Origin of the sequence: Salinibacterium sp. SWN167 (assembly GCF_015864665.1) — a bacterium.
Taxonomy (GTDB): domain Bacteria; phylum Actinomycetota; class Actinomycetes; order Actinomycetales; family Microbacteriaceae; genus Rhodoglobus.
Genome location: NZ_JADYWU010000001.1, coordinates 114157 through 171827 on the forward strand (window position 1 = coordinate 114157; position 57671 = coordinate 171827).

At 61.4% G+C, this 57671-nt stretch carries 45 protein-coding genes (2 of these 45 only partly in view); 19 read left to right on the forward strand and 26 right to left on the reverse strand.

Features of this window, described 5'->3' with window-relative positions; genetic code table 11:
- From I6E60_RS00550 to I6E60_RS00575, 6 genes are all read left to right on the forward strand, one after another.
- Positions 1-1415, forward strand: the 3' portion of a protein-coding gene (locus I6E60_RS00550) for an FAD-binding oxidoreductase (RefSeq protein WP_197178325.1). It extends 13 nt beyond the left edge of the window; the window shows 1415 of its 1428 coding nt (coding positions 14-1428); the start codon falls outside the window, past its left edge; it ends in the stop codon at positions 1413-1415.
- Between the two features lie 124 nt (positions 1416-1539).
- On the forward strand, positions 1540-2253 hold the full coding sequence (locus tag I6E60_RS00555) for a TetR/AcrR family transcriptional regulator (RefSeq protein WP_197178326.1): 714 nt from the start codon (positions 1540-1542) through the stop codon (positions 2251-2253).
- A complete protein-coding gene (locus tag I6E60_RS00560) occupies positions 2253-2960 on the forward strand; it encodes a hypothetical protein (RefSeq protein WP_197178327.1) in 708 nt (235 codons plus the stop codon). The genes I6E60_RS00555 and I6E60_RS00560 overlap by 1 nt, the downstream gene beginning before the upstream one ends.
- Positions 2957-4816 (forward strand): YhgE/Pip domain-containing protein, encoded by a 1860-nt coding sequence (locus I6E60_RS00565; RefSeq protein WP_197178328.1) that lies wholly within the window; start codon positions 2957-2959, stop codon positions 4814-4816. The genes I6E60_RS00560 and I6E60_RS00565 overlap by 4 nt, the downstream gene beginning before the upstream one ends.
- 4 nt (positions 4817-4820) lie before the next feature.
- Positions 4821-5177, forward strand: coding sequence for a cupin domain-containing protein (locus I6E60_RS00570; protein WP_197178330.1), 357 nt, complete (start codon positions 4821-4823; stop codon positions 5175-5177).
- A 45-nt stretch (positions 5178-5222) separates the two neighbouring features.
- Positions 5223-5591 carry a hypothetical protein gene (locus I6E60_RS00575; protein ID WP_197122001.1) on the forward strand — a complete coding sequence of 123 codons (369 nt, stop codon included), beginning with the start codon at positions 5223-5225 and terminating at the stop codon, positions 5589-5591.
- Positions 5592-5626: 35 nt separating this feature from the next.
- Here I6E60_RS00575 and I6E60_RS00580 read toward each other — a convergent pair whose 3' ends face one another.
- The 3 genes from I6E60_RS00580 to I6E60_RS00590 form a co-directional block, all read right to left on the reverse strand.
- Positions 5627-6814: an MFS transporter gene (locus I6E60_RS00580; RefSeq protein WP_197178332.1), complete on the reverse strand. Its 1188-nt coding sequence runs from the start codon at positions 6812-6814 to the stop codon at positions 5627-5629.
- 80 nt (positions 6815-6894) lie between these two features.
- Entirely contained in the window at positions 6895-7356 is a 462-nt protein-coding gene (locus I6E60_RS00585) for a hypothetical protein (protein WP_197178334.1), read from the reverse strand.
- Positions 7357-7575: 219 nt separating this feature from the next.
- The gene (locus I6E60_RS00590) at positions 7576-7941 is read right to left on the reverse strand and encodes a cupin domain-containing protein (RefSeq protein ID WP_197122009.1); all 366 of its coding nucleotides are present in this window, start codon (positions 7939-7941) and stop codon (positions 7576-7578) included.
- A gap of 511 nt (positions 7942-8452) precedes the next feature.
- On the opposite strand from I6E60_RS00590, the gene I6E60_RS00595 reads away from it, so the two are divergent.
- The gene (locus I6E60_RS00595) at positions 8453-11464 is read left to right on the forward strand and encodes a cell wall-binding repeat-containing protein (RefSeq protein WP_197178336.1); all 3012 of its coding nucleotides are present in this window, start codon (positions 8453-8455) and stop codon (positions 11462-11464) included.
- Between the two features lie 74 nt (positions 11465-11538).
- Here I6E60_RS00595 and I6E60_RS00600 read toward each other — a convergent pair whose 3' ends face one another.
- On the reverse strand, positions 11539-12534 hold the full coding sequence (locus I6E60_RS00600) for a hypothetical protein (RefSeq protein WP_197178338.1): 996 nt from the start codon (positions 12532-12534) through the stop codon (positions 11539-11541).
- Positions 12535-12792: 258 nt separating this feature from the next.
- Here I6E60_RS00600 and I6E60_RS00605 point away from each other — a divergent pair, with 258 nt between their 5' ends.
- A complete protein-coding gene (locus tag I6E60_RS00605) occupies positions 12793-13104 on the forward strand; it encodes a hypothetical protein (RefSeq protein ID WP_197178340.1) in 312 nt (103 codons plus the stop codon).
- 1 nt (position 13105) lies between these two features.
- Here the strand turns inward: I6E60_RS00605 and I6E60_RS00610 are convergent, their stop codons facing one another.
- Genes I6E60_RS00610 through I6E60_RS00620 form a run of 3 tightly spaced genes read right to left on the reverse strand, consistent with a single transcriptional unit; the run spans position 13106 to position 15672 of the window.
- Positions 13106-13882: a metal ABC transporter ATP-binding protein gene (locus I6E60_RS00610; protein WP_197122021.1), complete on the reverse strand. Its 777-nt coding sequence runs from the start codon at positions 13880-13882 to the stop codon at positions 13106-13108.
- Entirely contained in the window at positions 13879-14748 is an 870-nt protein-coding gene (locus I6E60_RS00615) for a metal ABC transporter permease (RefSeq protein ID WP_197178342.1), read from the reverse strand. Before I6E60_RS00615 ends, I6E60_RS00610 begins: the two co-directional genes overlap by 4 nt.
- A 3-nt stretch (positions 14749-14751) precedes the next feature.
- Positions 14752-15672 carry a metal ABC transporter substrate-binding protein gene (locus I6E60_RS00620; RefSeq protein ID WP_307841761.1) on the reverse strand — a complete coding sequence of 307 codons (921 nt, stop codon included), beginning with the start codon at positions 15670-15672 and terminating at the stop codon, positions 14752-14754.
- Between the two features lie 158 nt (positions 15673-15830).
- Here I6E60_RS00620 and I6E60_RS00625 point away from each other — a divergent pair, with 158 nt between their 5' ends.
- Positions 15831-16805 (forward strand): 1-phosphofructokinase family hexose kinase, encoded by a 975-nt coding sequence (locus I6E60_RS00625; RefSeq protein ID WP_197178344.1) that lies wholly within the window; start codon positions 15831-15833, stop codon positions 16803-16805.
- A gap of 23 nt (positions 16806-16828) precedes the next feature.
- Positions 16829-17716 carry a fructose bisphosphate aldolase gene (locus I6E60_RS00630; protein WP_197178346.1) on the forward strand — a complete coding sequence of 296 codons (888 nt, stop codon included), beginning with the start codon at positions 16829-16831 and terminating at the stop codon, positions 17714-17716.
- On the opposite strand, the gene ppsA is transcribed toward I6E60_RS00630, so the two are convergent.
- Positions 17713-20109, reverse strand: a complete 2397-nt coding sequence (gene ppsA, locus I6E60_RS00635; protein ID WP_197178349.1) for a phosphoenolpyruvate synthase — start codon at positions 20107-20109, stop codon at positions 17713-17715. The two genes, I6E60_RS00630 and ppsA, sit on opposite strands and share 4 nt — an antisense overlap.
- A 153-nt stretch (positions 20110-20262) precedes the next feature.
- Between ppsA and I6E60_RS00640 the strand changes: the two genes are divergently transcribed.
- On the forward strand, positions 20263-20658 hold the full coding sequence (locus I6E60_RS00640; protein WP_197178351.1) for a GntR family transcriptional regulator: 396 nt from the start codon (positions 20263-20265) through the stop codon (positions 20656-20658).
- Positions 20659-20704: 46 nt separating this feature from the next.
- On the opposite strand, the gene I6E60_RS00645 is transcribed toward I6E60_RS00640, so the two are convergent.
- Both I6E60_RS00645 and I6E60_RS00650 read right to left on the reverse strand, forming a co-directional pair.
- Positions 20705-21325 carry a response regulator transcription factor gene (locus I6E60_RS00645; RefSeq protein ID WP_197122038.1) on the reverse strand — a complete coding sequence of 207 codons (621 nt, stop codon included), beginning with the start codon at positions 21323-21325 and terminating at the stop codon, positions 20705-20707.
- Positions 21322-22536 (reverse strand): sensor histidine kinase, encoded by a 1215-nt coding sequence (locus I6E60_RS00650; protein ID WP_197178353.1) that lies wholly within the window; start codon positions 22534-22536, stop codon positions 21322-21324. The genes I6E60_RS00645 and I6E60_RS00650 overlap by 4 nt, the downstream gene beginning before the upstream one ends.
- A gap of 163 nt (positions 22537-22699) precedes the next feature.
- Between I6E60_RS00650 and I6E60_RS00655 the strand changes: the two genes are divergently transcribed.
- The 3 genes from I6E60_RS00655 to I6E60_RS00665 are packed head-to-tail and all read left to right on the forward strand — an operon-like array spanning position 22700 to position 25551.
- Positions 22700-23773 carry an ABC transporter permease gene (locus tag I6E60_RS00655; RefSeq protein ID WP_197178355.1) on the forward strand — a complete coding sequence of 358 codons (1074 nt, stop codon included), beginning with the start codon at positions 22700-22702 and terminating at the stop codon, positions 23771-23773.
- Positions 23770-24477, forward strand: coding sequence for an ABC transporter ATP-binding protein (locus tag I6E60_RS00660; protein WP_197122047.1), 708 nt, complete (start codon positions 23770-23772; stop codon positions 24475-24477). The genes I6E60_RS00655 and I6E60_RS00660 overlap by 4 nt, the downstream gene beginning before the upstream one ends.
- Positions 24478-24525: 48 nt before the next feature.
- The gene (locus I6E60_RS00665; protein WP_231601082.1) at positions 24526-25551 is read left to right on the forward strand and encodes a zinc-binding alcohol dehydrogenase family protein; all 1026 of its coding nucleotides are present in this window, start codon (positions 24526-24528) and stop codon (positions 25549-25551) included.
- 30 nt (positions 25552-25581) lie between these two features.
- Here the strand turns inward: I6E60_RS00665 and I6E60_RS00670 are convergent, their stop codons facing one another.
- Together I6E60_RS00670 and I6E60_RS00675 are read right to left on the reverse strand one after the other, a co-directional pair.
- Positions 25582-26394 carry an aldo/keto reductase gene (locus I6E60_RS00670; RefSeq protein WP_197122053.1) on the reverse strand — a complete coding sequence of 271 codons (813 nt, stop codon included), beginning with the start codon at positions 26392-26394 and terminating at the stop codon, positions 25582-25584.
- 76 nt (positions 26395-26470) lie between these two features.
- Positions 26471-29941: a bifunctional proline dehydrogenase/L-glutamate gamma-semialdehyde dehydrogenase gene (locus tag I6E60_RS00675; RefSeq protein ID WP_197178356.1), complete on the reverse strand. Its 3471-nt coding sequence runs from the start codon at positions 29939-29941 to the stop codon at positions 26471-26473.
- Positions 29942-30068: 127 nt separating this feature from the next.
- Between I6E60_RS00675 and I6E60_RS00680 the strand changes: the two genes are divergently transcribed.
- Positions 30069-30962: a LysR family transcriptional regulator gene (locus I6E60_RS00680; protein ID WP_197122059.1), complete on the forward strand. Its 894-nt coding sequence runs from the start codon at positions 30069-30071 to the stop codon at positions 30960-30962.
- Positions 30963-30990: 28 nt separating this feature from the next.
- Here the strand turns inward: I6E60_RS00680 and I6E60_RS00685 are convergent, their stop codons facing one another.
- The 7 genes from I6E60_RS00685 to I6E60_RS00715 all read right to left on the reverse strand — a co-directional run bounded on the left by I6E60_RS00685 (position 30991) and on the right by I6E60_RS00715 (position 38641).
- Positions 30991-31983, reverse strand: a complete 993-nt coding sequence (locus tag I6E60_RS00685; RefSeq protein WP_197122061.1) for a LacI family DNA-binding transcriptional regulator — start codon at positions 31981-31983, stop codon at positions 30991-30993.
- Positions 31984-32051: 68 nt separating this feature from the next.
- Positions 32052-33473 (reverse strand): GH1 family beta-glucosidase, encoded by a 1422-nt coding sequence (locus tag I6E60_RS00690; RefSeq protein WP_197178357.1) that lies wholly within the window; start codon positions 33471-33473, stop codon positions 32052-32054.
- Positions 33473-34384 (reverse strand): carbohydrate ABC transporter permease, encoded by a 912-nt coding sequence (locus I6E60_RS00695; RefSeq protein WP_197122067.1) that lies wholly within the window; start codon positions 34382-34384, stop codon positions 33473-33475. Before I6E60_RS00695 ends, I6E60_RS00690 begins: the two co-directional genes overlap by 1 nt.
- Positions 34381-35478, reverse strand: coding sequence for a carbohydrate ABC transporter permease (locus I6E60_RS00700; RefSeq protein WP_197122070.1), 1098 nt, complete (start codon positions 35476-35478; stop codon positions 34381-34383). Before I6E60_RS00700 ends, I6E60_RS00695 begins: the two co-directional genes overlap by 4 nt.
- A 69-nt stretch (positions 35479-35547) precedes the next feature.
- Entirely contained in the window at positions 35548-36861 is a 1314-nt protein-coding gene (locus I6E60_RS00705; protein ID WP_197178358.1) for an extracellular solute-binding protein, read from the reverse strand.
- Between the two features lie 255 nt (positions 36862-37116).
- Positions 37117-37665 carry a thioesterase family protein gene (locus I6E60_RS00710; RefSeq protein WP_197122076.1) on the reverse strand — a complete coding sequence of 183 codons (549 nt, stop codon included), beginning with the start codon at positions 37663-37665 and terminating at the stop codon, positions 37117-37119.
- A 67-nt stretch (positions 37666-37732) separates the two neighbouring features.
- Positions 37733-38641, reverse strand: coding sequence for an endonuclease/exonuclease/phosphatase family protein (locus I6E60_RS00715; protein WP_197122079.1), 909 nt, complete (start codon positions 38639-38641; stop codon positions 37733-37735).
- A gap of 138 nt (positions 38642-38779) precedes the next feature.
- Here I6E60_RS00715 and I6E60_RS00720 point away from each other — a divergent pair, with 138 nt between their 5' ends.
- Complete coding sequence (locus I6E60_RS00720; protein WP_197178359.1) at positions 38780-42307, forward strand: bifunctional RecB family nuclease/DEAD/DEAH box helicase; 3528 nt, start codon at positions 38780-38782, stop codon at positions 42305-42307.
- 35 nt (positions 42308-42342) lie between these two features.
- On the opposite strand, the gene I6E60_RS00725 is transcribed toward I6E60_RS00720, so the two are convergent.
- The 7 genes from I6E60_RS00725 to I6E60_RS00755 all read right to left on the reverse strand — a co-directional run bounded on the left by I6E60_RS00725 (position 42343) and on the right by I6E60_RS00755 (position 55063).
- On the reverse strand, positions 42343-44250 hold the full coding sequence (locus tag I6E60_RS00725; RefSeq protein ID WP_197178360.1) for a DUF262 domain-containing protein: 1908 nt from the start codon (positions 44248-44250) through the stop codon (positions 42343-42345).
- Positions 44251-44438: 188 nt separating this feature from the next.
- Positions 44439-47861, reverse strand: coding sequence for a type ISP restriction/modification enzyme (locus I6E60_RS00730; protein ID WP_197178361.1), 3423 nt, complete (start codon positions 47859-47861; stop codon positions 44439-44441).
- A complete protein-coding gene (locus tag I6E60_RS00735; RefSeq protein ID WP_197178363.1) occupies positions 47858-50944 on the reverse strand; it encodes a helicase-related protein in 3087 nt (1028 codons plus the stop codon). Before I6E60_RS00735 ends, I6E60_RS00730 begins: the two co-directional genes overlap by 4 nt.
- A gap of 18 nt (positions 50945-50962) precedes the next feature.
- Positions 50963-52045 (reverse strand): hypothetical protein, encoded by a 1083-nt coding sequence (locus tag I6E60_RS00740; protein WP_197178365.1) that lies wholly within the window; start codon positions 52043-52045, stop codon positions 50963-50965.
- Positions 52042-52470 carry a hypothetical protein gene (locus tag I6E60_RS00745; protein WP_197178367.1) on the reverse strand — a complete coding sequence of 143 codons (429 nt, stop codon included), beginning with the start codon at positions 52468-52470 and terminating at the stop codon, positions 52042-52044. Before I6E60_RS00745 ends, I6E60_RS00740 begins: the two co-directional genes overlap by 4 nt.
- Before the next feature lie 184 nt (positions 52471-52654).
- Positions 52655-54055, reverse strand: a complete 1401-nt coding sequence (locus I6E60_RS00750; protein WP_197178369.1) for a hypothetical protein — start codon at positions 54053-54055, stop codon at positions 52655-52657.
- 336 nt (positions 54056-54391) lie between these two features.
- A complete protein-coding gene (locus I6E60_RS00755; protein WP_197178371.1) occupies positions 54392-55063 on the reverse strand; it encodes an NUDIX hydrolase in 672 nt (223 codons plus the stop codon).
- 88 nt (positions 55064-55151) lie between these two features.
- On the opposite strand from I6E60_RS00755, the gene I6E60_RS00760 reads away from it, so the two are divergent.
- The 3 genes from I6E60_RS00760 to I6E60_RS00770 all read left to right on the forward strand — a co-directional run.
- Entirely contained in the window at positions 55152-56111 is a 960-nt protein-coding gene (locus I6E60_RS00760) for an ARPP-1 family domain-containing protein (protein WP_197178373.1), read from the forward strand.
- Entirely contained in the window at positions 56108-57016 is a 909-nt protein-coding gene (locus tag I6E60_RS00765; RefSeq protein ID WP_197178375.1) for a hypothetical protein, read from the forward strand. The genes I6E60_RS00760 and I6E60_RS00765 overlap by 4 nt, the downstream gene beginning before the upstream one ends.
- A 71-nt stretch (positions 57017-57087) precedes the next feature.
- On the forward strand, positions 57088-57671 hold the 5' portion of the coding sequence (locus tag I6E60_RS00770; RefSeq protein WP_197178377.1) for an ADP-ribosylglycohydrolase family protein. The gene runs 832 nt beyond the window's last position; the window shows 584 of its 1416 coding nt (coding positions 1-584); the start codon lies at positions 57088-57090; the stop codon falls past the right edge of the window.

Below are 57671 nucleotides of genomic sequence, written 5' to 3' on the forward strand. Positions count from 1 at the left end.
TGTTCGAAAGAAATGTGCCAGCGGCATCCGTCATCAGCCACGCCCTTGAGGGCTCGCTGCAGAAGCCGTTCTGGATCGATGACGTCACCGGCGCCCCCACCTTTAGCGCGCTGAAGTCAGACGTCACCGCTGACCTCGCCATTGTGGGAGGAGGATATCTCGGCCTCTGGACCGCGGTGCTCGCGAAGCAGCGCAACCCTGACGCTCGCGTTGTGCTGCTCGAAGCCCGCGAACTCGGCTGGGCTGCCTCGGGCCGCAACGGCGGTTTCTGCGAAGCTAGCCTCACCCACGGCGAAGAGAACGGTCTGAGCCGCTGGCCAAAAGAGTACAACCAGCTCGAACGCCTCGGCCTGCAGAACCTCGATGAGATCGAGGAGACCGTGAAGACCCTCAAACTCGATGTCGACTTCGAGCGCACGGGTTCACTTGACCTCGCCATCGAAGAACACGAGATCGCGTGGCTCAAAGAGACCACGACCGACGCCGACACCGTCTTTCTCGACGAGGCCGCGATCCGCGCCGAAGTGAACTCGCCCACGTATCTCGCTGGCATCTGGAACAAGCGCATCAACGCGATCATTCACCCCGCCAAGCTCGTTCATGAGTTGGCGCGGGTCGCGATCGAACTCGGAGTTGAGATCTTTGAGAACTCGCCCGTTCGTGAAGTCGCGACATCCGGTGGCCCGACGGATGCCGCAGTCGTGCACAGCAAGCATGGTCGCGTTCACGCCGCCAAGGTTGCGCTCGCGACTAACGCCTTCCCGTCGTTGCTCAAGCGTGCGCGCCTGCAGACGGTTCCCGTGTATGACTATGTGCTCATGACGGAGCCCTTGAGCCCGGAGCAACTCGCCTCGATCGGCTGGTCGAACCGCCAGGGTCTCGCCGATATGGCCAACCAGTTTCACTACTACCGCCTCAGCGCCGACAACCGCATTCTGTTCGGCGGCTACGACGCGATTTACCACTACGGCCGCAAAGTCCGTGATGAGTATGAGAACCGTCCCGAGAGCTTCGAGAAACTCGCGAGCCACTTCTTCACGACGTTCCCGCAGCTTGAAGGCCTCAAGTTCAGCCACCGCTGGGCGGGGGCCATTGACGCGTCGACTCAGTTCAGTGCGTTCTTCGGACTGGCCCGCAAGGGTCGCGTTGCGTATTCGGCCGGCTTCACCGGACTGGGTGTTGGCGCGACTCGCTTCGCCGCGCAGGTGATGCTCGACAAGCTCGACGGTCTCACCACCGAGCGCACCGAGCTCGAGATGGTGAAGAAGATGCCGTTGCCGTTCCCGCCCGAGCCGATCGCGTCAATGGGCGTTCAGGCCACGCGCTGGTCGCTCAATCAGGCCGACCATAATCAGGGTCGCCGCAATGTGATTCTGAAGACGCTGGATGCTCTGGGGCTCGGTTTCGACTCCTAGCGAGGTGTTCGCGCGACCGGCGCTTTCGCGGCTCCGGTCGCGCAACAACACGCCTCGCGCGACCGCACCTGTCAGTCACCTGTAATAACTTGCACATCACTGTGCAAGTTATTACAGTGGCTGCATGACCACTTCCGCTCCCCGTCGCCCGCGACAGGACGCAGTCGATAACCGCGCCGGCATTCTCAGTGCCGCCACCGCCGCTATTGCCCACGACCCCCAGGCGTCGATCAACACCATCGCCCGCAGTGCCGGGCTCTCTCGCCGCGCTTTATACGGCCACTTCGCCGACCGCAACGCACTTCTCGCCGAAATCATCGATACAGGCGCCGAACGTTTCAACCGCATCGCCAGCGACGTCACCGACACCGATGCTCAAGTCGCGCTTGCCCGCCTCACGTCACTGCTGTGGCAACAGGCCGCCCACGTGCAGGTTGCCGCCTCCATCGCCCTCGATGACGCTCACCTTGAAGCCACCGGAAAAGCGCTCGCGCCGCTAAGGCATGCTGTTGCCGCCATCCTCCAGCGCGGCCAGAACGACGGCACGCTCCGCACCGATGTGGATGTCACCACCCTCGCCCGCCTCGTCGAAGAGGCTGCGCGCGCCGCGATCACTCGCGTTGATGCGACACTGCCCGAAGCTCGTTCCCTCGCGGTGCGCACCACGCTCAGCATGGCGGGGCTCTCGTGGCGCGAGACTGTTGCGCTGCTCGCGGAGCATCCCGATATTCTCGGCGATTCCGCCGCGGGCGACGCTGCCCCTGCCGACGTCGCTCCGGCTGCTGGCGGCGCTGCTCCCGCTGCCGGCGATACTCCCGCCGCTGGGGCCAAACGCTGATGCGCGTCGAGCTGAGCGGAGTGACGAAGGGTCACGACGCCGAAGACTTGCCCGCGACATCCATCACTTTTGAAAGCGGAAAAGTGACGCTAGCGGTAGCCGAAACCGAACAGCGCCCGACCGTGCTCGGCCTTATTGCCTCTGGTCGCATGCGGCCAGACTCGGGCACCGTCACGATCGATGGTCGAGCGGATGCCCGTGCTCTCCGCCGCAGCGTCGCTCTCGTTGACGCGCCCGGAGTTTCTGATCCGGATGCTGGAGTGCCACTCGTCGGTGTCGTCGCCGAAGAGCTGATGTTCGCTGGCCGTCGCGCCGACCCCATCTCGGCTCGGCGCTGGCTCGACGCGGCAGGCTTTCGTTCGCTTGCCTCGACCGCGATAGCCGATATTGAGCCGATCACGAGACTGCGGGTGCTGTGCGAGCTAGCCGTTCTGCGCCCCCACGTCGAAGCCCTCGTCGTGACCGCGCCCGACCGCCATGGCGGCCAGCCCCTCGACTGGTGGACCCTCTTCGGCGAATTTGCTGATCGCGGCCTCGCCGTTCTCGCGGTCGCCGGTCGCGCCTCCGAATGGGCCATCACCCACGCCGATGTGATCGAGCGTGCCGAAACTGCCGAAGCATCCCTGCGCAACAGCCTGGGCGCTTTTGACGAACGTAGCGCTGCCTGGGCCCAAAGTGGCGGCGGCGTAGGAGTAGACAACGCATGAAGGTTCCCGCAATGATCGCCGCTGAACTGCGACGACTCACTTCGTCACGCATGGCGATGCTCGCTTTGCTCGCGCTCATGCTGGTGCCTGTGCTCTATGGCGGCGTGTACCTGTGGGCCAACCAAGACCCCTACGGCAGCTTTGCTGAAGTGCCGGTCGGGTTGGTCGTCAACGACGATGGTGTGCCCGCAGACGGCGATGACGAGGCTGTGAACTACGGCCAGCAAGTCGCCGACGATCTGCTCGAGGGCAATGACTTCGAATGGCACGTGCTTTCCCCCGGCGACGCTGAGACGGCGCTGGCCGACGGCGATGTCGACTTCACGGTGACCATTCCGCACGATTTCTCGGATGCCCTCACCTCCATCGCGGACACTGATCCGCATCAGGCTGAGATCGACCTCGAAACCAACGATGCCAACAACTACTTGGCGTCCACGATCGGCAAACAGGCCGTCGAACAGATCCGGCGGTCGGTAGCGGAACTCGTGGGAGAAGAAGCGGCCGGCACTCTGCTGACGGCGATCTCTGACATCCGGTCGGAGCTGTCGGATGCCGCCGATGGCGCCTCCCAACTTCTCGACGGCTCGCACGACGCCGTCTCTGGTGCTGGTGAGCTCTCGGATGGCGCGAGCACTCTGACTTCGGGACTGACCGAGCTCAGCGCCGCCACCGACACCCTCGCGAGCGGAGCCGACCAGCTCTCCGCCGGAGCAGCCCAGGTCGCCGCCGGCAACACCGAGCTTGCCGGGTACGCCGATCGCGCGGGCACGGCTGCCCAGGACATCGCAGATGCCCTGCCCACCGCTCGCGCCGACCTCGTGACCGCGCTCACCGAGCAGGGGCTCGACGCGACCGAGATTGACGACGTACTCACGGCGCTCGACCCGCTCAGTGATCGCATTGCGGCGGGCAACGGTACCGTGCAGTCCGCGGTGTCGCAGGTCGATGAACTTGCCGCCGGCGCGAACACGCTCGCGAGTAGCGCAGCTGAGCTCGCCTCGGGGGCGCAGCAGATTGCCACAGCGACCGGCTCTGCGACATCCGGAGCATCAACACTCAGCGATGGAGTGAGCACCCTCAAAGACGGGCTCGGCACTCTCGCTGACGGCACCGCCGAACTGCGCGACGGGCTCGAAAGCGGCGTCCAGGAACTGCCCGATTCGAGCGAAGCACTGCGAGCCCTTCAGGCCGAAACGATCGCTGACCCGGTCGCGGTCGAGACCAGCGCTGTGACGACCGCCGGCAACTATGGTGCCGGCCTTGCCCCGTTCTTCACGGCTCTGGCGGGCTGGATCGGCATCTACGCCCTCTTCCTCATCGTGAAGCCCGTCTCCAAGCGCGCCGTCACCGCCCTGCGATCACCAATTCGTGTGACCCTGGCCGGCTGGCTCACACCCGCCGTGCTCGGCGCGCTGCAGATGGTGGCACTGTTCGGCATTCTCGCCATCGCTCTCGGCTTCAACTTCACGCATCCCCTCGGCACCCTCGGGGTGATGATCGCGGCAAGCTTCACCTACGCGGCCATCATTCTGGCACTCAACATCTGGTTCGGCTCCGTCGGTCAATTCTTGGGGCTCGTGCTCATGGTGCTGCAACTCGTGACCGCCGGCGGCACCTTCCCGTGGCAAACGCTGCCTGCACCGCTGGCTGCCCTGCACCACGTTCTACCGATGGGCTACGTCGTGGATGCCATGCGCCAGTTCATGTACGGCGGCGACCTTGCCAGAGTCGGCACCGACGCTCTCGTGCTCGGCGCCTGGCTCGGTGGCGCGCTCATCCTTTCAGCCATCGGAGTGACACGCATGACCCACCGCCGCACCCTGCGCGATCTGCAGCCCAGTCTCATAGGCTGAGCCCATGACCGAACCCGCAGCACTCCTCAGCCCCGGCACGCCCCTTGCGGCGAGCGCCGTTCCCATCGCCCACGAAGCCCTCGGGGCCGACGAAGTGGTGGAGGGCACTCCCACCGCGGGCTACGCCGTGCTCGACACCCTCGGCGACAGCGAGATCGGCATCTGGGAAATGACCGTGGGCACCGCAACAGACACCGAGGTCGATGAGGTCTTTGTTGTCATTAGCGGGCGCGCCAGCATCCACTTCGCTGCGGATGATCGAACCATCGCTGTGGTCCCCGGCGATGTCGTGCGGCTCACCGACGGCATGCAGACCACCTGGACCATCACCGAAACCCTGCGCAAGATCTACATCAGCTAGCTCGCGTGCGCCGCCGAGCACGGCTGCGTCGCGTACCGTAGGAGCATGATCACACGCCGGGAAGTTGCACTCCGCCTCGACATTCCTTTGGAGATGGCGAGACGGCATGACCTCCCGAATCGCATGTCGGATGCCGAGTTCGAAGAGCTGCAAGCCAATCCGCCAGCCTGGCTGGTTCAGTCGCTCGCCAACCGCACCGGCAAGCGCCCCGTCTGGATGCAGCTCACCTGCACGGTCTGCGGCTTCACGGAGGCGGCTCGCCCCAAGAAGTGGTGGCCAGCGTTCACGTATCTCACGTGCGATTGGCATGACGCGGATGAGCTTCCCGCTCCCGCTGAGGGCGTGTTCCGCTCCGAGGTCGACGGCATCGGTAGTCGCTTCGTCGGCATCGTCGACGAAGCCGTTAAGTCCTGAGCTGACTCCCCGGCGGCGTTCGCGCGGGCACTGAACTACTTCGTCGGTAGTGGTTTCGCTGCGCCGGCAAGCACGAGTGCCACCACAATCGGCACTCCGATCGCGAGCAAAGCGCCCCTGATTCCGACGGCGTCACCGAGGAAGCCCAGCAGTGGCGGCCCGGCAAGGAATGCCACGTAGCCGATAGTGGCAACGACAGACACTCTGGCCGCAGCGTTTTTGGGGTCGTCGGCTGCTGCCGACATCCCCATCGGGAAGGCGAGCGCGGCCCCGACCCCCCAGAGGGCGACCCCGATCAGGGCGAGCCAGAGGGTGGGCGCGAGCACGAAGATGGTGAGACCGATGGCGGCGGCAGCCATACTGCCCCGCAAGACAGGAACCCGACCGAAAGCATCGATCGCCCGGCCACCGAAGAAGCGCATAGCCGTCATCGCGAGCACGAACGTCGCGAACATGAAGGCACCGTTGGCTTCGGTGACCTCGAGTCCGTCGACGGCGGCCTTGGCGATCCAGTCGTTTCCGGCACCCTCCGTGAGGGTCGCGCCAAGCACGACTACTCCGATCAGCAGGGTGCGGCGGTCGCTCCAGGCGCTGCGCACTTTCGGCGAAGCAACGTCGTTCTCGGGCTGAGCTGGCTCCGGGATGCGCGGCGCAAAGTAGCGCGGCAGCCATTGCGTCGCCACCGCTACGACTACGGCGATGACAAAGAGATGCGCCGGCAGCCCCACGCCGAGGTTGGCGAGGCCCGCGCCGATGATGGCGCCGAGGAATGCTCCCCCGCTGAAAGCGGCGTGCAACTGCGGCATGATGGTGCGCCCCAGCCTGTGTTCAACGTCGGCGCCCTCGATATTGATGGCGACGTCCCAGAGCCCAATTCCGATGCCAAAAACGAAGAGAGAGATTGCGGTGCCGACGGTGGTCTCAGCAGAAAGCGAGAGCGCAATGCCTGCCCCGGCGAGGGCGGCAAACAATCCCCCGGCGCGCACCGTGTTGGCGGCGCCGATCCGCTCGGTGATGTAGCCCGCCGTCGGGAGGGCGACAAGAGAACCCACCGCGAGGCACAGCAGCAGTCCGCCCATCTGACCCGGTGTGAGGCCCAGCGTCTCGGTGACGGCCGGAATACGGGCCGCCCAGCTGGCAAACACCAACCCGTTGATTCCAAAGACGACGAAGGTCGCAATCGTGGCGGCGCGAAGGCGAGCCGGAGTGGCAGGAGCGGTCATGGGCCAATTCTCTCAGCAACCCTCCTCCGCGAATTACGGCAGCGGCATTGGCGAAATGTCGACGTCTACCGCGCCGAGGGTCACGGGAAGAGGAACGTGCCGCCGCCATCCCAGTCAGCGCTCGGAAGCAGCGAGAACCAGGCATAACTGATGATCAAGGATGCGATCGTCAGAATGACAATGCCTGCGGCGGCACGGTCGAGATAGCGCATCGCGTCCGCAACCGTGCTTGCACGGCGCTTCACTGTGCGGATCGCAATAATTGTGGTGACAGCGATCGCGAAGTAGATGACGCCGCTGGGCGCCTGAGCCAGAGAGACGCACTGCGGCACGCTGACGACGACGTTGCGGTCCGCGTCGACGAAGCCGCCTTCGCCATTGAGCGCGGCCGCACAAATTCCCTTGCCCACGAGAAGAAATGCGCCGTAGCCGACCGTCGCGAGCGCCGCCGTGACAATAAGTTGTTGGGTACGCGCCACAATCACCTTGGCCTGCGACAGGTCGGCCGACTCCGCCACCTCAGTCATCGAGTCTTGTGACATGAGAAAATCCTCGCGATCGTTCGTAAGCCCCTTCCCCGCCCGTAGGCTAGGCCGAAAGTCGAGAAAATGTCGAGCGACTAATGGGCAAGCGACAATTAATCGCCGCAAACGTGGACAGCGATAGTGCAGTCGGACATGTACTCAGTAGGAGCAACCCTACGAAGCGGAGCACATGATGGACAGAACAACCGAATTGCTCGACGCGAGCGTACGGATCAGCTAGCCCAGCTCGCGGAGCGCAGAAGTGCGGTCGCCGCCAGCGTCGCCGGTGTTCACTGTTCCGCCCAGCTCGATGATGACGGCGGATACCTCGTGCTCCGCCTTCGGGCAATGTTCAACGCCGCGCGGGATCACAAACAGTTCGTTGGGGCCGAGCACAATGTCGCGGTCCCGCAGTTGGATGGTGAGCTCCCCCTCCACCACCAAAAACAGCTCATCTGTTTCGGGGTGGGAGTGCCACACGAACTCGCCCTGCAACTTCACGATTTTCACGTCGTGGTCATTGACGCGTGCAACACGGTGTGGCTGCCAATGCTCAGAGATGCTGGCGAGGGCGGCGGTGAGGCTGGATGCGGCGGCTGACATGCGCCAACCCTAGCGGGACGCTGATCGGTGAGGAGTAAGAGCCACCGCGACAGATATCGGACGCGGTTCATACTCCTCATCCGACCGCTTTGTCTACCCCTCGCTTTACGAGTGAGCACGACCGGGTAGACCAGTTTGTCCACCGCTAAAAGTGTTCTGCTTTTCGGTCTCGCTGAGAAATCGCCCGAACTGCGCTGAACTGGAGCCAACATCGAACCCCGTGGTGCTTCAGCTCACACCGATTGGAGGCAGCCCGTAGACCACTTTGGCTCGGCTATGAATCGCCTGAGAAAATACCACTTTGCAAATGCCCCTGATTTTCCGGAGTTTCCCTCGATACCACTTTGTGTTCCTCTGTTGCCCCGAGAACCCCGGCGATAGGGTTTCGGCGTACCGTGCATGGCTGATCTCTGTGCGTCGATTCGTTTTACCCGATTTACCAGCCTTACCCGGCTTACCTGCACGACCTGATTTACCCCTTCACCCTCCGAACCCGAATCTGGAGAGTTTCATGTTGTTGACCCATAAACGTCCGCCTGCCCAAAATCGGCCAGCCCTCACGAGAGCGAGCGCGAAGAAGCTCCTCGCTGTTGCATCCACCGCGCTGCTAGCGATCGGAGTCTCTGTAACTGGGGCGCTTCCCGCCACCGCAGCAGCCGTGCCCACCACCGAGGCATGCGCCGCAGTGACTAACGGCCCTATCGCTACTAACCAAACTTCTCAGGGTTGGACCTTCACCGACACACGCGCTAAGGGTCACAATGACTTCACAGCCGCGGGACTTCACGTGTGGACCGAAGGCGCGACCTCCGCTGACAAAGCAGCCGCGTACAAGTCAGTCGATCTTGCGCTCAAGGATGCCGGAGTGCCGGTGGTTAACTTTGTGTCGAACTCTGGTGGCGTTCCTAGCCTCCAACTCATCACGGACTTCGACAACGATGGCACTGCTGACGGAATCTTGGTCGGCGAACCATCGTTTTACGGCAGCGATTTCTGGGTGCCGAACAGCGCGGCAGCTTTCGTTAAAGACAACGCCCCCGACACTTCGGGCGGTCACGGGAGCGCCTACCACGGCACACTCGATGAGTGGCTCGTGGAATTCCCGGATGCTCGCGTACTCCAGATCGGCTACAGCCTCGGCTCAGGCGTTCTGGGTGATGCCGTTATCGAGTCCATCGAAGTAGGTTGTGTGAGCTACGGCTTCAGCGTCGATAACGCGTATTCGGCCTCCACCACCGTCGCCGTTGACGACTCCGAGATTGCACCGTTCGAGGATTCCGATCCCGCCTCCGCCAGCTACAACTACGAGACCTGGCATGAGGGCTACAACAGCAACACTGTGCGGGCGTACTCGACTGAGGCTGATGGACTGCACCTGGGTGACGGCACCCCGTCGCAGGTGATGCTGGGAACCCCCGGGCCTGTTACCGCCACGGAGCTCGAAGCACTTATCACGAGTGCAAGCATCAATGTTCTTGAGGGCAAGGTGACCTTCCAGATTCCCATTACGTATGGCACCGCCGCGAACTTCACGACAGTTCGCTCAACTTCGTTGGTGTCTAGCAACGAATATCACTTTGATGTAACCGACAAGTGGGTTACATCTCGACCGCTCAAGCTGGCTAACGGCTCGACGTTCAACCCGGAGAACGCCTTGACCATCGCGGACCTTGTCGCCTTCCTTGGCACTCAAGGGAACATCACCCTTCTGGGCTTCGGCGTGCAGGCAGATAGCTCGGCTGTCGTTCAAGACTTGGTGTTCAACGACACGAACTACAGCTTCGTGCCCACCGCTGCGGAGGCGACCACTGATCACGTTGTGGTCGCGTACGACGAGATTGCACTCAATGAAACCCCCGCGAACTACACCACCTGGCATGAGGGGTATGCCAATACGTCGAAGTCCTTCTCCGTTGCGGCTGATGTGCTTTCGTTCGGAAGCCCGTTACACTCTCAGATTCTCAAAGGTCTAGAAACTCCGGTTGACGGCAGCGACCTCTACGCGCAACTCACCCGCCACGCTGCGGTGACCGTGGATAGTGGCCTCATCACCTACCAGGTTGCTTTCACGCACGACGGAGCTATCGGTTGGGGAACCATCCGTTCCGCAAGCCTGGACGCCGGAGAACACACCTTCAACCTCAGTGACCCGTGGAAGTCGAGCAAAAACATCGGCACCGCAATTGTGGCCAACACGGAGTACGCGCTCGGCGACATCCTCGATGCTCTGAACGCTCAAGACAACGCGCTGGGCACTGCTTTCGGCATTCAGGCCGATCATGCTGCACAAGTCTCGAGCCTGACGTGGGGCACCACCGAGTACAGCTTCAGCCTCAAAGTAATTGCGGCTGCCCCCGCAATCTCTGGAACCGCGATGGTTGGGGAAACTCTTACGGCGCAGCCGAAAGCTACCGTGTGGATGCCATCCACCGGCGTGACGTTCACGTACCAGTGGAAAGCGAACGGCACCGCAATTTCGGGAGCAACCGGCTCAACATACAACGTTGCGGCTGCGGAGCTCGGCAAGAAGATTACGGTCACTGTCACTGGTTCCCTCGCGGGCTACACCAGTGCGTCCGAGACTTCGCCGACAACGAGCTCAGTAGTCAACGACCGCATCGTTGTTTCGCGCCTCTCTGGTGCCGACCGCTACGCGACTGCCGCTGAGATTGCTCAGGAGTGGGACAGCGCTTCCGTTGTCTACATTGCCACGGGCGCTGGTTTCGCGGACGCTCTCAGCGCGAGTTCTGCTGCTGCCTACAAGGATGCCCCGCTGCTGCTGACTGACCCCAAGTCACTGTCTGCCGCGGCTAAAGCTGAACTGCTGCGATTGAAGCCGAGCAAGATCATCATTGTCGGAGGAAGCGGCGCCGTCTCGAACAGTGTGAAGGCGAGCCTTCAGTCGCTGTCGTTCAACCCGTCGGTGACTCGCATTGGCGGCGCTGACCGTTACGCAACATCGCGACTGTTGGCACAAGCAACGTTCCCGGCCTCAGCCGTGACCACCGCTTATGTTGCCAACGGTAGCGACTTCCCGGATGCGCTCACAGCAACCCCTGCTGCCGCCAACCTTGGTGGTCCAGTCGTGCTGATTCCTGGCAACGCAAGCAAAGTTGATGCGGCAACCGTAACGCTCTTGAAGTCTCTGGGAGTGACCTCGGTGAAGATCGCCGGCGGCAGTGGCGTTGTCTCTAGCGCCATCCTGACCAACCTGAAGACGAACTTCTCGACCGTCAAGCGCAACAGTGGTTCCGACCGCTACGCGACCGCGGTTGCGATCAATGCCAACGAGTTCTCTTCAGCGAGCACCGTCTATCTCGCTACAGGCTCCGGGTTTGCGGATGCTCTCGCCGGTGCCGCTCTCGCAGGATCACAAAAAGCTCCGCTCTTCATCACTCCATCGAATTGCGTGCCGCAGTCAGTCCTGACAGCGATCACCAATCTAGACAACCCGAAGGTAGTACTGCTCGGTGGCACGGGAGTGCTCACCTCGTCAGTGGCAAGCCTGACTGTCTGCAGCTAACACTGCACAAGCAGTAAAGGGAGTGTGGTCCGCACCAGTGCGGGACACACTCCTTTTGCTTGTGCAGAGCGCGGTTAACCGAGCTGCCGCCACCGTCCTGTCTGTTCGTCTCGCATCCACGTCGCATCAGAACCCGCATGCGTCACGACATCGGTGAACCAGTAGGTTTCGTCGGGGTTCCACCCGGCAATGACACTCGCGAAGTCGTCGTCGAGCGGGATAGCGACTCCTGCGGCAGAAAGATAGGCGGCGAGAGTAAGGTGCATCGCGTCGAAATCGTTGGCGACCCGCGACCAGTCAGGCATCATCCATTTGCCGCTGCGGCCGGTGGCGCGGTACCAATCGTGGCGCCGGGTAGCGGTGATCTCGAGCGGGTACCTCCGGCAGAGTTCGGCCCACGACTCTGCGGCAACGATTTCGAACACGCGCGGAGTGCCTTCGTCGGTCAGCAAGCGAGTATCCGCCGGTTCTTCGTCAGAGCGATCTTCGACCAGCCAAAGACCGACCGGGCCCAGCCCTGGCAGCGCCCGCGTTGTCGCGGTGAGCCCGAACGGTGGCCGCGACCACCAACCACCCGAATCATCAGCGGTGGGGCCTGTGGGGCGATCTCGAAAATTGACCACCCACTGTTGCGGCTCCATGGGGGCACTCCACCACTCGATCGTCGGCGACGTCACGATGTGCTCCGCGACGCGCATCAATGAGCCGTCGAGACGGGTGTCCGCTAGAAGTTGGTCTGTGCCATCGGGCTCCTGCCAATAGCGTGCGCTGTCCACAGAAGCAGCGCAGGCTTCGAGGGCATCGGCAATACCGATCGAGGTCAGCGGGATCCTGTCGAGGGCATCGGCAATGTCCTCGACGCTTGGCTCGGGAAGCGGATCAGGGAAGCCCCAGCCGAAGATAGCTCCCCCTTGCCCTCGTGCCTTCTCCAGATGATGGGCGGCATAGAAAAGAAGGTATCCGAGCGATGCCGCTGCCGGGATTACCCCCTCCGGATCGTGCTCGGCCACAGCAAGGCAGAGGCGGCGACCGCGCGGTCCCGACAGAAGCGTGCGAGCATCCAGAGGCATGACGTCAGCCTAAATCTCGAAGCCCGCAGAATAAAGCTTTACTCGAGAACGAAATTCAAGGATTGACGGCGGGGTGTGGAGCCAAAGCCGTCGTCGACAACATGAGCGCGCGTGCCCGTCGCTGCGCGCCAACGTGAGCCTCACCGCTCAGCAGTTCTTCGGCAATGCGCCAGTGCCAACGAGGCCGCTGCGGAACGCGTGTGAAACACGGGGAACTACCCCCTTACGCTCGTCGAGACCCGTGGCTACGCTGAGGTTATGAGCGAACATGAGCACACTAAAGACGAGGGCGAAGAATCTGGTCTGGACGGCTACGTCAGATTCATCGATTGGCTGAACCACAAACTGTTTCCCGTTCTGGGCATACCAGATGTGGGCCCCTACGACGCCGTGGTCTCGAAGGTTGCGGACGCCGTGTGTCCCGTGTGTGGGCGGCCAATGTCAGAACATTACATCGACCACTCGACGCCGGAGACGCTTCTCGACTGCCCTGTTGAACACCTGCCGGAGCCCGTCGATAACTCGCCTCTGAACGAACTCGGAATGGATGTCCCTTCCACCGAGAGTTGATTCATTTCGGGTGATCGGTGGTCCGATGAGGGTCATCGATAAACCCGTGGGTCGTCTCATGCAGAGCACCGAGCCCATAAGCGACCTCTAGGTTGTGACGCGTCAGCACCTTTTCCGGCGGGCCGGAAGCAACAACACGACCACTGACTAATAGCACGTGGTCGGCAGCGCGAGCTTCGTCCAAGTCATGGGTGGTGAGCACTACGGTCTGGCTGTTGTCTCGTTCGGCATGGATGATGCGATCAATCGTGCGGGCAGAGACCAGATCGAGTCCGGTGAGGGGCTCATCCAACAGCAGTAGGTCGTGGTCTTGAGCGATGCCCTGCGCCATATAAACCCGTTGCCGTTGGCCACCAGAAAGCTCGCCGAGGTGCCGGCGCTGAAGGTCGTTCACGTCGAGTTCGTTGATGGCCCAGTCGACTTTGGCTCGATCGGCGGGGGTGGATCGGCGCCACAGCCCGAGATTCGAATAACGGGCCATGGCCACGGTTTCTCGCACGGTGATGGGCGTTCCGGTGGGCATCGCGACCGTTTGCAGCACGTAGCTCACTCGCCGACGGGCCGCGAGAGGCGTATCGCCGAGCACCTCGATGTCACCCTGCTTGGGTTTGATCAATCCGGCGAGCGCGTGCAGCACCGTGCTCTTGCCCGACCCGTTGGGGCCGATGACAGCGGTGACCTTGCCCGCGGGAATCTCAAACGAGGATGCCGCCAGAGCGGTGTAGGAACCGTAAGCGAGCACAAGATCGCTCGCGCGCGCAGCGCAGGTTTCGCTCATCGTGCTACCTCCTCTGCAGTTGTGGCCGCGCGGACACTGCGGTGGAATCGGCGGCGCAGCACTGTGATGGTGAGGGTGAGGAAGAAGAACACGACGGGCACGATCGCCATGGTGGCGGATCCGGCGGTTCCGAGGTGGTAGCTCAGGAGCAGTCCGAGCCACACGGAGACGACAGAAATTACTGCCGCGAACCCCATCATCATTGGAACGGTGCGGGCGATGAGCGCTGCTGTGGCCGGTGGTCCGACGAGCAGCCCCAAGACCAGCAGTGTGCCCACGGATTGGTAGCTTCCGATCACCGCAGCAGCGATGAGCGCCAAGAGGAGGGAGTGGGTGCGCCCGGGGTTCATGCCCAGGCTTTCGGCCTTGTTGCGATCGAACGAGAGGGCGAGCAAAGGCCGGTAGAGCACGACCGACAACGCGACAACCACGACGGCAAGGATCGCTTGAGCAAGCAGGTCGCTCCACGCCACACCCAAGGCATCGCCGAACAGGATGCTCGTGAGAGTGCCCGAGTAGGCATCGCTCTTAGAAATGATGACGACACCCAGCCCGAGCATTCCGACGAAGAGTAGTCCAATTCCGGTGTCTTCTTGCAGCGCCGTTTGCCGGTGCACCAGTTCGATTCCGGCCACCATCACGACGGCGGCGATGACTGCGCCCAGCACTGGGCTGAAGTCGAACACCACGGCCGCTGCGATTCCGGGAACAATGCCGTGAACGAAAGCGTCACCGAAAAAGCTCATTCCGCGAAGCACAAGCCACGTTCCGACAACGGACGACATGAGGCCCGCGATGATCCCGCCCAGCAGGGCACGCTGCTGGAAACCTAGCGCAAAGGGATCGATAAACCAGTCGAGGGTCATCACTCAGCCCAGTGCATCCGCGATCAGCTGAGCATTGGTAGTCATCATGTCGGGATAGCTTTCAGCGCCAGAACCCGCTGAGCCAACGCTGCCGACATACAGCGCCACCACCTCGATAGAGGTGCCAGCCTCGGCCGCAATGGTATCGACGAGCGCACTCGAGAGAGCAACGTTGGAGAAGATCGCTGGCACGTTTTTCTCTTGGATCACTTCGACCAAGTCAGCCAGTTCTTGCGAGGACGCTTCCGCTAGCGTCGAACCGCCGGGAACGATAACGCCAGCGATCTCAAAGTCATAAGCGTCCGCAAAATAGCCGAACGCTTCATGGTCGGTCACGAGCACTCGCCTCTCCGCAGGAATCACCGAAAGGATGTCGCGCACCTGCTGATCGGTCGCCTCAAGAGCATCATGCGCCTCGCCGCCGCATTCAGCGTAGGCGTCGTCGCCGGTCACTTCGGCGAGCTTGTCGCCCACCAGAGTCGCCACCGTCGCCATTCGGGAAACGTCATTCCAAAAGTGTGGGTCCAGCGAACCGGCGGTATCTGAGTCTGAGCTGCTCTGCTCTCCGAAAGGAAGCGGATCGATGAGGGGCGCAACTTCCATCACTTCAGCCCCTTCACCCTCGGCACTGGCGATGGCATCCGTTAGTCCGCCTTCGAGGTCGAGGCCATTCACCACCACCAGTTGAGCCGTCGCCATGTGTGCAACTTGCTCAGACGACGCGGAGAAGTCATGGGGGTCAACGCCGACCGGCATCAGAGTTTCTGTTGTTCCGCCGGCACACTCGGTGATATCTCCCACCACGCTGCCCAAGATAGTGGTGGTCGCGACGACGACAGGGTCGCCGCCGTCGGAAGCGGCAGTGGTGCATCCCGCGAGAGCAAGGCACGTCACCACCGCAATGCTGGAAGCTACCGTGGCCACGCGCACAATCCCCGCCTCTGTTCGAATGAGCGAAACAGTGCCGCTCCGGGATGATCTCAGCCGGAGCCTTCACCACCATCAAGTCTACTCGCGGATGTTTCCTCACTGCCTGTTATCCGCCTCCCCACCGACAGTGACGACGACCTAAAGTGGAGACCATGTCATCCGTTACTCCCCCGCTGTCACCCCGCGCGCGTCCCATCGTGACCCTGACGGTCAACCCTGCGCTCGACATCAGCACGTCGACTCCACGGGTAATCAAGGATCACAAGATGCGCTGTGGCCCCAGCCGCATCGACCCCGGCGGAGGCGGCGTGAATGTGGCGCGCACCATCCACAAACTCGGCGGGGACGCCCTTGCCATCTACGCGGCCGGTGGCCTCACGGGAGCCACCTACCAACAATTGCTCGAGACAGAAGGCGTGCCCAGCCTCGCCGTGCCCATTGCCGGCACAACTCGGGAGAGCTTCACCGTTGACGAAAACGATTCGGGCCAACAGTTTCGGTTCGTGCTGCAGGGCCCAGAGTTTTGCGAAGCCGAGTGGCAACGCTGCCTTGCAACGCTAGAAGCAGCGATCATTCCCGGTGGCTATGTTGTGGCCAGCGGCAGTCTGCCGCCCGGAGTACCGACAGATTTTTATGCGCAAGTGGCACGATTGGCGCACCAGAAGGGTGCACGCTCGATCATCGACACCTCTGGCGAAGCGCTCACCGATGCCCTCGCCGAAGGTGTCTACCTGGTGAAGCCGAGCCTCCGCGAACTCAGCGAACTCGTGGGCCGAGAGCTCACCACCGAACAGAGTCAAGTGGATGCCGCCGCCGAGCTTGTCGCTCGCGGCTCCGCCCAACTCGTTGCTTTGACTCTTGGCGAGGCCGGCGCCGTGCTCGCCTCCGCCTCCGGCGTCATCCGGCTACCAGTGCCCACGGTGCGGGTGCAGAGTGCTGTCGGTGCTGGTGATGCATTTCTGGGAGCGTTTGTGTGGCGACTGTCACAGGGACAAGATCCCGAACGTGCATTCCGTTCTGCTGTCGCTGCGGGCAGCGCAACGGCAGCGACTCCGGCGACCGAGATGTGTGCCCTTAAGGAAGTAGAAGCTCTCGAACTAGTGCTTCCGGAGGCCACACGCTATTAGGCGAAACGAAGAGGAGCATAACCATGAATGAATTGCAGTTCACCAAGATCAAGGACGCTGACGGCTTCATTGCGGCTCTCGATCAGAGCGGTGGCAGCACGCCGAAAGCCCTGAAGCTCTATGGCATTCAGGATGACTCCTACTCTGACGACGAGGAGATGTTCGATCTCGTCCATGCGATGCGCACACGCATCGTCACCAACGCCAGCTTCAACGGTGACCGCATCCTGGGCGCGATTTTGTTCGAGCAGACAATGGACCGTCAGATCGAGGGCCACCTCAGCGCCGATTACTTGTGGAACGTCAAGAACATCGTTCCCTTTCTCAAAGTAGATAAGGGCCTCCAGCGCGAGGTCGACGGAGCTCAGTTGATGAACCCGCTGCCCGGACTCGACGCGGTGCTGGCCCGCGCTCTCGATAACGGCATCTTCGGCACCAAAATGCGATCGCTGATCCTGCTTGGTAACGCGGCAGGCGTGCAGACAATCGTTGACCAACAATTCGAGATCAGCCGTCAGATTCTGGCGGCCGGTCTTGTGCCGATCATTGAGCCTGAGATCGACATCCATTCGCCAAGCAAGCATGAAGCCGAGCGGATGCTCAAGGCCTCGCTCCTCGAACAGCTCGACTCCCTCGGCGCAGACCAGTACGTCATGCTCAAGCTGACGCTTCCCGAAGTCGATGACTTTTACGCAAACCTCGTGGCCCACCCGAACGTGCTGCGAGTGCTCGCGCTCTCAGGCGGCTACAGCCGCGCAGAGGCCAACGCTCGCCTCTCCCGTCAGCACGGCGTAGTGGCGAGCTTTTCGCGGGCACTCACGGAGGGGCTCACTATTCAGCAGAGCGACGACGAGTTCACCGCGACTCTGGAGGAGTCGATCAAGAGCATCTTCGGGGCATCCGCCACCTAGCGGTCGCGCGCCTCGACGGCAGCCTCAGCGTCAGCGATATGGGGAACCGTCTTCATGAAGCTGTCGGGGTTGAGCGAAATGGAGTCGATTCCCTCGTTGACGAGGAACGCCGCAAAGTCGGGGTAGTTGCTGGGGCCCTGCCCGCAAATCCCGATCTTGATGCCAGCGGCGTGGGCTTTCTGGATAGCTTGGCTGATCATGGACGTGACCGCCTCATCCCGCTCGTCAAAAAGCGCTGCCAACTCTTCTGAGTCACGATCAACACCGAGTACCAATTGGGTCAAGTCGTTGGAACCGATCGAGAAACCATCGAACCGGGTGGCAAACTTTTCGGCCAGAATCACGTTGGCGGGAATCTCGCACATCATGTAAACCTGAAGCCCATTTTCGCCGCGCACCAAGCCGTTCTCTGCCATCACGGCCAGAACACGATCGGCCTCGGCCACAGTGCGACAGAACGGCACCATGATGATGATGTTGGCGAATCCAATCTGCTCGCGCACGCGCTTGAGCGCACGACATTCAAGGTCAAAGCCTTCGCGATAGCGCGGGCTGTAATAGCGCGACGCTCCCCGGAAGCCGAGCATCGGGTTCTCTTCAGAGTGCTCGAAAACACTGCCACCAATGAGGTGCGCGTACTCATTCGTTTTGAAGTCGCTGAGCCTCACGATCACTGGCAGCGGATGATACGGCGTAGCAAGTTTGGCAATCCCTAGTGCCAGGGTCTCCACAAAGAACTCCGTGGGGTCGTCAAAGCCGCGCGTGAGCTCCTCGATCTGTTGACGCTCACTCTGATCAGTGACCAGTTCGGGATGTACCAGGGCCATCGGATGAATCGTGATCAGATTATTGATGATGAATTCCATCCGGGCTAGACCAACCCCGGCTGCGGGCAACCGCCACCACTGGAAGGCTGCCGCTGGGCTCGCAATATTCACCATCACTGCTGTGCGTGTTGCCGACTGTGTCGCGGGGTCAAGCTCCTCGGTCTCAAAGGTGAGGGTGCCGTCGTAGATGTGGCCTTGGTCGCCTTCCGCACAGGACAGGGTGATTTCTTGGCCCTCTTTCAGCACCTCGGTAGCGGTGCCGGTTCCGACGACAGCGGGGATACCGAGTTCACGGCTGACGATCGCCGCATGGCTTGTCGGACCACCATGATCAGTGACAATTCCCGAGGCCCGGGTCATGATCGGGACCCAGTCCGGGTCGGTCATTTCAGTGACCAGAATCGCCCCGTCACGAAAGTTCTCGATGTCGGCGGGGTCCCGGATCACACACGCCGAACCGGTGGCAATTGCATCGCCGATGGCGGCGCCAGAGATGAGAAGCGGGCCATCCTGAGTGAGATGGTGGGTGGTGAATCGCGTACCCGTCTTGCGGGCCTGCACGGTCTCGGGGCGCGCTTGCACGATGAATAACTCGCCCGTCACGCCATCCTTGGCCCATTCCATATCCATCGGGCGGCCATAGTGCGCCTCGACGACCACTGCCCACCGCGCTAACTGCAGAATTTCGGCATCAACAAGCACGAACGACTGCTGTTCCCTCTCCGAGGTATCGACCATGCGCGTGCGCGCGCTGCCGCCCTTGCTGTAAATCATCTTGCGCGACTTGGCGCCCAGAGTTTTTTCGACAATCGGCGAACACCCCGGCGTCTCCAACAGGGGTTTGAACACGAGGTACTTGTCGGGGTTTACCGTTCCCTGAACAACAGTTTCGCCGAGTCCCCACGCGGCGCTAATTACCGCGACACGGGGAAAACCGCTCTCCGTGTCGATAGAGAACATCACCCCGGAGCCGCCAACATCCGACCGCACCATGCGCTGCACGCCAATCGACAGCGCCGCATCCAGATGATCAAATTCTTTGACCTCGCGATAGCTGATCGCGCGGTCGGTGAACAACGAGGCGTAGCAACGGCGGCAGGCATCCAGAAGCTCTCGCTCACCCCGCACATTCAGGAAGGTCTCTTGCTGACCGGCGAAACTGGCATCGGGAAGGTCTTCGGCCGTGGCGCTGCTGCGTACTGCAACCGCGGGGTTTGTTTCGCCCGAACGGGCGGCAAGCTGGCGATAGGAAGCGCGGATCTCTTCCGCAATGCCCTCAGGAAACTCGCTGCTGAGGAACAACTCGCGCAGTGCTTCCCCCGTTTCGCGCAAGCTCGCACTCCCGGCATGAAAGCGATCAAGCTGCGCCCGTGCGGCTGTTGCAATCCCGTTCACATCAACGAACGATCGATAGGCATCAGCGGTAGTCGCGAACCCTGGCGGCACCCGCACGCCCTCGCTCTCAAGAGTGCGAACCATTTCGCCCAGCGACGCATTCTTTCCCCCCACAATCGGAACATCTCCGATGCCAAGGTCTTCGAACCACATCACATGCTGCTTGCCCATATCGTGCCTCCCACGTTTTTCACGGAGTTACCACTGCCTATGGTGTGAACTCTACGACTATTGCCGCATCCTCTCTAGGGGCGCCCACAAGAGACTCAGCCAATGCTGTGAAGAGCTTCCGATGCCGCCAAATCCTGTGTGAGAGAATCAACCATGGCTGAATCGTGGCGTCGCACACCGACCGAAAGTCCTGTCACTTTCGAGATCGATACGGCAGCGTCCACTCCGCCGTTCGAGCAGATCAAAGCTCAAGCCATCGCTCAGATCGCGAGTGGTGAGCTTCTGGCTGGCACCAAGCTCGCAACCGTGCGACAGCTGGCCACCGACCTCGGCATCGCCCCCAATACCGTGGCGCGGGCCTACCGCGAACTCGAGGCTGACGGTTTTCTGCACTCGCGCGGCCGCAATGGCACTGTCGTCAAGGCTCAGCCTGGCGATGCCGCAGCGCTTCTCCAACTTGAGGCCCGGGCCTACGCCAACCGCGCAGCAGAGCTCGGCATCAGCACGGACGAAGCACAGCGTTTCGTCGCGATCGCCCTCAAGGGTTAGTCGACCAGAACAACAGCAGCGGGCCGAACGAGCGCTGCAGCCTGAACTACCGCAGCACTCCCAGTTCGCGCGCCTTCGACACTGCAGCGGTACGCGACGACACATTTAGCTTCGAAAAAATGTGCACCAGGTGAGACTTCACCGTCGTTTGCGAGACAAAGATTTCTCCCGCGATCGCCGCGTTCGACATCCCGGCGGCGACGCGCTCCAGCACCTCGATCTCGCGCTTGCTCAGACTCACTTGCGGAGCCCGCATCCGGTCTAGCAACCGGCCAGCGATCACGGGAGCCAAAGCGCTCTCGCCCGCAGCCGCAGCACGAACGGCCGCAATCAACTCATGGGGCGGCGCATCCTTCAGTAGATACCCGCTGGCACCAGCTTCTACGGCACCCAGGATGTCGCCATCGGTGTCGTAGTTGGTGAGAACCAACACGTACGGGGCAGCGTCGAGCGCGCGGATCCGGCGCGTGACCTCCGCCCCCGACTCCAGCTCCCCGAACTGCAGGTCCATCAAAATCACGCTCGGGTTCGCCGACTGCACGAGCGCAAAAGCTTCATCCGGCGTGGCCGCTTCCCCCACGACGGTGAGGTCAGTTTCGTGTTCGAGCAAGGCACGCAAACCAGCGCGGACGACCGGATGATCGTCGGCAATCGCCACCCGGATCATGCCGTCTCCCCCGCCGATGGGCTCAGCATCAGATCAACCGTCACCGTGGTGCCAGCGCCGGGGCTCGACTCCACCGTCAACGTGCCACCCAGTTGTTCGACACGTTCGCGGGTTGCCGTTAGCCCGAAGGAATCAGTGAACCCTCGAGCCGATGCTGCCTCCGCTCGTTCGGGATCGAACCCTCGCCCGTTGTCAGCAATCATGAGCCGCACATCCGAATCATTTCGCTCGATGGAGATCGTGGCCTGCGTTGCCTCCGAGTGCTGCACGACGTTCGCCATCGCCCCCTGGGCGATGCGCAATAGCGCGGTCTGCACGGGCATCGGCAGGTCAAGAGCATCCGCCACCCGCACCCGGATCTCACGCTCGGGGGTCTGCCACTGGGTTTCAGCGAGACGACGCAAAGCCGCGCCCATCCCCTGCGCCACGAGTGCCGCCGGGGCGAGCTCGCGAATGAAGTTACGAGTGTCGGCGAGATTGGCGGCCGCAGTCTCACGGGCAAGGCGCACGTGTTCGAGGCCCACAGCATCCGGGTCAGCACGTTCAGCAGCATGCAGCAGCATCTGGATGCTCGACAACCCCTGCGCGACGGTGTCATGAATCTCGCGGGCGAGTCTCGCTCGCTCTGCCAGCACCCCGGATTCGCGTTCGGTCTGCGCCAACTGGTCGCGCGTCTCGAGGAGTTGCTTCACCAACAGTTCGCGGTCTGCAGCCTCAGCCGCGAGTGATTTGTAGCCAAGACCAATCACGATCGCAACGCCCGCTCCGACGAGTGGCCCCACCACGCCACCCACAGTCCATTCGCTGTGAAGACCGAGAGCGGCGATGGCCAGCAACGTCGATCCCAGCACGGCGAGGGTGCGCCAGCCGCGCGGCAACAGGTGCAGATAAAGAAAGAACAGGGGGAACACCAGGTAGGCGGCATCCGGGCTCAACCACACCAGCACGAGCCATTCTGCCGACAAGACCAGTGCCCACAGGTAGGCCGTCACCGACTGCGCGCTCGCCCCCGAACTCATCGCATGTCTCGCCAAATAACCGCCGAAACCGTAAGTGATGAGCAACAGTGCGGCGAGCGCAATCACCGCCACCATGTTCGGGTTGCCATCGACAAGCGCACGCACCACCACGAGCACAGTCAAAGCGACAAAGAGGATGTGCAAACTGGTGCGCAACCCCACAAAAACGGGGGTCAACGCAGTGTGGCTCATAATTCGACCCTACTGCCGCGCACGAGTGCTTCTATCCATCGAAAGGATGATTGTGCCCTCCGCACTATGCGCCACGAAAGGTACCCTCCCGGCCGATGCCCTACCGCGCCCACACGAGGATGCTGGTTACTGTCGCCATTCGTCGACGCCGAAAGGACTCCCCATGTTTGTTGCCTGGCGCGATCTGCGCTTCGCCCGCGGACGATTCGTGCTCATTGGCACAGTCGTCGCCCTCATCACGTTGCTCGTCGGCTTTCTGAGTGGCCTCACTGGTGGGCTCGCTGCCCAGAACATTTCTGGTGTTCTGTCGTTGCCGGCTGACCAGCTCGTGTTCGCCACCCCGAGCAGCAAGGGAGCGGATGAAGCCAGCTTCTCCGACTCGAACGTCACTGAGAAGCAGGCAAACATCTGGGCTAACGCTGACGGTGTCGAGTCGGCCAACCCCATCGGAGTTTCGCAGACCAAGGCCGAGTCGCCCGAGTCGAGCACTTCCATCGCCGTCTTCGGAGTCGTTGCCGGTTTCGATGAGACCGCCCCGAGCGGCGACGGCAAGGTCGGCCTCTCGGAGGATGCCGCCACCGCCCTCGACGTTTCCACCGGCGACACCATCACGGTTGCCGGCACCGACTACACGGTCGAGAAGGTCAGCGGCAACTGGTGGTACAACCACACGCCTGTCGTTCAGATGACCCTCGAAGACTGGCAGGGTTACTCCGCCACGACCGGAAACCCGGATGCCTACGCCACCGCCATTGCGGTCAACGGCGACGCCGACTGGGATGCCATCAATGCTGACGCTGACACCCTCAGCAACTCGGTTCTCCTGTCGCTGACCGCCGTGAGTTCGTTCCGCTCAGAGATCGGTTCGCTGCTACTGATGGTCGCGATGCTGTTCGGCATTTCGGCCCTCGTGATCGGCGCGTTCTTCACGGTGTGGACGATGCAGCGCAAGGCTGACATCGCGATGCTGAAAGCGCTCGGAGCATCCACCTCGTCACTCATCCGCGACGCCCTCGGTCAGGCCCTCATCGTGCTGCTGATCGGTGTCGGAATCGGCATCGGCATCACGGCCCTTCTTGGGGTACTGATGGGCAGCGCGCTGCCGTTCATCCTGAGCCCCTTCACCACCCTGCTGCCCGGCGTCATCATGATTGTGCTCGGCCTTGCCGGTGCTGCTTTCGCCCTGCGTTCCGTCACTACCGCCGATCCACTCACTGCCCTGGGGAGCACCCGATGATCCACCTAAACAACGTCACCCTCACCTTCCCCGACGGCGAAGGCCGCGTCACGGCCGTCGACCATGTCACGCTCAGTGCCCGCCCCGGCACCGTCACGGGCATCACCGGCCCGAGCGGTTCGGGCAAGTCGAGCCTGCTGGCCGTCGCCGCCACGCTCATCCGCCCCGACTCCGGTCGCGTCATGATCGATGACGTGGATGCCGCCCAGCTGTCGGCCGCCGAAGCCACCGTGCTACGCCGCGACAGCATCGGTATCGTCTTTCAGCAGTCGAACCTGCTGCCTTCGCTCACCGCGCTGGAACAGCTCGCCGTCATGAACGAGCTCGGTGCCCCGCACAGCCGTGGCAAGCGTGCCGCGGTTACCGCCCACGCTCGCGAGCTGCTGGATGCCGTTGGCTTGGCCGACCAGGCTCACAAGCGTCCGCATCAGCTTTCGGGCGGTCAGCGTCAGCGCGTCAACATCGCGCGGGCGCTCATGAACGACCCGAAAGTGCTCCTCGTCGATGAACCGACCAGTGCCCTCGACCAGGAGCGCGGCGCGAGCATCATCGAACTCATCCTGCGTCTCACCGACGAACGCAACACCTCAACGCTGCTCGTCACCCACGATCTTGTTCATCTCCCCCGTATGCACGCGGTCATGAACATGGTGGATGGCGCGCTCGAGTCGGTGCGCAGCGAGGTGCCGGTTACCGTCGGGTAACCTCACTCCCTTGCGGGTAACTAGGGGTCATGCAGGAGCATTATGGCCATGACCGACACCATGAACGCCGTAGCGTACTCGCATGCTTTGCCCATCGACGACCCCACGAGCCTGGAAGATGTGACTCTTCCGGTTCCTGCCGTGGGGCCGCACGACCTCCTCGTGAAGGTCGTCGCCGTTTCTGTGAACCCCGCCGACGTGAAGGTTCGCTCCGACATGGATCCGGGTGGGGTCCCGACCGTCCTCGGTTTCGACGCCGCTGGAACCGTCGCGGCCGTGGGCAGCGACGTCACCCTGTATGCCGTCGGCGACGAGGTGTACTACGCGGGAGCGATGGGCCGTTCCGGCTCCAACGCTGAACTTCAGGCCGTTGACGAGCGCATCGTCGGCACCAAGCCGAAGTCGGCCACCTTCGCCGAAGCCGCTGCACTCCCCCTCACCACTCTCACCGCGTGGGAGGGCCTGTTCGACAAGCTCAAGCTCACCGCCGAGAGCACGGGAACCCTGCTCGTCGTCGGCGGCGCTGGCGGCGTGGGCTCGATGATCATCCAGCTTCTCAAGGCACGCACCCCCGGCATCCGCATCATCGCCTCCGCCGGTCGCGAAGCCAGCCAAGAGTGGGTTCGCTCGCTCGGAGCGGATGAGGTAGTCCGTCACGGCGAACACCTCACCGAAGACGTGAAGCGCGTCGCCCCCGAGGGAATCGACTACATCTACAGCACCAACACCGTGGGCCAGATCGAGGCCTTCGTCGAGATCTTGAACCCCTTCGGTGAGATCGTCGCCACCGACAACCCCGGCCTGGTCGACCTCGGCCTGTTCGGCGGCAAGAGCCTCTCGTGGCACTCCGAACTCATGTTCACGCGGTCGGTCTTCACCACGGCCGACATGGTGGTGCAGCACGAGCTTCTCACCACGGTCGGCGAAATGATCGACGCCGGCACCATCCGCAGCACCATGACCTCGGCCTTCAGCCCGCTGAACGCCGAGCAGCTGCGCCTCGCGCACGCCAGCGTCGAGACCGGTCGCACGCTCGGCAAGGTCGTCGTAACGAACGAGCCCCTCGCGAGCTAGCGAGAACCGCCCGCGGTTGCGCCGTGGCGCCTAGTGACCGATCTGGTCGGAGTCAGCACCGGACCCCGGCACGTCGATCGCCGCAATGGCATCGAGGTCGCGCGAGTCGAGTTCGAAGTCGAAGACCGCAATGTTGTCGGCCAGCCTGTCGGGGTTGGCCGACTTCGGGATTGCGACGAGGCCATTCTGCAGGTGCCAGCGCAGCGCGATCTGAGCCGCTGAGCGCTCGTGCTTGGCCGCGATCTCGAGCAACACCGGCTGGTCGAGCACGCCCTTGATGGGGCTCCACGATTCCGTGACGATTCCGCGGGAGTCGTGATACGCCCGGTCGGCGAGGCGAGCGTTGGTCGGCGAGAGGTCAACCTGGTTCACGGCCGGAACGGTAGCGCCCGCATCCGCCAGCACTTCAAGGTGGGCCGGCTTGAAATTTGAGACCCCGATCGAGCGCACAAAGCCATCTGCTTTGAGCTTCTCGAAGGTACGCCACGTGGAGAGGAACTTGTCGAGTTCTGGTCGAGGCCAGTGGATCAGCAGTAGGTCAACATACTCGAGGTCGAGGCGTTCGAGGCTGTCGCGCAGCCCCTCAATCGCGAGGTCGTCGCCTTGAAAGTCACCATCGAGTTTGGTCGTGACGAAGAGTTCGTCGCGATCAATGCCGCTGCGCCGGATGCCCTCGCCGACGCCCGCTTCGTTGCCGTAGCGCACCGCCGTATCGATGTGGCGATACCCGAGTTCGATGGCGGTTGGAACAACAACAGCGACTTCGGCATCGCTGAGCGGCCACGTGCCAAGACCAAGCTGGGGGATGCTGTGGCCGTCGTTGAGAGGAATCGAGGGGATCATCCTCTTAGGCTAAACGACGCTCAGGACAGTGTGCGAGGACTCGCTGTAGCGAATCCCCGCACACCCTGTGAGTTCTTTAGACCTCGAGTGCGGCCATGGCCAGATCAGGGTTTCCGAAGCGGTGTGCTGTAATCGACAGTGACTGCTCTTGCACGAAGATCAGCAGTTCAACGCGACCGGATGTCGTGACCTCTCCCGACCACACAGCGACGTCAGGGTTTCCGCCAACGGCTTCTGCGAGATCGACAGAGGAACCACCGATGAGGCGCACCCGGCTCGTCTTCAACTCGCCCTTAGCCGCACGCTCGTTCCAGCGAGCATCCGACTCGACTCGAACCTGAGCGACCGAGACTCCGGCATTTCCCGACTCGAATGATTCGGTGAGCAGCGACGGCAATGGAATAGCCGAGCTGATGTGAATGGTCGCGCCAATACGAGCAGCACCGGCGATCATGCGCACCAGGCTGCCAAGCGGTTGACCGTCCGACAGGCGAATGGTGACGGGCACCGGGCGATAACGGAAGACGTTGCGTTCGACGCCGAGTCCTGACACGTCGCGGCTAACACCGAACTCTGTCTCCCACGCGCGCTGGTCGCTTTCGGCGGCACGACGAACACGGTCGAACTCGTCGAACTCCATGCCCGACTGTGCTTTCTTGATAACCGAAGAGACCTGGTCGCTGAGACCGCGCACCTGAATGTCGCGAGCGGCGGGCTGCTCTACAGCCTTCCACTGCCCGAGTGTCATCAGGTAGTTGGGTCCGCCAGCCTTGGCGTGACAGCCGACGGCTGAACGCTTCCAACCGCCAAAGGGCTGGCGGCGAACGATGGCGCCGGTGATTCCACGGTTGACGTAGGCGTTTCCGGCCTGAACCTCATCGAGCCAGCGAGCAACCTCGGTGGGATCGAGCGAGTGGATGCCCGCAGTCAGTCCGTAGTCCACGGCGTTCTGCATCTCGATCGCTTCGGTGAGGTTCTTGGCACGCATCACGCCGAGAACGGGACCGAAGTATTCGGTCATGTGGAATTCGCTGCCCGACGCGACCCCGGTGCGAACTCCGGGAGTCCACTGCTTGCCTTCGTCATCAAGCTGACGTGGCTTCACGAGCCAGCTCTCGCCGGGAGCGAGGGTGGTGAGGGCGTTGAGCAACTTGCCCTGAGCAGGCTCAACGATCGGGCCCATCATGGTGAGAGGGTCCTGAGGGAGGCCAACGCGCAGGGTGCGTACCGAGTCAACAAGCTGGCGCTCGAACCGTTCGCTCCTCCCGACCGAACCGACCAAGATCACGAGAGAGGCCGCTGAGCACTTTTGCCCTGCGTGTCCGAAGGCGCTCTTGGTGACGTCGGCGACGGCGAGGTCGAGATCTGCGCTCGGCGTCACGATGATCGCGTTCTTTCCACTGGTCTCCGCGAGAATCGGCAGGTCATTGCGCCAGGAACGGAACATTGCTGCGGTCTCCCACGCACCGGTCAGGATGACGCGGTCAACGGCAGGGTCGGCAATCATGACGCGACCGAGTTCACGATCCTTCAAATCAACAAACGTGAGCACGTCGCGCGGCACTCCGGCTTCCCAGAGAGCTTCGACCATCACTGCGGCGCTGCGCTGCGAGAGCTTCGCGGGCTTGATGATGACGCCGCTGCCGGAGGCGAGAGCCGAAAGGACGCTCCCTGCCGGAATGGCGACCGGGAAGTTCCACGGCGGGGTAACGACGATAAGCCCCGACGGAACAAAGGTGGCGTCTTCGATCTTTTCAAGGTCGAGCGAGCGCTCTGCGTAGTAGTGCGCGAAGTCGATCGCTTCACTTACTTCAACGTCGCCTTCAGCAATGGTCTTGCCTGCTTCGTTGGCCATGACCTCGATGAGGCGGGCACGGGAGTTCTCGATGGCGTCACCGGCACGGTGCAAGATTGCGGCGCGCTCAGCGGCGGGCATCGCACCCCAGCGGCGTCCTGCAGCCGTTGTCGACTCGAGGATGCTCTTCATCTGTTCGGCGGTGCTGACTGCCCCAGCCGTGACGGTGTCGACACCGAGCTGCGACTCTCCACTGCGTGCCAAGATCGCGCGACCCCACGTGCGGTTATCGCCAATGGCGGGATCAGTGTCGGCAACGTTATCGAAGGGACGCTCGCCGATGATCGCAGCAGGTGTGGAGCGGTCCTGAATGCGGTTGGTGGTCTGAGCCGGCACGTCGAGGTTCGCGAGCGAAGCCAAGAAACGGTCTTGCTCGCGCACGAAGATGTGTTCGTTGCTGGAGAGTTCGAACAACCCCGACATGAAGTTCTCGGTGCTGGCGTTCTCTTCGAGGCGACGCACGAGGTAGCTGATGGCCGAGTCGAACTCGGTCGGCTGAACAACGGGCGTGTACAGCAGCAGGCTGCCGACGTCCTTTCGGACCGCTTCGGCCTGGCCAGTAGCCATTCCGAGGAGCATTTCGAACTCAATGCCGTGCGTTACGCCTCGCTCTTGAGCGAGGTGCCAGGCGAATGCAATGTCGAAGAGGTTGTGGCCAGCAACACCGATGCGCACGGCATCCACGTGCTCAGGGGTGAATGCCCAGTCGAGCACGCGCTTGTAGTGAGTGTCGGTGTCTTGCTTAGTTCCCCACGTGGCCATGGGCCAGTGGTGAGTTACCGCGTCAACGTGTTCCATCGCGAGGTTGGCGCCCTTAACAACGCGCACCTTGATGCCGGCACCGCCGCGAGCGCGACGTTCCATCGACCAGCGGGTGAGTTCCTGCAGCGCGGTGAGGGCATCCGGCAGATACGCCTGAAGCACGATACCCGCTTCAAGTTCGAGTAGTTCTGGCTGGTCGAGAAGCTTCTCGAAGACCGCGATCGTGAGGTCGAGGTCTTTGAACTCTTCCATGTCGAGGTTGATGAACTTCTTCTGCGGCGAGCGCAGCGCAAGCAGGTAGAGCGGGGTGAGGCGGTCGACAACACGGTCGACGGTCTCGTCGAAGGCCCACATGGAAAGTTGGGACACGACCGACGACACCTTGATGGAGACGTAGTCAACGTCATCCCGGTTCAGAAGCGCGCGCGTTCCGGCGAGGCGCTTGTCTGCCTCGTCGTCACCAAGAACGGCTTCGCCGAGCAGGTTGAGGTTGAGGTTGACGCCTTCACGACGCAAGTGCACGAGGGCCTTGTCGAGCTTGGCGGGAGTGGCATCGATGATGAGGTGGCCGACCATGCCGCGGAGAACGCGACGAGCGATCGGGACGATGATCCACGGGAGCAGAGGTGCGAAGCCGCCACCGACCATGATCGCGAAGCGGAGGTACCACGGCAGGAAGGCCGGGATGATGTGCGTGAGGCGCTCGAGGTTGCGGCCGGCGACACGCAAATCTTCGGGACGCACAACGGTGTCAATGAAGCCAAGAGTGAACTCGAGTCCGTTCGGGTCTTTCAGCACACCGGCAAGGCGCGTGGCACTCGCGTCGGTGGGAAACTCTTCACTTTCGGCCAGCCACCGGCGAACGGTGGCTACCGTTTGGTCGGCAATCTGCTGGTGTGAAGCATCGAGGTTGTCGGTAGAAGTTGACATGCTCACGAGAATAGGCCTCCGAACGGGATTGTGGCTGGAACTCTCAGTGTGCGCCCGGGAGTGCCTTTAGCAAAAGCGACGGAAATCGCATGGTTTCAGTTAGAATTAGTTAACGATTGGCGGAGAAATGCTCGATGTTAGACGGCTGCGACTTTTGCGAGAACTCAAGCTTCGCGGAACCATCGCCGCGGTGGCGAACGCCCTCAGTTACACGCCGTCTGCAGTCTCCCAACAGCTCGCTCTTCTTGAAGAAGAAGCGCGGGTTCCACTGCTCGTTAAAGCGGGTCGCCGCGTGCAGCTCACCCCCGAAGCCGAGCTCCTCGTCGAGCACACTGTCGCCCTCCTCGAACGCCTCGAACTCATGGAAGCGGAGATCCACTCCTCGCTCACTGAAGTGCGCGGAAAAGTACGTCTCGCCGTATTCCAATCGGCAGCGCTCGGCATCATCCCCCAAGCGCTCAGCATCATTGCCGAAGAACACCCCCAACTGCGCATCGAGATGACCCAGCGCGAACCCGAAAGTGCACTCTTCGAAACCTGGACGCGTGAATTCGACCTCGTGATCGCCGAACAGTATCCCGGCCATGCCGCACCCCGGCATCCCGATCTCGACATGCTCCCCCTCTATGCCGACGAGCTCTCGCTCGCTGTTCCTCACGAGAGTGGAATCATGAGTCTCGCCGACACCACCCAGAGTGCCTGGGTGATGGAACCCCGAGGCACCGCCTCCCGCCACTGGGCAGAACAGCAGTGCCGCCGCGCGGGGATAGAGCCCGACGTTCGCTACGAAACCGCCGACCTTCAGGCCCACATCCGTCTCGTTGAATCAGGCCACGCCACTGCAATCTTGCCGGGGCTCGTCTGGGGCAGCCGCACGCCGACCGTCGCCCTGAGGCCTATGCCGGGCCTCCCCCGCCGCACCGTCTTCACCTCAGTGCGCGACTCGAGCGTCAGCCGGCCATCGATTGTGGCGTGCCGAGAAGTGCTTGAGCGGGTCGTGCTCGCGCTCGCGCCGGAGTAGCCGCGACGGCTTCAGTGGCGAAACCTGACTACGCAGAATCGCGGATGACGAGCTCAGTATCGAGGGTCGTCACGGTGTCGACTGGTCGGTTTTCAATCAGGCCGACAATCATTTCGGCCATGCGGCGGCCCATCTCGACGGAGGGTTGACGCACTGTCGTCAGTGGTGGAGTCGCGGTGCTCCCATAGTTATCGTCGTCGAAACCGACCACGGCGATATCGTCGGGCACGGAGAGCCCGGCTTCGCGGATGGCCGAATAGGCACCGATGGCCATCTGGTCGTTGGCGGCGAAGATGCCGTCGATGGGCTCGCCGCGGGCCAGCAGGCGTCGCATTGCGTCTGCGCCGGAAGGCGGAGAGAAGTCGCCGACTTCCACGAGATCGCTCGTGAGACCGTGTTTTTCGAGAGTGGCGTGGAAGGCAGAAAGACGGTCAACGCCCGGGGGCATATCTTGCGGGCCAGCGATCGTGGCCAGCTTGGTGCGACCGGAAGCGATCAAATGCTCAACGGCAGTGCAGGCACCAGCAAAGTTGTCGACATCCACGTAGTAGTTGTCGCCGCCCACGTCGCTGAGCGGGCGCCCACCGAACACGACAGGCAGGGTGCGGCTGAGCTCAGAGTAGGAGTGGTCGCCCGTGTGGTGCGAGACCACGAGAGCGCCATCGACGTTGCCGCCGAGGAGATAGCGCCGCGTCTTGTGTGATGCGGCCCCTGACTCGATGATCATGTTGAGCGTGTAATCGGTGTCTTCGAGGTAAAGCGCAACGCCCTGCACAACCGCTGCGAAGAAGGGGTCATCGAAGACCTTGGCTGCCGATTCCGGAACCACCATCGCGATGGCCTGCGTCTTGCGACTCACGAGCGAGCGGGCAGCGCGATTGGGCACGTAATTGAGCTCGTCGATGGCGGCCTGAACGACAGTGGCAACATCCGCGCTCACCTTAGGAGAACCGTTCACAACGCGAGACACGGTGGCGCGCGAAACGCCTGCCTGTGCCGCCACCATTTCGAGTGTTGGCATGGCCCCGCTGCGCAGTTTCTCCGCCACGAGCTCGCTCTCTCCTAGAAGGTCCTGCCTAACCCTAACGATCAGGAGGCCTTCTTCGTGGCAGCGATGTGGGCTGCATACTCCGTGGCGCTGCGCTTCGGGATGCGCTCCTGGGTGTCGTAATCGACGTAAACAATCCCGAAACGCTTGTTGTAGCCCCACGCCCATTCGAAGTTGTCGAGGAGCGACCACACGAAGTAGCCGCGCACATCAGCGCCGTCGGCAATGGCATCCGCGACCGCCTGAATGTGCTGGGCGATGTAGCTGGCACGCTTCGGGTCATCGATGGTGTCGCCGACGCGGGTGTCGTCGTACGACGCGCCATTTTCGGTGACATACAGCGGCGGCAGAGTGGGATATTCCTTGCCGAGGCGCACAAGCAGGCGGCGTAGCCCGCTCGGGTTGACCTCCCAGTCCATGGCCGTTCGCGGAAGGTCGCGAGGGGGCATCGTCACGAACTCGCTGCCGACAAACATGGAGCGACCGGGCTTTGTGGTGGGGCGAAGTCCGGGCGCAGCGTCGGCGGGAGCGGGATGCCCACTCACGTTGTCATCGTGGTAGTGGTTCACTCCCAAGAAGTCGATGGGGGCGGAGATGATCTCAAGGTCGCCCTCCTGCACATACTGCTCGAAGTCGTACTCGCGCATGTCGTCAATGACGTCGGCCGGGTAGGCGCCCAGCACGAGGGGCTCGAGGAACATGCGGTTCCAGATGCCGTCGATGCGGCGTGCGGCGTCGAGGTCGACGGGATCGTTCGGGTCGTTCGGCACGGCGTTGGTGAGGTTGAGCGTGATGCCGAGCTCAATCTCGCGGCCCTGGGCTGCAGCGAGCTTGCGCAGTCGTTCGGCGGCAAGGCCGTGCGCGAGGTGCTGGTGATGCAGCGCAGCCAGACCCTGGTTCGGGTCGGTGAGACCGGGAGCGTGCTCGCCGGCAATGTAGCCAATCAGCGACGAGCAGAGTGGCTCGTTGAAGGTAGTCCAGTGGCTGACGCGATCGCCAAGCGCGGTATAGACAGCCTCGGCATAGTCAGCGAAACGGTACGCGGTGTCGCGGTTCGCCCATCCGCCTTTCTCTTGAAGAGCCTGCGGCAGATCCCAGTGATAGAGAGTGAGCCACGGCAGGATGCCGGCCTCCAGCAGCGAGTCAACAAGTCGACTGTAGAAGTCGAGGCCCTCGGCGTTGGGCTCGCGGTCGCCGGGAACAACACGGGCCCAGCTGGTGGAGAAGCGGTAGGAATCGAGCCCCAGCTTCTTCATCAACTGCACGTCATCGTTCATGCGGTAGTAGTGGTCGACCGCAATTTCGGGGGTGTCTCCGTTGGCGACGGCGAGCGGCTGGCGGGCATAGTGATCCCAGATGGAATCCTCTTTGCCGCCTTCGTGAGCTGCTCCCTCGATCTGGGCAGCGGCGGTGGCGGATCCCCAGAGGAAGCCTTTCGGCCAGGTGGTGGTGAGAGTGTTCATTAGCCTTTTACTGCTCCTGCCATGATGCCCGAGACGAGTTGCCGTCCGGCGAGAATGAAGATGATGAGCAGCGGCAAGGTGGCGAGCACCGCTCCCGAAAGCACGACCGAGTAGTCCACGTATTTTGCGCTCTGCAGCTGACTCAGCGCAACCTGCAGGGTCGGATTTTGTGGTGCAACCAACAGCGGCCACAAGTAATCGGTCCACGCGGTCATGAAGGTGAAGAGTCCGAGAATCGCCATCGCGGGGCGGGCCGCGGGGATTCCGACGTTCCAGAAGGTGCGGAACATATTGGCCCCGTCGACACGGGCCGCTTCGATGAGTTCGTCGGGAATGACATCCACCAAATATTGGCGCATGAAGAACACCCCGAATGCTGTCACGAGCGTTGGCACGACAACAGCGCCGAGGGTGCCCGTCCAGCCGAGCTCTTTCATGAGCATGAACTGCGGGATGATGCCGAGTTGGGTTGGCACCGCAAGCGTGGCGATCACGAAGATCATGAGTCCTTCGCGGCCTTTGAAGCGCAGCTTCGCGAACGCATAGCCGGCCAGAGTCGAGAAGAAGATCACCGAGGTCGTGATGATCGTCGAGACGATGATGCTGTTCAGCAGCGACTGCCAGAACGGAACGGTGGAGAGCACTTCGCCAACGTTGATCCAGAAGCGACCGCCGGGCAGCAACGGTGGCCAGGTGGCGGTGATGGCCGTGTTGTCGCTCGAGCCAACAACGTACGACCACCACAGCGGGTACGAACCGCCGAGGAACAGGGCCATCAGCAGACCGTAGATCAAGAAGCCGGGGCGTTCGGCGAGTCCACGGGCGCGGCCGCGACCACGGCGCTTCTCGTCCGCTAGGGCCTGCTTGTCGGCGGCGCGATCGGGGGTTCGTGTGGGGCTCGTGGTGCTCATGAGCTCTTCTCCTCGTCTACGACGGATGCCGCTGGCACGCCGGTGGGGTTGGCCGCGGTGGTGGCGCGGTAGCGCGCAAGTTTCTTGGCTCGGCGCTTCGAAATGACCTTCACTTCGGTCGAGGCGATCTTGCGCGAAATCCAGAAATTCAGCATTCCGATGCCGACGATGATGATGAACAGCAGCCACGCGATGGCGGAGGCCTTGCCGAAGTCACCGCGGTTGAACGCCATGTCCCACAGGTACAGCACGGTGGTTTGGTACTCGCGATGAGCACCGCCGAGGTTCGCACTGGTGGGGTTAAATAGCTTCGGTTCGGTGAAGATCTGCAGGCCACCGATCGTGGCGGTAATGATCACGAAGATCATGGTGGGGCGGATGCTCGGCAGCGTCATCGAGAAGAACCGACGCACGGCGCCCGCTCCATCCAGGGCTGCCGATTCGTAAATGTCGCGGGGAACAGCCTGCATCGCGGCGAGAAGAATGAGCGCGTTGTAGCCGGTCCAGCGCCAGTTGACCATCGTGGCGATGGCGAAGTGGCTGGGGAAGACTTCGCTCTTCCACAACACAGGATCAATGTTGAAGGAGGTCAGGATGTTGTTGATGAGCCCGTACTTTTCGCCGAACGCACTCGAGAAGATGATGGCGACCGCGACCGGGGTCACGATGTACGGGATCAGAATGCTCATGCGCCAGAAGGTTTTGGCGCGAAGGTTTTGGTCGAGCAGGGCCGCGATGAAGACGGCGGCGACCAGCTGCGGAATCGCGCTGAGCAGGAAGATGCTCATCGTGTTGAAGAGCGAGTTCCAGAAGTAGGGGTCGTTGAGCTCGGCGACATAGTTGTCGAAGCCGATCCATTCACCGGCACCGCTCAGGATGTCCCAGTCGTTGAGCGAGACAACAAACGTGTAGACGAGGGGGAAGAGCCCGATGAGTGCGAAGAGCACAAAGAAGGGGGCGATATAGAGGTAGGGGGACGCTTTCACGTCGAGGCGACTCAGACGCTGCCGCCGGGTGAGCCGTGTCGCATTGCGCTCGGAGCGCTTCTTCGCCTCACCTGAATCAGGTCTCGGCGGGCTCGTCATCGTCGTCATGAGATATCGCTTTCAAGAAGTGAGGCCCCCGGCCAGGGGATGACCGGGGGCCTCAATTGCTGCTGTGGACTAGTTGAGGTCGAGGTTCTTTAGAACCTCAAGCGCGTTGTTCCACGCGGTGTCGCCGTCAACACCCGAGTCGAGTTCCTTGGTGGCAGGACCGAAGACCTGCTCCTGAATAACGGCGTCGTTCGGACCCTTGAACTGAGCGGTTACGCCTTCTGCACGCGATCCGAGGATCGTGCCGATGGGAGCATCGTTGAAGAAGGTGCTGAGTTCGCTGCTGCCGGTGACTCCGTCATCCGTCTGCGCTGCGACAACGCTGGGGAAGGTTCCTGCAGCCTGGAAGGCGGCAACTTCGGACTCAGCCGAGGTCAGGTAAGCGGCGAGCTTTGCTGCCTCAGCAGGGTGCTCCGACTGGGTCGGAACGGTCAGGAAGGCGCCGCCCCAGTTTGCTGCTCCACCGGGGAAGACGTCTGCGAAGTCCCAGCCGCTTGTGGCGTCTCCGCCTGCTGCTTCAACCTGTCCCTTGACAACACCGAGCATCCAGCCAGGGCACATGAACGTAGCGAAAGAGCCATCAGTGAAGGCCTTTCCCCCGCCCCAGTCCCACGCGCTCTGCTCAGCCGAGAGGCCGGATGCTGCACCGTCGGCGAGGAGGTCCCACTGCGACTTGAGGTCGGCGTTGCCTTCGATGTCGATCTCACCGTCTGCGGTGTAGTAGCCCTCGTCAAGCTGGTTGACCATGGCGTTCCAGACGAAGCCGGAGTGGTCGTAGAAGGCTGCGCCGGTTGCTGCGTTGTAGTCCTTGCCAACCTGGAAGAAGTCTTCCCACGTCGCGCTGTCGCCACCGAAGAGTTCGGCTACGGCGTCGCGGTCGCCGGGCATTCCGGCGGCTTCGAGGAGGTCTCCGTTGTAGCAGAGGCCCTCAGGGCCGATGTCGGTTCCGTAACCGATGATGCGGCCGTCGGCGTCGGTGCCCTGAGCGAGCTTCCAGTCGACCCAGCGGTCCTTGATGTCGTCTGCGCCATATTCGCTGAGGTCAACGAACGTGTCGGAGACCTGCATGACCTGGCCGAGCCATCCTTCTTCAACGGCCTGCACGTCGGCGAGACCGGCGCCTGCTGCCTGCTTGGTCTTCCAGTCGGTCAACGCGTTTCCACCGGTGTCGATGTTGGTTGCCTTGATGGTGATGTTGGGGTTCTCGGCTTCGTACGCTGCGTACAATCCGTCGAGTCCCATCGTGCCGAAGGTGGTCACGGTGAGGGTGATGGGGCCATCGCTGTCTCCACCGTCAGTTGCTGAACAACCGGTGGCGAGAAGAGCGAGAGATGCTGCGCCGGCGACGGCTGCAACCATCTTGGTGCGTCGTTGAGATTTCACGGTCACTTCCTTGTGAATGAGGGTTATTGGTGTCCGAAAGAGACCCCCATCAGGAATGAGAGCGCTCTCACGATTGCAGACTGATCTTATGAGAGCGCTCTCTCGAATGTCAAGAGAGCGCTCTCACATCCGCGAAAGTCACACAAATGACTGCAAACGCTTGCGGTGCGGGACGGCCCGGAAACCAGCACAACCCCCGCGCCCCGGCCCGTTATGCGGCGAGGTGCAGGGGTTGGCGAAGAAAACTGAAGGCGCTTACTCCCAGACGCTGGGGGCTTCGACGCGACTAACGGGTAGCGCGACGTGATCAGCCCACTCTTGAACCCACTCAGGCATGGCCGGGGCAGGGGCATCCCATCCGATGGTTTCGAGCAATTCGGCTACGGGCACGGTGCCGCCGGAGCTCTTGAGAAAACGCGCGCGGGTCATGGCCTGGGCATAAATCTGACCATCGACAACGAAGCGTTGTTCCACGAAGACGGCTTTCTCGTCGTAGCCAACGACGCGGCTCTCAAGCTGAAATTCTTTCCACAGATCGAGCGACTTGCGAAAGCTGATGGTCTCGTTGGCCATGACGGGGTAAAAGCCTTTAGCCCGCAGCTTCTGCCAGCCGCCGGCGCGGATAAGGAGATCCATGCGGCCGATGTCCATGATCGAGAAGTAGCGGCCATTGTTCATGTGGCGCAGCAAGTCGACATCCGTGGGCAGCACCCGCATCGTCATGCTGCCGACATCAGTGATGCCGAGCGGCGAACGACGTGTGCTGAGGAAGCGATGAAGGATGGTGCGGAAGATCAGGTTCACTCGCCCAGATTAGGTGAATCGTGATCGAGTCCGTAAATCGTTTGTGGGGATGCTCTAGCGCGTGGAGCTATTTCGCCCCAACAAAACGCACAACGGCCTGCACTGGCGCATGATCCGACGGCCAGCCGCCCGAATACCGCGTGACGTTGATGCCTGTCTGCAGGACGGTCACGTCGGGCGTTGCAAGCACCCAGTCAATTCGTTTGCGATTGTGCTTCGGCGGGCCGTAATTGGGGAACGTTCCCCACACCTGGGTGAGACGCTCCTCGGCGGTGTTCCACGTGTCGACCAGCAGCCCGTTACCGGTCAGCTGGTCATAAGGGTGAGTGTCAGCATCCGTATTGAAATCGCCGGTCATGATGGTCGGATACGGAGTCGCCTGCACGATGTTTCTCAACGCGTCAGCAGAGTGAAGGCGCGACGTGCGGGAACGGTGATCGAGATGCGTATTCACGGCCTGAAAGTGGATGCCGGTGGCGAGGTCACGGAAGATCGCTTCCACCACGACGCGCGGGGTGCGATTGCCCCACGAGACCGATCCCGGAACATTCGGAGTATCGGAGAGCGCGGACTGCCGCCACTCGACCACCTGCAGACGAGTGGAATCGTAAAAGATGGGGCAGCCTTCGCCACCCGTGTTCCTTTCGCGACCGTGGCCGAGCGAACGATAGTGCTCCCCCAACGATTGGCCAACAAACCGCGCCTGAGTGAATAGTGCCTCTTGCACGCCGACCAGCGCTGGTTGTTCGGCAGCGAGGAGACGTGCCATCAACGGCTTGCGGCGTCTCCACAGGTCAGGGCTGCGTGGCAAAAGTTCTGGGCCGCGACGACGGATGTTGTAGGTCATCACATGCAAACCGGGGGCGTCGACGGGGCCAATCATCGAGCTACCGCGGGGCGGGAACGCCAATTGGGGCTCACGCTCCGGGGCGAGCGCAGAAAAGTGCTTCGACCGTGGGGTGGTGATTCCCGTCATAGTTCCAGCCTAAGGCGTGGTGTGGTGTTTCGGTGGGGTCGGGCGCGTGAAATGCCTCGCCGCAACGACTTGTCGATCTGCGCGGTTGCGGCACGGGTCAACGACGATGTCGCTCCCCGGCCATATTCTGATTGAGACATGTACCTTCTCACCGATACCGCTCTCGTCACGAGCGCCAGCGATCTCACCCAAGCCTCGAACTGCGAGTTCGGCTTTCTGCGCGTGCTCGACAAGCGGTTGGGGTTCTCGACTGATCCGCTGCCTGACGACGACGCGATGCTCCTGCGGGCGGCCGAGCTCGGCAACGCTCATGAGGCCCGGCTGCGGGATCGCTATCGCGACGAGTTCGGTGATGCGATGGTCGAGTTCGATAAACCTCCGGGGCGGGATGCCGCGGTGCTGCGCGACTATGCCGAACGCACGCGCGACGCTCTGCTGGCCGGCGCCCCCGTCGTTTTCCAGGGCGTGTTCTTCGACGAATCCGACCCCGAGTCGCCGTTCATTGGCTACGCCGACTTTCTCGTCAAACAGCCCGACGCCAGCTATCGGGTAGTCGACTCGAAGCTCTCCCGCCACGTGCGCGTCACCGCGCTGCTTCAGCTAGCGGCGTACCACGAGCAACTTCAGAAGCTCGGGGTTTCCGCCGACGGCACCGTCGAACTGATCCTCGGCAATGACACCTCCGAGCTCGCTGCCGTCGCCGACATCGCTCCCGTGTTCCGGCGCCGTCGCGCTCGCATGCACGCGATCATTGCCGAACATCGCGCCGAAGGTACGCCGGTCGACTGGCACGATGAACGGTACGCGCGGGATGGCCGCTGCAAGTTCTGCAAGGAACCATCGCAGGCCGCCGATGACCTGTTTACGGTCGCGGGATTGCGGGCCGGGCAGCGCACGAAGTTCCTGGCGGCGGGCATTCGCACCCTCACAGACCTCGCTGAAACCGAGGAGCGTCCCGACGACCTCGCGATCCCGAAGGCGAGCTTCGCGAAGCTTCATCTTCAGGCCAAGCTGCAGCACACGGTCGACCCGGCCGACAGTCACGCGAAACCGCCCGTCGTGGTTGTCGATCCCCTGCCGATCGCGAGCCTGCCCGCACCCAACGCCGGCGACCTCTTCTTCGACTTCGAGGGCGACCCGATGTACTCCGAGCCCGGTATCGGCGGGACGCCGCGCTGGGGCCTCGACTACCTCTTCGGTTGGGTGGACGCCGCGGGCGACTTCGACTGCCTCTGGGCGCACTCCCTTGATGAGGAACGAACCGCGCTGCGGTCATTCCTGAAGTTCGTGACGGAGCGGCGGCAGCAGCATCCGGGCCTCCACATTTATCACTACGCCGCCTATGAGAAGACGCATCTGCTGAGCATTGCCGCGCGGCATGGGGAGGGTGAGGATGTTGTCGACCAGCTGCTGCGCGAGGGTGTGCTCGTTGACCTGTATCCGATCGTGCGGGGCGCGCTGCGCATCGGAACGCCGTCGTATTCGATCAAGAAACTCGAGCCGCTCTATATGGGCGACGAGGAGCGCGCCGGGGTGACGAACGCGGCCGATTCGATTGGCGAGTACGTCGAGTCGAGCGTGGCGGCAGCCAACGGCAACATGGAACGAGCGACCGAAATTCGGGATGCGATCGCCCGCTACAACGAGTACGACTGCGTGTCGACGCTCAAGCTGCGCGATTGGCTGCGGGCGCTGCCCGAGGTGCAGGGCGTGACCGTCGACGTCGATGAGACCGAGCTCGACGTGAAGGCTTTTGAGCCCAGCGCGCTCGACCTGCAGCTGCAGGCCCTCGGCGACGACGCCGAGGAACGTGGCGATGACACTGCCGCGAGCGCCTATCGAATGGCCGCTGCCGCCATCGATTATCACCGGCGCGAGGTCAAGAGTTTTTGGTGGGAGCACTACGACCGCCTCGAGCAGCCCTCCGAACTGTGGGAAGACACTCGCGGAATCTTCGTGGTCGACAGCGCGATGCTGACGCTCGATTGGCATAAAGAGGGGCGCCAACGCACCGAGCGTCGGCACCTGTATTTGCGCGGCCAGTGGGCGCCGGGCAGTAGTGCGCCGAGACCCGGTGGCGACGTTTTTCTCGTCTACGGTAACCCGCTTCCGTACGTTCCTCCCGGCCATCGCACCGGGCAACGCCTTGCCCGCGCCGTGCGTTTCTCTGACCCCGCCGAGGATGCCGACGGCATCTTCGTGATCGAAACCCGGCCCGACGAGATTCCGGCCTGGGATGAAATGCCCACCCACATCACGCCCGGGCCACCCCCGCGCGCCGACAGCATCGTCGCCGCGATAGAAGCCTGGGGTGAGACCGTCGTTGCGGCCGCTCCCGAGTGGCCCGACGACGCGATGTCTGATCTTCTCCTGCATAAAGCCCCCGCCACAGTAAGCGCCCTCGAACCGATGACGAGTGCGGATGATGGTGTGCGCGCCGTCATCGCCTCGCTGGTCTCGCGCGAGAGCGGCTATCTCGCTGTGCAGGGCCCTCCCGGCACGGGCAAGACGTATCTGGCGGCCCATGTCATCCACGAACTTGTCGAGAGACACCACTGGAAGGTGGGCATTACCGCGCAGTCGCACAAGGTGGTCGAGAACGTTCTCGATGCGGTCGTGCTCGATGCGAACCTCAACCCGGAGCTGGTGGCGAAGGCGGTTCCGGGCGAGTTCGGGCCGGGCTATTACACCGAGGGCCCGTTCAGCGAGCTTCCTTACAACGGTCACGCGGGTTTCGCGCTCGAGCACGAGAATTCGGGCTACGTCATCGGCGGCACGGCGTGGGATCTGACGAACCGCAAGCGCGTGCAGGCCGACCAGCTCGACCTTCTCGTGATCGATGAGGCGGGCCAGTTCTCGCTCGCGAACACGATCGGGGTGGCGGCGAGCGCGAAACGAATCTTGCTGCTCGGCGACCCGCAGCAGCTTCCGCAGGTGAGCCAGGGCATCCATCCGGCCCCGGTTGATGGTTCGGCGTTGGGTCATGTGATCGGCGAGCTGGCGGTGCTTCCGGATGACTTCGGCTATTTCCTCGAGGAGAGTCGCCGCATGGATGAGGCCGTCACGCGCCCCGTCTCGCAACTCTCGTATGACGGACTGCTGCGCTCGCACGCGTCAACAGAGGGGCGGATGCTCGCCGGCGTCGCCCCTGGCCTGCACTCGGTGCCGACCGCTCATGTCGACAACTCAACGTTCGCGAGCGAAGAAGCCGACCGCGTGGTGGAGCTGGTGCGCGAGCACCTCGGAGCCCTCTGGACCTCGCAGGCCGGCGGCACCCCGAAGCCGCTCGACGAGGACGGCATCATCGTGGTGACGCCGTACAACGCGCAGGTCGAACTCATCCGCGGTCGCCTCGATGCCGCGGGCTATTCGCGCGTCGTCGTGGGAACCGTCGACAAGTTCCAGGGCCGAGAAGCCGTCATCTCGATCGTGAGCCTCGCCGCCTCGAGCGCCGACGATGTGCCCCGCGGCCTCGACTTTCTGCTCTCCCGCAACCGCCTCAACGTCTCGATCTCGCGCGCCCAATGGGCGGCGTACCTCGTCTACTCCCCCGCGCTGCTCGACTCGCTGCCGCAGACCGCGGAAGGGGTAGCGACGTTGAGTCGGTTTATCTCGTTGGTTGAGGGTGCTTCTTTCCCTGGTTCTTCGCTCACACAAGAGCTCTGAAAGTGGGCCGAAGATCCGGCTGCCCCAGCTCGCCTCTACCTTCCCCCAGTACCTAGCTGTGCCGCTCTTGCCGCATCTTGGATACCCTGATCCGGCCCAGCCCACACCTTTGTTATTGCGATTGCGAGTTGCTGCGCACGATCGGCGATGTCCTTTTCAGTCCATTCAATTTGGCTCTCGAGCACCTCTTTGTTTAAAACTAAGAGGTTGAACTCATCGAGGACGCTCCACTTGCCTTTGCCAGTTTTGCCCCCAACGCTTAGCCCCACCGCTTGCGAATCGGTCCAGGGGCGATTCGATAGTGACGAGTTGAGTGCCTGGGTGACGAGAGTCAGATTGCCGAGGGAATGAACCGCCTTGTCGCGCTTTTGCTCCTGCTCTGGCGTAAGCCGCGGGGTCGATGTCCAATGCTCTCGCCACTTTTGGGGCATGACATGCTCGATAGTGAGGCCAGTCGGCAGACTAACAGCTCCATATTTAGAACTAAGTGAACGCTTGTACGCCTCGACCGCACCAAGAACCACCGCGATTCGGCCTTGCTTGATGTTGCCGTACATCCGCGGAGCCCCGACTTCTGCGATAAACCGTGCATCAGTGGGCCACTCGCGTGTACCCGCCGTTTGTTCCGACAGAAATCTTCTAACTCGTTCACCCGCTTCTGCAGGATGCACTCCTTTGAGGGCCTTCAGCAATGCGACAATGAGCTTATTCATGTCCTTCGAAGTGAGTTGGAGGAGAGTCCGGCGGACAACCCAACTTTCCAGCGCATCAAGACCAATCGTGATCTGGCTATCCGGGATTGCGTGATTGTCCGAGATAACCCACAAGAAAATTGGGGTGGTCGCAGCAAGCTCCATGGCTTCGATCACTCGAGTACGGAACCGCCCCGGAACGGTGTCGGCGCTGAGAGCCCCGAGGCCTCGATAGGTATCCGCATCGTTACGAAGCTCCGAGAGGAACGACTCAGCAGAAGCAGCATCCAACATCAGCGGCTCTGCGTAATCCCGGAACTCGTCGAAGATGCGATCCTGCCGCACCTCGTCGCGCAGCCGCATCGTTAACCAATAGTGAAGAAAGATGTCGACACGGGAACGACTCATCCGGCCTTGCGTGATCTCCTCACGCCACCAATCGGTATCAAAGTCCTCCCAGACAGTCTGTGACCACTTATCAACATCAGCGCCGAGCGTCTTGCCGAGCCGGAACACCCAGTTCTTAATGAGGTCCGCTTTCAGCAGTGGGGTGCCACGATCGTTCAGGGTCTCGAAGATTAGCTGTGCGTCGTCGTCACCCGTGAGGTCGATTGACACGACAACGAGACGGTTCGCGAGAGTCTCAGTGAGCTCGGCAGCGCGCTCCGCCTCAGTACCCGGCGGAACGTTTCCGTCGTCGTCCGGATGCCCCAGGAGCCAGCGACGAGCCTCGGCACTGAAAAAATCGTGGGCGCCCTGAATCTGCCCGGACACCTCCGGCGTAGATTCGCTCTCCGGATCCATCGCGTGCTTGAATTCCTCCCGGTTCGCCTGAGAGGGCCATAACTTGAAGCGCTCAGGCAACCCTTTGTACTTAGATTCCTTGTTGAGAATGAGCGCTTCAAGGCGCTCGACGTCGTCGATATGATCGCGACCGACGAGCACTTCATGAGCGGCATCTATGAGAATCTGCATGGTGGTGAGGCGCTGCTGGCCATCGATCACATCGAGCCGCACAAGCCCGGTTGAGCTACCTTGACCTGCCTCGAAAACGACCGCACCCAAGAAGTGCGATGCCACGCGCTTCGCACCGTCGATAAGGTGAGTCTCCGTGACGCTGACGATGTCATCCCAGAGTGGCGCCCACTGGTCCTCCTCTGTCCAAACGTAGGGCCGCTGGTAGGCAGGTATCTCGTAATGCTTAGGTCCCCAAAAGAGATCCCCGGGAGTAGCTTTGCTCGGCTGTTGCATGTCACGATCACTGACTTTCTAGTTTCGAAGTGCACGATGTACCATTCGTTGGACCCCGAATGGTATCGCTACATTCGTTGCACACCGAGTCTCGTGCGGCTATTTAGCGCTTTGCCCCACCGAATTGCATTTATGCGACTCTTATCGACATTCGAGGCGAATTGGACCCTGGGATCTGCATGCGCATCTCAAGTAAGCCCTTCATCAGAAAACAGAGCATTGACTTCATCAGTTGCGCTGGGAGCCTGACGCATCCAAACCGGCGGCTCCGGTATCTCCGTAGCGAGCACAATAGGGCCCCGCAGAATCTGGTCTAATATAGCGATCCCGGCGGGGACTACTGCAAGTGTCTCCTTAAGCACGGCCACAATTTCAATGAGTTCTCGGCTCCACTCAGGCGACCAGGACTCGGGTCGAATTTTGTCCAGAGGAGATTTGCTCGAGGCAGCACGACCTGCTGGTTTGGTCATGCGATATCCAAGCCACTTCGGGATTACCCCCATGCCGCTTACTTCGAAGGAGTAAACCTCGGGCGAGACACCGATAAGCACGCCATCTGCCACATGGAGCTCGCCGGTGGAGGCATCATACGAGATCTCCTTTTTGTCGGCGGGTAGTCGACTCGGCTCGGACCTCCATGTCACTCCAGCGAGCGGGAGCCCGCCCTGGCCGTCGGTGAAACGCTCCCCGAAGGTCTGAAGCCAAATCAACTTCGCGCCGTGGGTAGCCATGCGGTCGAATAGTTCCGGATCTCGTGTGAGCACCACCCGCGGTCCCGCCGTTTCCAAGGCCTTATGGAAGCGCGTGGTGTAATCAGTTCCAGCGAGCACTCCAAAGGTATAGGCGAAAAGCCGCTCATGCGTCACGGCGGAGGCGCTAGGGACCTGTCTTTGGTGCCCCTCTGTTAGCGCAGCGAGCAGTTTTGGGTCGACATTAGGCATCCCCTTTGCGTCGCGATAGAGGGGAAATATATCCTTGCCACCCCGCCCGCTGAAATAGTGTTTATCTGGCACGGCGGTTGCCAAAGTTGCAGCTGGGCCCGCGCCAAGGCTAGTAGTCGTCATTGTTGTTAGGAATACCTGATTTTCAGAGAGTGCGGCCCATAGCGCTGGTCGCTCGAGGGCAATCAGTCTCGGATCGTTGAGGATCCACTGACGGTCGAATGACCGAAGTGCCGTGCGCGTTACTGGATTCGCCGGGGCCTTCGACGTGAGCTCAACTAGTGGCACCATTCCCGCAATTTTGGTCGCTATGCCCCTGCCGGTTTTCGACGTTGCGAAAGCCTCCCTCCGTTCTGTGGGGACGGCAGTCGAAACAAGCGCTTCCCAGCGCCGAAGCAGCGTGTCACGATCCGGTGCTACCGGCCAGGTCCTGTTGATCATCATCCCTGGCTGTTGCCATGGAAACAAGTCCGTGAGCGCCGGATACGACGCCCACTCTGGACCCCCCGCAGCGGGTATAAACGATCCATGCCAAGCGTCGGTCGCGTCAGTCGTCTTTAGCTCCGCGTCGCCCGCGGCCAAGCTGGCTAGCATCTCCAATTTCTCACCACGCGTCCCCCGGATGCTGGCGTATCGCACTGGTGAAGGAGTGGAGCGGTCCGCCTTGCCACGACGAACGAGGGTAACGATCGCGACGGGTGACTCAATATCAAAAACATTCTCGTCTTTGCGAGTCCCCTTATTGTCCCCATGAAGATCTAGCACGATGATCTCGTCAGCAACTTCACGCGCAAGCCGCCGTAAGCCTAGGAAACCGGGCCCGTCCAACCACGAGGATGCAGTGATCATCGATATGATCGCTGGGCCCGTATTCTCCTCGAACACCTTCCAGATTCCCCAACGCCAAAAATAAACGTAGAGGTTATACAGGCTCGCATGTGAGCTGAAGATTACGTGCTTCTTCGCGTCGTCGAAGATATCGTCGAACAGAGACTTAGAACTCCCAGGCTTCGGAGCCCGGACGAATCCTCCGGTGCCGGTACTTTCTACCCTGTCATACGGCGGATTCCCAATTAGCACGTTGTGGTGTCGGTCGTATTTCACCTCATTTGCCAGCACACCTTCGACGCCGACGGGGTCCTCCATGCTCTTGAGGCGGGCTACGCGACGAGGGCCAAGGGTATCCCCGAGGAATATTGGCAAGCGTTCCTTCTCCCTCAATCCCTCCGGGAGCTCGAGGGAAACCTTGAGGTGGCTCACCGCGTACGAAGCAAGCGAGATCTCTAAAGCAGATGCTTGGTGCAGCGCCGTCTCGAGACCGCGCGAGCCTGCGTTCTTTTTCGCCTGTGCCAGCCACTCGACGAGGAAGGTACCGGTGCCGTTCGCCGGGTCAAACATGGAGACTACAGAATCGGTCAGATTAACGTTGGCGGGAGCCTCTATACCTGGGTGCGCTTTGACGTAATCCGACCAAGTCGTTGGATCGGCAACGCCGAGCGGCAGACCGAACGATTTCAAGGCATCGTCAACCGTTTTCACGATATAACGCACGACTGGCTTAGGTGTGTAGAAAGCACCTAGATCTTTACGCTGCTGGGCATCGTACTGCGCGAGAAACTCCTCGTAGAAGTAGACTACCGGGTCATCCCGTTGGTTATCGGCGCCGAAGTCCGCTAACAACTCGTCGATATCAGTCTCAGCGAGCTGCTTCGCGAGGTCCGCAAGCCCGAGTTCATCGACGTCGATGACGCCGTCCCCCTCGTCCCGGAATCGCGCATAAATTGCGTCAAGGAACTCGTTGTCAAATCTAATCACCGCGAGTGAGCGCTCGGACTTGAACTGCTCGGGATGGGCAATTCGAGCCGTAAGCAGCCCGTAAACCATCGTCTGCGCGTATACGTCGGCAAAATTCTCTGCCGAGATGTCACCAATTAGACGTTCCCGCACATCCTTGTAGAGCGACCGCATGGGGCCACTCTCCGTTTCGACCGAGATCAGTGCCTTAACCTCATTACGAACATCCTGTGCCACCTCCGCCATCCGGCGCGAAAGAATCTTCGCACTACGGATTCCTTCTCGGTACGCGGTAAATCCACTGGCGGCATTGGGTTCGACAACGAGCTTCGGTCCTTCGTCCCCGACCCACCGGAGCTCCGCGAGGGCGCGCTGCATAAGGAGTTTGAGTCGCGTTTCCGTGGGATTATCGCTCCACGAGAGGACGCGGAGGACTCGTACCCCATCTTCTTCATGAAAGTTAACTACATGGAGGGCTTTATTCGCCCCTCCGGACGAACAAAAGAAAATTAAGTCGTCAAGGTCCCAAGATGGGGCCTTTCCACTCCCCCTGCCGCGCTTGCTGGTAACGAGCCGCTGAACGAGACGTCGTATTGCGCCGATGGGGAGCTGGCCCCCTTCGAAGCGCAGATAGAAGGCACCAAACTTCTGCTTCGATGTCAAAGGTGGGATCTGGGAGATACCCACCAGTCGTGCCACTTGAGCCGGATCAAGGTGAAGCTCTTCCGGGCTCCAATCGAGCAACAATTCCTCCGGTTCAAGCTCTGTATCGTAAATCGGCCAGTCGAGCCCTTCATCCAGCAATGAAATGAAGTCGCTGAGCGACTGAGGCGCCGACTTGATGAGTACACGCATCCGCGCGTCGTTGACTGTCATACGACCTCGATCCAACATATTGTTTCAGGCGCTGGTGCATCCAACGGCACTTGCATCTCTTTGCGGAGTTGCTTGGTCTCGTCGCGTTCAAAGCTACGCAAATCCGCTAGGAGCTGCGAAGACTCTCGAAACCCAGCGGCTGGTGAATTGCTGTTCGATTCGATAGCGGAATCGACTCGAAGAAGACCGCGCTCAACACCGGCACTGGATTTGAGTGCCCACTCGACTCGGCCTGGCTTAGTGCTCCACGACGACTGCGCCTCGTCGAGGGCCTTAGTAAGTACTGGCACGCGACGGCAGAGGAACAGTCCTTTGGGCTCGCCAGTTTTCGCTACCGATATTCCGTCAGGAAGTCGCTGAACGAGGTCGTCGATGCCAGGATTAGCCTTCACGAGCGCGAGCCACTTGAGACGGAGATGCTCTAGAGGAGAGACATCGCCGTTGTACTCGTCCTTAAATGCTTGGAACACCTTGACGTCATCGAACATGTCCGACTCATCCAGAAGCTTCCCGCCGGGGATACCCAAGGTTTTCGAGATCATCAGTGTCTTACCATGGACCCGGTTATGCAGCTTGATTAGTGTCTCGATTTCGTCGGGCGGTAGGAAATTACGAATCTGGATGTGCCCACGGGACTTCGCCAACTTCGGGCGGTCTTTGATAATCGCCGCCTCGATTTCCGGGTTCATACGACGGTCAACACGACCAATGCGCTGCATGAGACGGACTGGATTCCAGTGGATGTCATAGTTGACTATCAGCGAGCCGTCCTGCAGGTTCACCCCCTCACTAAGCACGTCTGTAGAAACGAGCACCCGCAACGGGGAAAGCTTCTTGCGCCCCTCGGCGTCGACCTTGTTGTAGTAGGGCGAGAAGCGTTTGATCATCGCAAAGCGATCATTCCCCCGGCTGCCGTCAATGCGGTCTACTTCCTCAACACCATCTGCCCGGAGTCGTTCTTCGATGTAGCGCGCGGTGTCAGCGAACTCGGTGAAGATGATCACCTGTTGAGTTCGGAACTCCTCCGTAAAGATTGCGCCGTCTGTAGATGCCTTCGCGGCCTTAGAAGGGCCACGAAGCAGCGTGCGAAGCTTGTCGTATTTATCGTCAAAGCCAGCACCGTCGAGAATCAATTCCATAAACCGCGTGAGTTGATCAAGATCGCCAAAAGCTGCGTCAACCATTTCATCAAGCTTGAAACTTCCGCCGACCAAGTTCCACTCGAGCTCCTCGAGTTCTTCCTCAGTCAGATCTTGATCGTGCCAGACTTCATCCAATACAGCACGGTATGTTTCATGGATCGCTTTAAGCGTGATTTCATTCTTCGCTCGCCATTCGGTTAGCCGCCCAAAACCCGCGACGTCGCCTTTTACGTTGACGTCAAGCCAGTGAAGAATCTTTGCTGACAAGTCGAGGCACGAGCCAGCGAACGCAGCGAGGCTCGACTCGAACCGCTTGAGGAAGATAGTTCGAATGAGTGCGACAATTTGTCGTTGCCTATTCTCCAGAACCGTATCCACATCTCCGTCAGTAGAGAATGCCAGCGGGTAGTACATCGGCAATACGAACAGGGGTGACTTCTTGCTGAAGGCGGCTTGGATTTCATTGAATAGTGGCGCGTAGAGCAACCCGAATTCGTACGGCACGACCTTCGGCACTTGGGTGTCAGGGAAGACGACCTCGGCACCACCCGCGAGCTTCGCGCTATCGACCGCGTAGCGGCGACTGCTCTGGTGAATGATCGCTTGGAGGAGCTTGTCTTGGTCCATCAACGCATCAATCACTGAGTGGTCTGGGACTAGGTCCTTGAACGGTTTCTCTAAACCGATGACGTACTTGCGAAGACTGCTGACTCCGATGCTCGAGAAATGACTATCGGCGTCGACGCCCGTAAAAAGCTCGGCTTGATGCACCAAATCGAAAAAATTGTTGTTGATCGGCGTGGCCGTCAACAGAAAAACAGTCTTCCCTTTACAAATCTCGTGCATACGCCACCATCGGGAGCCCCAAGGGTTTTCGTCAGACGGTGACTTTCCGTGGTTTCGGAAATTATGTGCCTCGTCGATGATGATTATATCGGCACGCTTAGCAAGATGCTCGATCTCCTCGGCTCCGGCATTTGTTGATAGGTCTGTGTGCGCTTTGACAATGAGGTTTGAGAACTGGCCACCGTAAAGTTCTGGCAATTTGTCCTTGATCTCCGGATTCCACACCGCATCCTGACCGGTCTTCGTCGCCATAATCAAAACGTTCTTACGCTGCCGGACTGCGAAGTACTCAGTAAGCATCAGCCCGACATAAGTCTTACCAAGACCTACACCATCGGTGAGAAACCCTCCTCCCCACTGCTTCGACATCTCGACCAACGAGTGGAAAGCTTCCTGCTGGTATGGCGCAAGTTTGGGATAAATGACCGACTCAGACTCTTCCCAGCTTTTGTCGGTGGCGTCAGTGTTCGCGGTTAGCGCTCTTAACGCCTTCGCGTAGACCTCAAACGGCGTGAACTCACGGACATTGTGATCGAGCACGGCCAGAAGCTCTGGGCCCACTGCGACCGCTTTGCCCCAATGTTCCTCGTACCAAGACTGAAGGTCGTTGACTTCCGGGCCTTGAAACTTGACGTTCAGCTCGATGTTTTGGGTGAGGCCGGGCCGGGTGAAGTTTGAGGAGCCTACGAGTGCTGCAGAGCCAACGACTTTGAGCTTGCTATGGGTAATGTACGCCTTTGCGTGAAACTTTTTCGTCGTATAGACACGAATCTCGATCTTGCCCGAGCGGATGCCGTCAACCACTCCGTCAATTCCAGTTAGCAAGGCATCACCCTGCTGTCGCTCAATTTTGATAGAAGTGTCAAGAGCTGCGGCGATGGCGTCCGCGGTAGTTCTGCTCGTCTCACCACCGATGAGCAGTCGAATTTTGTCGACCTTCTGCCAGGCACCGTCGAGGGCTAGAAACGCACCGATTTCGAAGTGCCCCGTGGCGATGTCAATCGCATCGCTGATCTCGCACCATTCGCGAACGTACTGAAGGGCTTTCCAATCCTCAGAAGCGTTATCCACTATGAACTGGTCAGATGTTGCCATTATTGGCGCCTTTCGCGTTCAACTAAGGTGTCCCGGAAACCACTCGGAGTCAGTAACAGTGGCGATGCGCTCGACACCGTGCGCGTCAGCAACTGAAATGACATCTCCGTACGTTGTTACTCTGAGAAATGTTCCACTTGCCACGTTAGCGGAGGGGTCCCACTTCAGACGTTCTTCAGTGTCGAGGTCTACAACCGTGTCTTCATCGATGTAGTAGTAATGAGGGAGGAAAAATCCCCGTGCGACCTCATCGACTGGGTCCGTCCCGAGGTAGCCCAGGAGCCTAGGGGTGGCGCCTATGTAGCCACCAAGAGCGCCATCTATGAGATCGACCCACACCTCACGCCCTCGCGGCTCCACAGCAGTCCACGCGCGAAATTTCTCGTCGAAGTCGCCAACCATTTGAGTGCGGAGCGATTCCATCGTGTCCGGGTGAATAATGTCTCTTGATCTCGTAATCCTGTACCTAAGCTGTGGGATTTGACCGATCCAAGTCCCACCGATACTCGGCCTCGGCAAGTCGGCTGGAAGCTCCAAGATTGCGTCCTCGCTCTCAGCAACAGTTTGGGAGCCGGTCCCGCGGTCCGCTACAGCCGCGGAATGCGCAGGATGGCTGCCAGAGTGGATGCTCTCGAGGCGCGCGATGAGCTGACCAACACGAGGTTGAATGTGCATTCCGCTTTCCGCTACGAAGCTGTGTACGACCTTCGCCGCCTCGGTAAGTTGTGCCAAGGTCGGGTCGCCGCCGAAGTGAAACCACGTGTTTCTCGTCCCCAATATCTTCCGCGCATGGTTTCGCTTCCCGGACCCCGCACCGAATACGCTTGCGTAGGGGGTATCTCGCTCGAAAACATAGTCGCGGAGAACCACCGAGCAGTCTTGGGGTTCAAACTTGTGATTTGGGTTCCAATTTGTTGGGTCCTCCCTCGTGAGTTCGCCTAGCCGCTCAGCGAACCAATGGGGGCCGTGCGATTCTCGCAAAGCGAAGTGAGCCGTTACGTAAAGGTCCCAACCGAACGCTTTCATTAAGGTGTAGTAACCCTTGACTAGCTCGCCAGCGCTCTCGTCCTCGGGAAGGGCAATGTTGACGTCTACATTCACAAGTTCGGCCCCTCAGAAAAAGCCTTCCCGTGCGCTTTCATAATCGGGACGATGCGGGTCGCGGCATATACAGCGAATAGCGGCGCGGGGTCATCCGTCGAGACCGTGACCGCTGGCTCGAGCTTGAAACGCGTGGCGGGCGGGAAAAGGTCGGCGTAAGCCCCGGTTCTGACCGCTCCCAGTTCGGCGAGAACTGCTTGCGCGTCGCCGTTTACGAGCTCGTCGATTCCCGACCAGTCGATAGTGTCTAGGCTCGCCCGTTCACTTCCTTCTTTGTACCTAAGCGCGCGAATTCGCGCCACGAGATCACCCCCGACGAATTTCGGCGCAAGCTCGCCTGCGCTCTTGAGGCGTTCGTAGTCTGCGGGGCCGCCAAGAAGCTCCGCTAGACGCAGCGAAACCTCGTCGCCACTGGGCCAAGTCACTAGTGCGATTTGGGCGCGCAGTCCATCATCTGTCCGCATGTTCGCAAGCGCGCATGTTCCCGTCTGATGCGCCCCATCCCCGCGCCACTGGCTAGTGGGAATACCAGTAAACGGGAATCGACCATCAAGTACTTCAACTTCTACCGTTGCGATTGTGAATTTAGCGCTCATATCTGTTTTTTACTCACTTAACCGTCTTGGCAAGCGCGGCCTGATATGCGGTGGTGATGACCTGGTATGCAAGGGGAGCTTTGCCGACGCGGACCGGGTCCCAATCCAGCGCGGAAACAACCGCCTTGTACGCCTCAGCGATTGATCCGATGTTTTCTCGAATGAATTGCACGGGGTCAACGCGCCATTCCACGAGACCGTCAGCGGACTGAGTCATCAACTCACGCACTCCGTAGACCACCGGATATAGGAAACCATCCGGGCTGGCCACAGGAATTGCTCGACCTTCGAAGTTTGTGGCCTTCGACCTCCCGCTCGCGTTCATCTTCTTGACCGCGCCGATACGCCCGTACTTTCCGTCGGCCTTGTTGTACGCATCGGGAAAGAGTTCCTCGATAAGGTCGAACACCTCTGGCATTTTGGAAGCGACTTTCAGAGCACTGTACACGCGCTGATTGTGCAACTCGAACGTGCCCCCTTGTTCAGAAGTTACAACGCTAAGACGCATAAACCCGTCAAACTTGGTCAAGCACTCGCCCTTGTTGCGGTACAAGTTCTGCGGAATCGGTGGAACAATCGGCTTTTCTTTGGGGTCCGCGGGCATCGGCTCGAGAATGCTTAGCGGAATCCAAGTGAGAGCGATCAAGTCGGAGACTTTCACGGCCCCGCCCTGCCCTGTCTTCCACTCGATACGCGCCGCGATAGGTGAAGGCAACAAGTCTTTGAGGTTGTCGTAGAAACCAGCCTGATTCGACTTTCCCGCGACAACAAGCTCGGCGTTGTTATTGCGTGCGGCACAGATTTCCAGAATGGAGGATTGGAATTCGTTCACCACAACGACATCATCGGGATCGCTTGGGACGATCAGCTCGACGGGGACGAGGAAACCTAACTCATCGTTTTCTGACGGCTCTTGTTGCCCGAACGCGGAGAGTTCTCCCCGGAATTGTTTGACGGCGTCGGCTTCCGCATCCCACAGCTGGCGGAACGAAGCCCAATCTCGAGCCTTTCGAACACTCTTATCGGCGACGCCCGCTGCCCTGAGAATGTGCAGGCCGATCGCCATCGTGTTGTGCCCGCCATCAAGAATCCCCTCCTTGTCCCGCTCTATGAACTCGGCACGGACGCGACCGCGGTCGAGAACCTCGAAAAGCGTAGCCCCGAGCAGAACCCCCTTCGTCTTAAACGGAAACTCTTTGGGCGTCGTGTGTATCGATTCGATTATGGCGTCGGTAACGCGGCCAACTCGGGCCGCTCGAGGGTTCGCTTCAAGGTCAAGAGCATCGATTACGGCGATGAAATGCCGTGCTCGCACGAAACCGGAAATTCGAGTTATGCGGCCAGCAGTCTGCTTGGCAAGCTGTTCGAATTTGATAGTGATGACCGCAGGGGCGGGGGTAATGACGTCCGACATGAGGTGTTCCTTCCGATGAGGGAAGAACTCCTGGCCCTGAGATGGAAAAAGCCGGCGTCCGCCGGCTTCTGCAATCTCGAGTTCCACGTTCTTGGAACTCTGAGTTTTCCAGAAGCCCTATCCAGGGTTACTGAGTTGTGTCGCGGCCTTCGCAGGTCCGCCAAATGGGATGAAGCCCTTTCGTCCGTCCGGAAGAAAGTAGATAAACATCTCATAATCGCGAGCGCTCGTCAAGACTTTTTTTGTTTTGATCGGATTCAGTGGCGCTTCGACGGTTTACACCCCTAAAACACTGAACAGGTTCAGCGCTAAAATTCCGCCACCGAATCTCGCAGGTCAAGCGCCCGAGAATAGCCGCGCAGGCTTCCCCACCGTGCCGGCGGCGAGCTCGCCCGTCGCCGCGAGTTGCGGTTCCATGGCGCGCCGGAAGCTGTCGCGCATGAGGGGTTCGCCGGCGACGGTTTCGTGCAGGTGCTGCAGTTGGCGGAGGGTGAAGGGGTGCTCCAGCAGGCCGGCCGGGTCGGGGGCTGCCGCGTAGCGTGTGCGGAGGGTGGCCACCGCTTGGTCGAGGATGTCGTTGTGGCCATACGGGAGGGCGCCAGCATCCGCCACCGGCACTACCTTCGCGAGGGACTCGTCGATCGTGAGGCTCGGCCACGGCACCACATCGAGGTGGGCGACCGACAGCACCCAGCCGCGATTGTCGCGGGCAGGGTCATCGAAAACGTGGAGCTGGCGGGGCGACAAGCCCGAGACTCCGGCCTTGGTGCGGAGGGAGCGCAGCACGGCATCCGCCAGCAACTCGCCCTCGTGCAGGAAGGTGCCCGGCAGGCGCCAGGCGGTGCCGGTGCCGGTACCGGTGCCAGTGCCGACGCCAGCTCCCGCGCGCACCAGCAGCGCGCTGAGCTCGCCGCCCGGCGGAACCGTGAGCACCGCGGTGTCGACGGCGACGGAGGGGCGCGGATAGTCGGTCAGGGCCCGGTCGTGTGAGTCGCGGTAGATCTCCATACAGACGATTATCGCAGATTCGCGCTAAATGTCAGTGGGGTGTCATACTCTGAATTTGCGCGACAATGCGCTAACTATCGGAGGCATCATGAACAGAGAGATTCACCGCCACCAGAACAAACCACTCCCCCAGCTCCACGTCGGCCACGGCAGCCACCACGGCGCCCTCAGCATCTTCCCCCTCTGGGTCAACTCGCCCCGCGTCACCGGCCTCGATTGGAAGGCCAGCAGCATCCGCACCGCCGAACGAGAAGGCTCCCCCGTCGTCGGCGAACTCGTACTGCACAACAGCACCGCCCGCCCCGTCGTCGCCCTCGAAGGCGACCTCCTCAAAGGCGGTTGGCAGGATCGGATGCTCGCCCGCAGCCTTCTGCTCGAACCCTTCGAGGCGCGCGTCGCCGAAGTGTTCTGCGTCGAAGCTGGGCGTTGGGGCGCACGCCCGGTGGAGACCCAAGCCGCCCACGAGGCCAGCGGCCGACGCAGTGCGCTCAGCGTGCGGCGCGGCAACGCCGGCGACGGCGAGCGCGGCGGAAGCCAGCAGTCAGAAGTGTGGCAGCGCATCAGCCGCTTCGAGAATGCCCTCGGCGCTACGGCTAGCTCCTCGATGCTTGATCATCTCGACCGCTCCGCGCCGCACCACGCCCGCCAGCTCGGAGCCCGCCCACTCGACGGCCAACGCGGCGTCATCATCGGCATCGGCGGCCGCGTAATCGGAGCAGAACTCTTCGGCAACACCGCCGGACTCCGCAGTCGGTGGCAGGGCATCCTCGCCGCCGCCGCCCTGGACGCCCAGCTCGCCCCACGCCGTCGCACCACCGCCCACGACGCCCGCGTCTTCACCCGTCACCTGCAAGGCGTGACCCTCGAAGACGGCGGAGACGGGGGGCTCGCCCGCGCAGTACGGTCACAACAGAGCCGACTGCGGGCATCCGGAATCGTGAACGCGAACGCGCACACCAGCATGCACACCAGCACCAGTGCACCAACAGCCAGCATCATCCACCTCACCGCGTTTGACGACGCGCACCCCCTATTGGAGAACGCATGAGCGAACCAACCCCCGCCCGAGAACGCCCCATCCCCGAACCGCAACGTTTCTACACCCGCTTCACCGACACCGGCTTTCTGCACGTCGGCACCTTCACTGGCATCACCCTCGACGGCGAGCGCCGCTACTTCATGTGGCAAACGGATGACTGGGAAGAGATCTACCTCTCCGGGTTCGAGTACTACCGTGACGATGATGACACTCACTTCGCCGAGAGCAGTCGCGACGAAATTCGGCAGCTCAGCCCCGACGCGGTGGAAACCGAACCGGGTGGCGGGAGCTTTCTCGACGCCTACTTTGGTCGGGATCCCGATGACGAGATGTATCAAAAGAAGCGCACCCCGGAAGGCGAAATGATGAGCGAGGCAACCGAGGCAACCGACGCGACCGACGCAGCCGGCCTCGAAGGCGATCGCGAGAGCGACACCGACACCGACGACATGCTCATGACCGAAGTGGATGCCATGGTGCAGCACGGCATCGCCGTCGGCATTGCGTCGATCGCCCACCGCGGCCAGACCGACAAGCTCGGCTATGACTACATTGATCACCCTGCCCGCGTCGCCGAGAGTTTCGATTGGCTGAACCAGCCGGTCGAGCACTGCGCCGCGTGGCTGCACGATGTGATCGAAGACACCGACATCACCGCCACTGACCTGCTGAAGGCCGGCATGCTGCCCGAGATCGTGGAGGCCGTCGTACTGCTGACCAGACGAGCGGATGTCGCCGACGCCGACTATTACGAACGCATCCGCCAGCATCCGGTTGCACTCGCGGTGAAGCTTGCAGACATTGATGACAACCTCGCCGAGTGGCGTTTTCGCAAGCTCGACTACGACCTTCAGGAGCGGTTGTCGAACAAGTATTTTCATGCCCGGCAACTGCTGCAGGCGACGCCCGAGTGATGCGCTCGCGCTGAACCCCAGCCGAACGACTCACTCCTTGACGATGCAGCATCCGACCCCACGGAGAACCCATGAAACTTTCTAGTGCCCAAACTGACCGCGCCACTGGCGTGATGCTCGCGATGGCCTGCGGCGATGCTCTCGGCGCTGGCTACGAATTCGGGCCTCCCTTCGAGGGCGAGGTTGCCATGAAGGGAGGCGGCGGCTTCGGTTGGGCGCCCGGAGAATGGACCGACGACACCTCCATGGCCGTGCCCATCCTGCGCGCGGCGGCCTCCGGGCGCGACCTGCGCGACGAGGCTGTGCTCGACGAGATCGTTGCGGCCTGGGTCAACTGGGCCAAGACGGCTCCGGATGTCGGGGTGCAGACCAGCGGAGCGCTCCGCGGCATCGAACCTACCGCGAGCGCCGCCCGCGCATCCGCCCGCCGCGTGCATGACGCTCGCGGTCGCAGCGGCGGAAACGGCTCGCTCATGCGCACCGCCCCGGTCGCACTCGCTTACCTCGGCGACGCGCACGCTCTCGCCGAGGCGGCCCGCGCGATCAGCGACCTCACCCACTTTGACGAGGATGCCGGCGACGCCTGCGTGCTCTGGAGCCTCGCCATCCGTCACGCGATCCTCACCGGCGAGGCGGATGTTCGGGTCGGGCTTTC

Coding starts and splice junctions, on each gene's coding strand:
- I6E60_RS00690 (WP_197178357.1), bottom strand. CDS start 33,473: ATGAACACTCTCACCACCACCTGGCCGAAAGGCTTCCTCTGGGGATCC.
- I6E60_RS00600 (WP_197178338.1), bottom strand. CDS start 12,534: ATGCCTCTGGATGCTCGCACGCTTCTGTCGGGACCGCGCGGTCGCCGC.
- I6E60_RS00655 (WP_197178355.1), top strand. CDS start 22,700: ATGTTTGTTGCCTGGCGCGATCTGCGCTTCGCCCGCGGACGATTCGTG.
- I6E60_RS00670 (WP_197122053.1), bottom strand. CDS start 26,394: ATGATCCCCTCGATTCCTCTCAACGACGGCCACAGCATCCCCCAGCTT.
- I6E60_RS00585 (WP_197178334.1), bottom strand. CDS start 7,356: ATGTCACAAGACTCGATGACTGAGGTGGCGGAGTCGGCCGACCTGTCG.
- I6E60_RS00755 (WP_197178371.1), bottom strand. CDS start 55,063: ATGGAGATCTACCGCGACTCACACGACCGGGCCCTGACCGACTATCCG.
- ppsA (WP_197178349.1), bottom strand. CDS start 20,109: ATGGGCAAGCAGCATGTGATGTGGTTCGAAGACCTTGGCATCGGAGAT.
- I6E60_RS00645 (WP_197122038.1), bottom strand. CDS start 21,325: ATGATCCGGGTGGCGATTGCCGACGATCATCCGGTCGTCCGCGCTGGT.
- I6E60_RS00575 (WP_197122001.1), top strand. CDS start 5,223: ATGATCACACGCCGGGAAGTTGCACTCCGCCTCGACATTCCTTTGGAG.
- I6E60_RS00555 (WP_197178326.1), top strand. CDS start 1,540: ATGACCACTTCCGCTCCCCGTCGCCCGCGACAGGACGCAGTCGATAAC.
- I6E60_RS00700 (WP_197122070.1), bottom strand. CDS start 35,478: ATGACGACGATGACGAGCCCGCCGAGACCTGATTCAGGTGAGGCGAAG.
- I6E60_RS00760 (WP_197178373.1), top strand. CDS start 55,152: ATGAACAGAGAGATTCACCGCCACCAGAACAAACCACTCCCCCAGCTC.
- I6E60_RS00675 (WP_197178356.1), bottom strand. CDS start 29,941: ATGTCAACTTCTACCGACAACCTCGATGCTTCACACCAGCAGATTGCC.
- I6E60_RS00695 (WP_197122067.1), bottom strand. CDS start 34,384: ATGAGCACCACGAGCCCCACACGAACCCCCGATCGCGCCGCCGACAAG.
- I6E60_RS00565 (WP_197178328.1), top strand. CDS start 2,957: ATGAAGGTTCCCGCAATGATCGCCGCTGAACTGCGACGACTCACTTCG.
- I6E60_RS00665 (WP_231601082.1), top strand. CDS start 24,526: ATGACCGACACCATGAACGCCGTAGCGTACTCGCATGCTTTGCCCATC.
- I6E60_RS00605 (WP_197178340.1), top strand. CDS start 12,793: ATGAGCGAACATGAGCACACTAAAGACGAGGGCGAAGAATCTGGTCTG.
- I6E60_RS00660 (WP_197122047.1), top strand. CDS start 23,770: ATGATCCACCTAAACAACGTCACCCTCACCTTCCCCGACGGCGAAGGC.
- I6E60_RS00720 (WP_197178359.1), top strand. CDS start 38,780: ATGTACCTTCTCACCGATACCGCTCTCGTCACGAGCGCCAGCGATCTC.
- I6E60_RS00750 (WP_197178369.1), bottom strand. CDS start 54,055: ATGTCGGACGTCATTACCCCCGCCCCTGCGGTCATCACTATCAAATTC.
- I6E60_RS00685 (WP_197122061.1), bottom strand. CDS start 31,983: ATGCCAACACTCGAAATGGTGGCGGCACAGGCAGGCGTTTCGCGCGCC.
- I6E60_RS00625 (WP_197178344.1), top strand. CDS start 15,831: ATGTCATCCGTTACTCCCCCGCTGTCACCCCGCGCGCGTCCCATCGTG.
- I6E60_RS00650 (WP_197178353.1), bottom strand. CDS start 22,536: ATGAGCCACACTGCGTTGACCCCCGTTTTTGTGGGGTTGCGCACCAGT.
- I6E60_RS00735 (WP_197178363.1), bottom strand. CDS start 50,944: ATGGCAACATCTGACCAGTTCATAGTGGATAACGCTTCTGAGGATTGG.
- I6E60_RS00630 (WP_197178346.1), top strand. CDS start 16,829: ATGAATGAATTGCAGTTCACCAAGATCAAGGACGCTGACGGCTTCATT.
- I6E60_RS00640 (WP_197178351.1), top strand. CDS start 20,263: ATGGCTGAATCGTGGCGTCGCACACCGACCGAAAGTCCTGTCACTTTC.
- I6E60_RS00580 (WP_197178332.1), bottom strand. CDS start 6,814: ATGACCGCTCCTGCCACTCCGGCTCGCCTTCGCGCCGCCACGATTGCG.
- I6E60_RS00570 (WP_197178330.1), top strand. CDS start 4,821: ATGACCGAACCCGCAGCACTCCTCAGCCCCGGCACGCCCCTTGCGGCG.
- I6E60_RS00725 (WP_197178360.1), bottom strand. CDS start 44,250: ATGCAACAGCCGAGCAAAGCTACTCCCGGGGATCTCTTTTGGGGACCT.
- I6E60_RS00590 (WP_197122009.1), bottom strand. CDS start 7,941: ATGTCAGCCGCCGCATCCAGCCTCACCGCCGCCCTCGCCAGCATCTCT.
- I6E60_RS00730 (WP_197178361.1), bottom strand. CDS start 47,861: ATGACAGTCAACGACGCGCGGATGCGTGTACTCATCAAGTCGGCGCCT.
- I6E60_RS00715 (WP_197122079.1), bottom strand. CDS start 38,641: ATGACGGGAATCACCACCCCACGGTCGAAGCACTTTTCTGCGCTCGCC.
- I6E60_RS00615 (WP_197178342.1), bottom strand. CDS start 14,748: ATGACCCTCGACTGGTTTATCGATCCCTTTGCGCTAGGTTTCCAGCAG.
- I6E60_RS00765 (WP_197178375.1), top strand. CDS start 56,108: ATGAGCGAACCAACCCCCGCCCGAGAACGCCCCATCCCCGAACCGCAA.
- I6E60_RS00595 (WP_197178336.1), top strand. CDS start 8,453: ATGTTGTTGACCCATAAACGTCCGCCTGCCCAAAATCGGCCAGCCCTC.
- I6E60_RS00680 (WP_197122059.1), top strand. CDS start 30,069: ATGCTCGATGTTAGACGGCTGCGACTTTTGCGAGAACTCAAGCTTCGC.
- I6E60_RS00560 (WP_197178327.1), top strand. CDS start 2,253: ATGCGCGTCGAGCTGAGCGGAGTGACGAAGGGTCACGACGCCGAAGAC.
- I6E60_RS00610 (WP_197122021.1), bottom strand. CDS start 13,882: ATGAGCGAAACCTGCGCTGCGCGCGCGAGCGATCTTGTGCTCGCTTAC.